Annotated in this window: 51 protein-coding genes and 1 pseudogene (1 of these 52 only partly in view); 30 read left to right on the forward strand and 22 right to left on the reverse strand. The window is 67.5% G+C overall.

The window, feature by feature from the left end; all coding sequences use genetic code 11:
• Window positions 1–147 precede the first annotated feature (147 nt).
• Window positions 148–819 (reverse strand): response regulator, encoded by a 672-nt coding sequence (locus PV768_RS04670; protein WP_157241488.1) that lies wholly within the window; start codon window positions 817–819, stop codon window positions 148–150.
• A complete protein-coding gene (locus PV768_RS04675; RefSeq protein ID WP_421092400.1) occupies window positions 804–3,347 on the reverse strand; it encodes a DUF4118 domain-containing protein in 2,544 nt (847 codons plus the stop codon). The genes PV768_RS04670 and PV768_RS04675 overlap by 16 nt, the downstream gene beginning before the upstream one ends.
• 88 nt (window positions 3,348–3,435) lie before the next feature.
• Here PV768_RS04675 and PV768_RS04680 point away from each other — a divergent pair, with 88 nt between their 5' ends.
• From PV768_RS04680 to PV768_RS04700, 5 genes are all read left to right on the forward strand, one after another.
• The gene (locus PV768_RS04680; protein ID WP_421092401.1) at window positions 3,436–4,761 is read left to right on the forward strand and encodes a protein kinase domain-containing protein; all 1,326 of its coding nucleotides are present in this window, start codon (window positions 3,436–3,438) and stop codon (window positions 4,759–4,761) included.
• Complete coding sequence (locus PV768_RS04685) at window positions 4,758–5,195, forward strand: hypothetical protein (RefSeq protein ID WP_421092402.1); 438 nt, start codon at window positions 4,758–4,760, stop codon at window positions 5,193–5,195. Before PV768_RS04680 ends, PV768_RS04685 begins: the two co-directional genes overlap by 4 nt.
• 67 nt (window positions 5,196–5,262) lie before the next feature.
• Entirely contained in the window at window positions 5,263–5,589 is a 327-nt protein-coding gene (locus PV768_RS04690; protein ID WP_421092403.1) for an ArsR/SmtB family transcription factor, read from the forward strand.
• Window positions 5,586–6,329, forward strand: a complete 744-nt coding sequence (locus PV768_RS04695; protein WP_323056909.1) for a cation diffusion facilitator family transporter — start codon at window positions 5,586–5,588, stop codon at window positions 6,327–6,329. The genes PV768_RS04690 and PV768_RS04695 overlap by 4 nt, the downstream gene beginning before the upstream one ends.
• Before the next feature lie 105 nt (window positions 6,330–6,434).
• Window positions 6,435–8,381: a hypothetical protein gene (locus PV768_RS04700; RefSeq protein WP_421092404.1), complete on the forward strand. Its 1,947-nt coding sequence runs from the start codon at window positions 6,435–6,437 to the stop codon at window positions 8,379–8,381.
• Here PV768_RS04700 and PV768_RS04705 read toward each other — a convergent pair.
• Complete coding sequence (locus tag PV768_RS04705; RefSeq protein ID WP_104998767.1) at window positions 8,303–8,647, reverse strand: hypothetical protein; 345 nt, start codon at window positions 8,645–8,647, stop codon at window positions 8,303–8,305. The two genes, PV768_RS04700 and PV768_RS04705, sit on opposite strands and share 79 nt — an antisense overlap.
• A 197-nt stretch (window positions 8,648–8,844) precedes the next feature.
• Between PV768_RS04705 and PV768_RS04710 the strand changes: the two genes are divergently transcribed.
• The 4 genes from PV768_RS04710 to PV768_RS04725 all read left to right on the forward strand — a co-directional run bounded on the left by PV768_RS04710 (window position 8,845) and on the right by PV768_RS04725 (window position 12,338).
• On the forward strand, window positions 8,845–9,279 hold the full coding sequence (locus tag PV768_RS04710) for a hypothetical protein (RefSeq protein ID WP_421092405.1): 435 nt from the start codon (window positions 8,845–8,847) through the stop codon (window positions 9,277–9,279).
• 166 nt (window positions 9,280–9,445) lie between these two features.
• The gene (locus PV768_RS04715; RefSeq protein ID WP_421092406.1) at window positions 9,446–10,663 is read left to right on the forward strand and encodes an MFS transporter; all 1,218 of its coding nucleotides are present in this window, start codon (window positions 9,446–9,448) and stop codon (window positions 10,661–10,663) included.
• Window positions 10,664–10,692: 29 nt separating this feature from the next.
• Complete coding sequence (locus tag PV768_RS04720; protein WP_421092407.1) at window positions 10,693–11,397, forward strand: esterase/lipase family protein; 705 nt, start codon at window positions 10,693–10,695, stop codon at window positions 11,395–11,397.
• Window positions 11,394–12,338 (forward strand): LssY C-terminal domain-containing protein, encoded by a 945-nt coding sequence (locus tag PV768_RS04725; RefSeq protein WP_421092408.1) that lies wholly within the window; start codon window positions 11,394–11,396, stop codon window positions 12,336–12,338. Before PV768_RS04720 ends, PV768_RS04725 begins: the two co-directional genes overlap by 4 nt.
• Window positions 12,339–12,539: 201 nt before the next feature.
• Here PV768_RS04725 and PV768_RS04730 read toward each other — a convergent pair whose 3' ends face one another.
• The gene (locus tag PV768_RS04730; RefSeq protein WP_157241497.1) at window positions 12,540–13,052 is read right to left on the reverse strand and encodes a PepSY domain-containing protein; all 513 of its coding nucleotides are present in this window, start codon (window positions 13,050–13,052) and stop codon (window positions 12,540–12,542) included.
• 203 nt (window positions 13,053–13,255) lie between these two features.
• On the opposite strand from PV768_RS04730, the gene PV768_RS04735 reads away from it, so the two are divergent.
• On the forward strand, window positions 13,256–14,746 hold the full coding sequence (locus PV768_RS04735) for an ATP-binding protein (protein ID WP_421092409.1): 1,491 nt from the start codon (window positions 13,256–13,258) through the stop codon (window positions 14,744–14,746).
• Here PV768_RS04735 and PV768_RS04740 read toward each other — a convergent pair.
• The 6 genes from PV768_RS04740 to PV768_RS04765 all read right to left on the reverse strand — a co-directional run bounded on the left by PV768_RS04740 (window position 14,694) and on the right by PV768_RS04765 (window position 19,419).
• Window positions 14,694–15,404, reverse strand: coding sequence for a response regulator transcription factor (locus PV768_RS04740; RefSeq protein ID WP_421092410.1), 711 nt, complete (start codon window positions 15,402–15,404; stop codon window positions 14,694–14,696). The two genes, PV768_RS04735 and PV768_RS04740, sit on opposite strands and share 53 nt — an antisense overlap.
• A gap of 306 nt (window positions 15,405–15,710) precedes the next feature.
• Window positions 15,711–16,616 carry a phosphatase PAP2 family protein gene (locus PV768_RS04745; RefSeq protein WP_421092411.1) on the reverse strand — a complete coding sequence of 302 codons (906 nt, stop codon included), beginning with the start codon at window positions 16,614–16,616 and terminating at the stop codon, window positions 15,711–15,713.
• Window positions 16,617–16,712: 96 nt separating this feature from the next.
• Window positions 16,713–17,897, reverse strand: coding sequence for an MFS transporter (locus PV768_RS04750; RefSeq protein ID WP_421092412.1), 1,185 nt, complete (start codon window positions 17,895–17,897; stop codon window positions 16,713–16,715).
• On the reverse strand, window positions 17,894–18,436 hold the full coding sequence (locus tag PV768_RS04755; RefSeq protein WP_421092413.1) for a Chromate resistance protein ChrB: 543 nt from the start codon (window positions 18,434–18,436) through the stop codon (window positions 17,894–17,896). The genes PV768_RS04750 and PV768_RS04755 overlap by 4 nt, the downstream gene beginning before the upstream one ends.
• 129 nt (window positions 18,437–18,565) lie before the next feature.
• Entirely contained in the window at window positions 18,566–19,066 is a 501-nt protein-coding gene (locus PV768_RS04760) for an SRPBCC family protein (RefSeq protein WP_421092414.1), read from the reverse strand.
• 11 nt (window positions 19,067–19,077) lie between these two features.
• Window positions 19,078–19,419, reverse strand: a complete 342-nt coding sequence (locus tag PV768_RS04765) for an ArsR/SmtB family transcription factor (RefSeq protein WP_157241502.1) — start codon at window positions 19,417–19,419, stop codon at window positions 19,078–19,080.
• Window positions 19,420–19,557: 138 nt separating this feature from the next.
• Here PV768_RS04765 and PV768_RS04770 point away from each other — a divergent pair, with 138 nt between their 5' ends.
• The 5 genes from PV768_RS04770 to PV768_RS04790 all read left to right on the forward strand — a co-directional run bounded on the left by PV768_RS04770 (window position 19,558) and on the right by PV768_RS04790 (window position 26,562).
• The gene (locus tag PV768_RS04770; protein ID WP_321214178.1) at window positions 19,558–20,547 is read left to right on the forward strand and encodes an ABC transporter ATP-binding protein; all 990 of its coding nucleotides are present in this window, start codon (window positions 19,558–19,560) and stop codon (window positions 20,545–20,547) included.
• On the forward strand, window positions 20,540–22,171 hold the full coding sequence (locus tag PV768_RS04775; RefSeq protein ID WP_421092415.1) for an ABC transporter permease: 1,632 nt from the start codon (window positions 20,540–20,542) through the stop codon (window positions 22,169–22,171). Before PV768_RS04770 ends, PV768_RS04775 begins: the two co-directional genes overlap by 8 nt.
• Window positions 22,172–22,243: 72 nt before the next feature.
• The gene (locus PV768_RS04780) at window positions 22,244–23,260 is read left to right on the forward strand and encodes a magnesium and cobalt transport protein CorA (RefSeq protein WP_321214176.1); all 1,017 of its coding nucleotides are present in this window, start codon (window positions 22,244–22,246) and stop codon (window positions 23,258–23,260) included.
• 22 nt (window positions 23,261–23,282) lie between these two features.
• Window positions 23,283–24,287: an o-succinylbenzoate synthase gene (locus tag PV768_RS04785; protein WP_421092416.1), complete on the forward strand. Its 1,005-nt coding sequence runs from the start codon at window positions 23,283–23,285 to the stop codon at window positions 24,285–24,287.
• 202 nt (window positions 24,288–24,489) lie between these two features.
• Window positions 24,490–26,562 (forward strand): PhoX family protein, encoded by a 2,073-nt coding sequence (locus tag PV768_RS04790; RefSeq protein WP_157241505.1) that lies wholly within the window; start codon window positions 24,490–24,492, stop codon window positions 26,560–26,562.
• 131 nt (window positions 26,563–26,693) lie between these two features.
• Here the strand turns inward: PV768_RS04790 and PV768_RS04795 are convergent, their stop codons facing one another.
• The 6 genes from PV768_RS04795 to PV768_RS04820 form a co-directional block, all read right to left on the reverse strand.
• Window positions 26,694–28,334 (reverse strand): glucoamylase family protein, encoded by a 1,641-nt coding sequence (locus tag PV768_RS04795; RefSeq protein ID WP_157241506.1) that lies wholly within the window; start codon window positions 28,332–28,334, stop codon window positions 26,694–26,696.
• On the reverse strand, window positions 28,331–30,238 hold the full coding sequence (locus PV768_RS04800) for a glycoside hydrolase family 3 protein (RefSeq protein WP_421092417.1): 1,908 nt from the start codon (window positions 30,236–30,238) through the stop codon (window positions 28,331–28,333). The genes PV768_RS04795 and PV768_RS04800 overlap by 4 nt, the downstream gene beginning before the upstream one ends.
• Before the next feature lie 35 nt (window positions 30,239–30,273).
• Window positions 30,274–31,188 (reverse strand): carbohydrate ABC transporter permease, encoded by a 915-nt coding sequence (locus tag PV768_RS04805; RefSeq protein WP_421092471.1) that lies wholly within the window; start codon window positions 31,186–31,188, stop codon window positions 30,274–30,276.
• Between the two features lie 44 nt (window positions 31,189–31,232).
• Window positions 31,233–32,183, reverse strand: a complete 951-nt coding sequence (locus PV768_RS04810) for a carbohydrate ABC transporter permease (RefSeq protein WP_370460619.1) — start codon at window positions 32,181–32,183, stop codon at window positions 31,233–31,235.
• Window positions 32,184–32,185: 2 nt separating this feature from the next.
• On the reverse strand, window positions 32,186–33,460 hold the full coding sequence (locus tag PV768_RS04815; protein ID WP_157242997.1) for a sugar ABC transporter substrate-binding protein: 1,275 nt from the start codon (window positions 33,458–33,460) through the stop codon (window positions 32,186–32,188).
• 216 nt (window positions 33,461–33,676) lie between these two features.
• Window positions 33,677–34,768, reverse strand: coding sequence for a LacI family DNA-binding transcriptional regulator (locus tag PV768_RS04820; RefSeq protein ID WP_321214170.1), 1,092 nt, complete (start codon window positions 34,766–34,768; stop codon window positions 33,677–33,679).
• Between the two features lie 93 nt (window positions 34,769–34,861).
• Between PV768_RS04820 and menD the strand changes: the two genes are divergently transcribed.
• Both menD and PV768_RS04830 read left to right on the forward strand, forming a co-directional pair.
• Window positions 34,862–36,616 (forward strand): 2-succinyl-5-enolpyruvyl-6-hydroxy-3-cyclohexene-1-carboxylic-acid synthase, encoded by a 1,755-nt coding sequence (menD, locus tag PV768_RS04825; protein WP_421092418.1) that lies wholly within the window; start codon window positions 34,862–34,864, stop codon window positions 36,614–36,616.
• 420 nt (window positions 36,617–37,036) lie between these two features.
• Window positions 37,037–37,759, forward strand: a complete 723-nt coding sequence (locus PV768_RS04830; RefSeq protein WP_421092419.1) for a hypothetical protein — start codon at window positions 37,037–37,039, stop codon at window positions 37,757–37,759.
• Window positions 37,760–37,787: 28 nt separating this feature from the next.
• On the opposite strand, the gene PV768_RS04835 is transcribed toward PV768_RS04830, so the two are convergent.
• The 4 genes from PV768_RS04835 to PV768_RS04850 all read right to left on the reverse strand — a co-directional run bounded on the left by PV768_RS04835 (window position 37,788) and on the right by PV768_RS04850 (window position 41,940).
• Window positions 37,788–38,591 (reverse strand): amino acid ABC transporter ATP-binding protein, encoded by an 804-nt coding sequence (locus tag PV768_RS04835; protein ID WP_157241511.1) that lies wholly within the window; start codon window positions 38,589–38,591, stop codon window positions 37,788–37,790.
• A 12-nt stretch (window positions 38,592–38,603) separates the two neighbouring features.
• On the reverse strand, window positions 38,604–39,395 hold the full coding sequence (locus PV768_RS04840; protein ID WP_157241512.1) for an amino acid ABC transporter permease: 792 nt from the start codon (window positions 39,393–39,395) through the stop codon (window positions 38,604–38,606).
• Between the two features lie 152 nt (window positions 39,396–39,547).
• Window positions 39,548–40,351, reverse strand: a complete 804-nt coding sequence (locus PV768_RS04845) for an ABC transporter substrate-binding protein (protein ID WP_157241513.1) — start codon at window positions 40,349–40,351, stop codon at window positions 39,548–39,550.
• Window positions 40,352–40,530: 179 nt separating this feature from the next.
• Entirely contained in the window at window positions 40,531–41,940 is a 1,410-nt protein-coding gene (locus tag PV768_RS04850) for an isochorismate synthase (protein WP_157241514.1), read from the reverse strand.
• A gap of 89 nt (window positions 41,941–42,029) precedes the next feature.
• Here PV768_RS04850 and PV768_RS04855 point away from each other — a divergent pair, with 89 nt between their 5' ends.
• The 6 genes and pseudogenes from PV768_RS04855 to PV768_RS04880 all read left to right on the forward strand — a co-directional run bounded on the left by PV768_RS04855 (window position 42,030) and on the right by PV768_RS04880 (window position 47,460).
• The gene (locus PV768_RS04855; protein WP_421092420.1) at window positions 42,030–42,821 is read left to right on the forward strand and encodes an alpha/beta fold hydrolase; all 792 of its coding nucleotides are present in this window, start codon (window positions 42,030–42,032) and stop codon (window positions 42,819–42,821) included.
• Between the two features lie 51 nt (window positions 42,822–42,872).
• Window positions 42,873–43,649, forward strand: coding sequence for a demethylmenaquinone methyltransferase (locus PV768_RS04860; protein WP_323056930.1), 777 nt, complete (start codon window positions 42,873–42,875; stop codon window positions 43,647–43,649).
• Window positions 43,650–43,652: 3 nt separating this feature from the next.
• Window positions 43,653–44,993, forward strand: coding sequence for a geranylgeranyl reductase family protein (locus PV768_RS04865; RefSeq protein WP_321214166.1), 1,341 nt, complete (start codon window positions 43,653–43,655; stop codon window positions 44,991–44,993).
• Window positions 44,990–46,090 carry a polyprenyl synthetase family protein gene (locus PV768_RS04870; protein WP_321214165.1) on the forward strand — a complete coding sequence of 367 codons (1,101 nt, stop codon included), beginning with the start codon at window positions 44,990–44,992 and terminating at the stop codon, window positions 46,088–46,090. The genes PV768_RS04865 and PV768_RS04870 overlap by 4 nt, the downstream gene beginning before the upstream one ends.
• Before the next feature lie 542 nt (window positions 46,091–46,632).
• Window positions 46,633–46,683: pseudogene (locus PV768_RS04875) on the forward strand (hypothetical protein); the annotation flags it as partial.
• Window positions 46,684–46,998: 315 nt separating this feature from the next.
• The gene (locus PV768_RS04880) at window positions 46,999–47,460 is read left to right on the forward strand and encodes an endonuclease domain-containing protein (RefSeq protein WP_421092472.1); all 462 of its coding nucleotides are present in this window, start codon (window positions 46,999–47,001) and stop codon (window positions 47,458–47,460) included.
• A gap of 122 nt (window positions 47,461–47,582) precedes the next feature.
• Here PV768_RS04880 and PV768_RS04885 read toward each other — a convergent pair whose 3' ends face one another.
• Window positions 47,583–48,008 (reverse strand): hypothetical protein, encoded by a 426-nt coding sequence (locus PV768_RS04885; RefSeq protein ID WP_421092421.1) that lies wholly within the window; start codon window positions 48,006–48,008, stop codon window positions 47,583–47,585.
• A 13-nt stretch (window positions 48,009–48,021) separates the two neighbouring features.
• Window positions 48,022–48,690, reverse strand: a complete 669-nt coding sequence (locus tag PV768_RS04890; RefSeq protein ID WP_157241518.1) for a trimeric intracellular cation channel family protein — start codon at window positions 48,688–48,690, stop codon at window positions 48,022–48,024.
• Window positions 48,691–48,750: 60 nt separating this feature from the next.
• Between PV768_RS04890 and PV768_RS04895 the strand changes: the two genes are divergently transcribed.
• The 7 genes from PV768_RS04895 to PV768_RS04925 all read left to right on the forward strand — a co-directional run.
• The gene (locus PV768_RS04895; RefSeq protein ID WP_321214163.1) at window positions 48,751–49,620 is read left to right on the forward strand and encodes a sirohydrochlorin chelatase; all 870 of its coding nucleotides are present in this window, start codon (window positions 48,751–48,753) and stop codon (window positions 49,618–49,620) included.
• Window positions 49,621–49,674: 54 nt separating this feature from the next.
• Window positions 49,675–51,420, forward strand: a complete 1,746-nt coding sequence (locus tag PV768_RS04900) for a nitrite/sulfite reductase (protein ID WP_421092422.1) — start codon at window positions 49,675–49,677, stop codon at window positions 51,418–51,420.
• Window positions 51,417–52,208 carry a phosphoadenylyl-sulfate reductase gene (locus tag PV768_RS04905; RefSeq protein WP_421092423.1) on the forward strand — a complete coding sequence of 264 codons (792 nt, stop codon included), beginning with the start codon at window positions 51,417–51,419 and terminating at the stop codon, window positions 52,206–52,208. The genes PV768_RS04900 and PV768_RS04905 overlap by 4 nt, the downstream gene beginning before the upstream one ends.
• Window positions 52,205–53,152, forward strand: a complete 948-nt coding sequence (cysD, locus tag PV768_RS04910) for a sulfate adenylyltransferase subunit CysD (RefSeq protein WP_104998738.1) — start codon at window positions 52,205–52,207, stop codon at window positions 53,150–53,152. Before PV768_RS04905 ends, cysD begins: the two co-directional genes overlap by 4 nt.
• Complete coding sequence (locus tag PV768_RS04915) at window positions 53,153–54,568, forward strand: sulfate adenylyltransferase subunit 1 (RefSeq protein ID WP_421092424.1); 1,416 nt, start codon at window positions 53,153–53,155, stop codon at window positions 54,566–54,568.
• 111 nt (window positions 54,569–54,679) lie between these two features.
• Entirely contained in the window at window positions 54,680–55,846 is a 1,167-nt protein-coding gene (locus PV768_RS04920; RefSeq protein ID WP_421092425.1) for an RtcB family protein, read from the forward strand.
• Between the two features lie 130 nt (window positions 55,847–55,976).
• Window positions 55,977–56,946 carry the 5' portion of an ABC transporter substrate-binding protein gene (locus tag PV768_RS04925; protein WP_421092473.1) on the forward strand. The gene runs 179 nt beyond the window's last position, so 970 of the gene's 1,149 nt are visible here — the first part of the coding sequence; it begins with the start codon at window positions 55,977–55,979; its stop codon lies beyond the right edge, outside the window.

Below are 56,946 nucleotides of genomic sequence, written 5' to 3' on the forward strand. Positions count from 1 at the left end.
AGGCGCGGCACTGTGCTGTAACCACCGGAGCCTAGCACCGGGCAGTTCCTGTCCAACGGGCGTTTCCGGGGATCTTAATGCTTTCTTAACGCCTCTGCCGCAGCAGCGCAGGGTGTAGCGGCGCAGGGATTCACCGGGTCCGGAGGGTCACTCCTGGAAGCGGTACCCCAGGCCGGTTTCAGTGAGTAGGTGCCGGGGGTTGGCCGGGTCCAGTTCAAGCTTCCGCCGCAGCTGTGCCAGGTAGACCCGCAGGTAGGCGGTCTCGTCCGCGTAACCCGGGCCCCACACCCGGGTAAGGATGTCCTCGTGGGTGACCAGGGCGCCGCTGTTCCTGACCAGCAGTTCCAGGATGTTCCACTCGGTGGGCGTCAGCCGCACAGGCACTCCGCGGCGGGTCACCTGTTTGGCGGGCAGATTAACAGTGAACACATCCGTCTTCACAACCGGGGCGTCCCCCGGGGCCCCGCGGCGCAGGGCGGCGCGGAGCCGGGCAAGGAGTTCATCCATCCCGAACGGCTTGGTTACGTAGTCATCCGCGCCGGCGTCCAGGGCCAGGATCTTGTCCTCGGAGCCGTGCCGTGCCGAGAGGACCAGGATGGGCACTTTGTTCCAACGCCTGAGGCGGCGGATGACCTCGACGCCGTCCAGGTCGGGAAGCCCCAGGTCCAGGATGATGATGTCCACCGGGTGCTGCGCAGCCTGCTCCAGCGCGCTCTGGCCGGTGAACGCGGTCACGGTGGAATAGCCCCTGGCGTTCAGGTTGATCTGGAGCGCACGGAGGATCTGGACCTCGTCGTCAACAATCAGGACTGTTGCCATGATGCCCCCCTTATGCCGGGTTCCGGCGCGGCGCCGGTGGAGAGCGGCAGCCGGACCACCATGGTCAGGCCCCCGCCAGGAGTGGGTTCAGCCAGTAGGACCCCGCCCATGGCCTCGGTGAACCCCTTTGCGACAGCCAGGCCAAGGCCGATCCCCGTCCCCGGAGTGGTGTCATCCGCGCGCTGGAAGGGCCGGAACATGGCCAGGACCTCATCGGCGGGGATGCCCGAGCCGTGATCAACCACGGTGAGCTCACTGGCGGGAACATCCCCAATTCTCGCACTGCCCGCACCTCCCACCGCGCCGGCAATCACCACATCGGAATCCGGGGCGTACTTGAGTGCGTTCTCCACGAGGTTGGCGATGACGCGCTCCAGCATCCCCGGGTCCGCATCTACGGGGGGCATGTTGTCCGGCAGCAGCACCCGGAGGCGCTCCGAGTCCGTTCCCCGCAGTGCCTCGCCCACCACATCCACCCAGTAGACCGGGCGGATGAGGGGCGCCACCGAATCGGCCGTGATCCTGGACATGTCCAGGAGGTTGCTGACCAGCCGGTCCAGCCTGTCCGCGCCGTACTCGATGGTGGCCAGGAGTTCTTCCTGTTCCTCGGGCCCGAAGGTGATGCTCTTGTCCCGCAGGCTGCTGGAGGCCAGCTTGATGCCGGCCAGGGGGGTGCGCAGGTCATGGGACACCGCCCGCAGGATGGAGGTCCGCATGGTGTTGCCCTCGGCCAGGCGCAGGTTTTCACGCTGGCTGGCAGAGAGTTCCTCGCGCTGCACCATGGCCAGCAGGTGTGCGCCGAAGGCGGCCAGCAGCCGCCTTTCGTCCTGCGAGAGTTCCCTTCCCGTCAGGGTGAGCATCCTGTCCCCGTTCAGCTGCTCCACCGTGTCCGCCTCCGATACTTCAGCGGGGCGGGGTTCGCCGGAGAATTCCCGGAGCTCCCAGACCGCGGACCTGCCGGTCCCGCGCCTGGCCCACAGCCCGGCACACTTCACCTGGAAATGTTCCCTGACCTGGTCCAGGAAGGCGGGGATGCTGTTGCCCTCGGCGACGGCCCGGCGGCTCAGTTCGCCCAGGACGGCGGCCTCCGCGCCGGCTATGTGTGCTTCCTTGCTGAGCTTGGCCGAGCGGTCCACCACCAGCGAGACGGCCACCGCCACCAGGACAAAGATGAGCAGCGCCAGGACGTTTTCCGGATCGAGGACTGACAGGGACCCGACCGGCCGGACACTGAAGTAGTTGACGATGAGCCCTGCGAGGACGGCCGCCGCCACGGCCGGCCAAAGCCCCCCGAGCAGGGCGACGCCCACAATGCCGGTCAGGTGGACCAGCATGTCCGTTGACAGCTGGTTGTGGGGGAGGAGGTCCAGGATGAACTGCAGGGCAGGGGGAAGCCCCACCGCCAGGGCAAACGCGGGGATCTCCCGGCGCCGGCCCAGCCGGGGAGGCGTCCGCCTCTGGCCGCCGGAGGGGCCGGGAAGGTGGTTGATGAGGTGGACATCCATGGCGCCCGCATCCCTCAGCACACCGGCTGCCACCCCGCTCCGGCCCCGGAAAGGGGACCGGCGCGAGGGGGACCCCACCATGATCTGGGTGGCGTTGATGCTCCGGGCGAAGTCCACCAGGGCCTGCCCGACGTCCCGCCCGCCGATGGCGTGGAATACGCCGCCGAATTCTGCCGTGAGCCTGCGCAGCATCTCCAGGTCCTTGCCGGACTCCGCGGCTCCCTCCGTGCCGGTACGGACGTGGATTACGTGGAGCTCCGCGCCGGTGGCCGCGGCGAGCATCCTTGCGGCACGGCGGACCAGGACCTGGTCGCGGCTCTTCCCGCCCACCCCGACGGCGATCTTTTCCCGGGCCGGCCAGCTCTCCCGGACCCTCTTCAATTCCTTGTAGTCGGACAGGTCTGCGTCCACGCGCTCAGCCAGCCACAACAGTGCGAGCTCCCGCAGGGCGGCGAGCGTGCCGATGCGGAAAACGCCGGCAAGCGCGGCGTCGGCCTCTTCCCGGGTGCCGTAGATCTTTCCGTCGGCAAGCCGCTGGCGCAGCAGCTCAGGCGAGGCGTCCACCAGTTCGATCTGGCCGGCGCCCCGCACCACGGTGTCCGGGACAGTGAGTGATTCCTGCTCTCCCGTGACCTCCCGGACCGCGTCGGAGAGGGATTCCAGGTTCCTGATGTCCAGGGTGGAGATGACGTTGATCCCGGCGTCGAGCAGGGTGTCCACCTGCTCCCACCGGTGCACACCGCCCGAGGCGGCGGCGTAGTCGTCCACCAGGACAATGTCCGGCGCCCGGTCCTTAACGGCCTGGACGTCCAGCCCGCCTTCCAGGCCCTCGGTCCCCGGTTTCGGGCACAGCTCCAGGCCCTCCAGCATCTCCTCATTGTCGGCACGGCCTTTGGCAGCGACCGCACCGACGACGACGTCGAAGCCCTCCCCGGCCAGCCTGCGGCCTTCTTCCAGCAACGCAAACGTCTTGCCTGCCCCGGGCGCAGCCCCAAGAAAGATGCGCAGATTACCTCGTGCCATGGCTCTATTGTTCCCCCTGCGCGATCGTTCCCCCTGCGCACATGGTGGTTTGGCTAGAGTGATGGGTGGACTGAAGGCAGGGGGCCGCATGGTGGAAGAAACGCAGACGGGTATGGCCGGGACGATCCTGGGCGAACGCTACAGGGTTGGCCAGGTAATTGGCGACGGCGGCATGGGGAGCGTCTACCGGGGAACCGACGTGGTGCTGGGCAGGGAAGTGGCGCTTAAGGTCTTCCGTGCCGACGTCACCGATCCGGACGAACTGCGGAGGCAGCAGGCAGAAGCCCGGATGCTTGCCGGGCTGAACCACCCCGGCCTGGTGACGCTTTTCGACACCGGAACCCTGCTGAGCGGCGGGCGGGAGGTGCCGTTCCTGGTGATGGAACTGGTCAGCGGCGTGGACCTGCGCGGGCACCTGGCTTCGGGCCCGCTGCCCGGCGCTGAGGTGGCCCGGCTGGGCGCCGAGCTAGCGGGGGCGCTGCAGTACATCCACCACCGGGGCGTGGTCCATCGCGACATCAAACCCGCCAACATCCTCCTGACCCGTTACACGGCGGATTCCCCCCTGCGCCCCAAGCTGGCGGACTTCGGCATCGCACGGATGCTCGACGGCGCCCGGGTCACCGCCACCAACATGGTTCCGGGGACGGCGGCCTACTTGAGTCCGGAGCAGGCCAGCGGGGAGCAGGTTGGACCGCCGGCGGACATCTATGCGCTGGGGCTTGTGCTGCTGGAGGCGCTGACCGGGAAGGTGGCATTCCCCGGGCCGCCGCTTGAGGCCGCAGTGGCCAGGCTCTCGCGGGACCCGGATATTCCCGCTTCCCTGGGCCCGAGCTGGGTGCCGCTTCTCGCCGCCATGACTGCACGGGACCCCCGTGCACGGCCGGAGGCCTCGGCCGTGGCCGCAGAATTCGGCACGGCCGGAGACTGGGGCGGGCTGGCCGATGCAGGCGGCGGGGCAACGGCCGCCACCGCAGCCCTTCCGCAGCCCACCCGCGTCCTTGCTCCCCAACGGCCCGGAAATGCTCCCGGACCGTCCGGGAACTCCGGGCCCGCAGCGCCGGCAGGTACCCGGGGTCCCAGGCTTCCCTCCCTTTCCGGCAGCGAAGCAACCAACGCGACGTCATGGCAGCGGGCTCCCCGGGCAGGCATCGCTGAAGCCGGGGCAGGAATCCCTGAAGCGCCGGCCCGCGGGCCATCAATCGCGCGGCGTCCGTGGAAGAAGCCCGGCACAATGGGAGGCCGCCGGCCCTGGGTCCTTGCCGCCGTCGCCGTTCTTGTGCTGGTCCTCGCGGCAGTCCTGCTGGCCGCCATCCAACGTCCCTCCCCGGCCCCCGTGGAAACACCCCAGCCGGTCATCACCGGACCGCTGGGCGAGCACTTCAAGGAACTGGAAGAGAGCGTCACGCCATGAGCCGGACAAAACACGCGGTCCGGATCCTGGCCGCCTGCCTGGGGCTTGTGCTGTTGACGTCCTGCGCCGGTGCGTCGGAGGTGGATGCAGGAACGGCGGAAGGCCTGCAGGCCCGGGTGGCCTCGGCTAAGCAGTTCGCCGCGCAGCAGGACTTTCCGGCGGCGCTCGCCGAGCTTCAACAGCTGGGCCAGGACGTGGCAACCGCAGCGGAAAAGGGCCTGATGTCGGCCGAACGGAAGGCGCGCGCGGAGGCTGCGATCAGCAAGATCAGGGCTGAACTCGAGGCGGCGCAGCAGGCGGCGGAGCCGCAGCCCGCACCTTCCGCGGAACCAACGGCCGCTGAGGACCAGGAGGACGCCCAAAAGGAGGCTGAAAAGCAGCTTGAGGATGCCAAGAAGGACGCCGAGAAGGGCAAGGGCAAAGGTAACGGGTAAAGGCGGAGTAACCTCCGGCCGTTAGTACACGCTTGCCTGAATACATCTGTGGATGTACTTTGAGTCCATGGAATTGCTCATTCAGGCCCCCGTGCTGTCCAGGTTCGGTTATGCGGTGTCGGATGCCACCCGTGCGCGGATTCTCCTGGCCCTCTCGGAAGCGCCTGCTTATCCCTCGGATTTGGCGGACGCCCTGGGCGTCTCGCGGCAGAGCATGTCCAACCACCTGGCCTGCCTGCGCGGCTGTGGACTGGTGGTTGCTGTCCAGGACGGGCGGCGGAGCCGCTACGAACTCGCGGACGCCCGGCTTGGCCACGCCATCAAGGACCTGATCGGCGTTGTCCTTGCCGTGGATCCGGCCTGCTGCGCCCCGGACGGGGAGTGCGTGGCATGACGCTGATCCACACACCAACCCCGGAACGCCGTGCGGTGTTGAGCCGGAGGATCCGGCTGTTCGCGGCCGCCACCATCAGCTATAACGTCATCGAGGCCGTGGTGGCACTCTGGGCCGGCGGGACCGCGGACTCCTCGGCGCTGGTGGGCTTCGGCCTGGACTCGGTCATAGAGGTGGCATCCGCCCTGGCGCTGTCCTGGCAGTTCACCGCCAAGGATCCGGAGCGGCGCGAGCACCTGACCCTCCGGATCATTGCCATTTCCTTCTTTGCCCTGGCCGCGTTCGTGAGCGTGGACGCGGTCCGGTCACTCACGGGCGGGGGAGAAGCCCGGCACTCGGCGCCCGGAATCGCAATCGCAGCCTTGAGCCTGGCGGTCATGCCTGTCCTGTCCTGGGCGCAGCGCCGCGCCGGGCGGGAACTGGGCTCCAGGACCGCCGTGGCCGATTCCAAGCAGACGCTGCTCTGCACGTACCTTTCGGCCGTGCTGCTGGTTGGCCTGGTCCTGAACAGTGCATTGGGCTGGTGGTGGGCCGATGCCGGGGCCGCCCTGGTCATCGCCGGCATCGCCGTCCGTGAAGGCATCGACGCCTGGCGGGGTGAGGCCTGCTGCCCTGTCCTGCACGCCAATGACGGCAACGGCCCTGGTGAAGAAGACGCTGCCTGCTGCACCGGCTGCCAGGCAGACGCCCAGCCGGCGCCGGAAACCCCGGCATCCGGGCCGCCGCCGTCCGATCGCTGAGCGCCCGCCTCCACCCCGGGGAACGTCCGGACCGCAGTGCGGAACCAGGATCCGGGTTCCGCACTTTCCCTTCCCCGCCAGTTGGCGCGGGTGGATCATTTAGCCATGGACAAGCGCGCAAGCCGTGGCGGCCATGGCGCCGCCGAGGGCGCGGAGACCGCGAACGGGCCCGGGCGCCCCGGGCAACCGGCCCGGCCGGACCACGTGGTGGTGTTCGTCCACGGCATGGGGCGGGCCCTCAAGGGCGGCACCCTTCAGGAGTGGGCCCAGCCGCTGATGCTGAGCCTGCACGATCTCTCCCTGGACATGGTGCCGCACACCGCGCATCCGCACCTGGTGATCACCAAGGCCAACGCGGTGGGCGACGCGCCGGAGGTGCTGGTCAAGGTCCTCCGCGGCGTGGACGGCCACGAACCGGACTACCTGACTGTGCTCATGACCGAGGCGTCCTGGGGCAGGGACTTCGAGCCGGCGTCGGCCGCTTCAACCTACTCGTGGGCGCTGCGCACGGCCCTGCGCGTGTACATGCGGTCCGTGCAGCTGATCAAGTGGAACCTCCATCCCGGCCAGCGGAAGGACATCGGGTGGCTCGGCGCCTGGCTGCGGCAGCTGGTCCTCACGTCGCTGGCCGCGTTCGCCGGGTTCTTCATCCTGCTTGCGGTGCTGGTGGTGCTGCTGCTGATCATCATCCTGGCGTGGATTCCGGGGCCGGGCCGGTGGGTGGGGAGGCTCGTGTCCCTGTTCGCGGACTTCCTGGGCGATCCCCAGGTGTGGAAGCGCAAGCCACTGCAGGCCGCGGCCATGCGGCAGCGGGTGGTGGACACGCTCCAGCGCTGGGACCACAGCCCGGGCACGGAGGTGACCGTGGTGGCGCACAGCCAGGGCGCGGCGATCACCGGGCAGGTCCTGTTCCAGAACCAGGCCCGCGCCACCAACTTTGTCAGCGTGGGCAGCGGGCTGGACCTGCTGGGCTACGCGCAGTGGGGCGGCGGGACGGGGGAGGACCCGGTGACGGACTGGCTGGCCAACCCCCGTCGCCCCCGGTGGATCAACGTGTGGGGGAAGTTCGACTTTGTGCCCGCCGGGCCCATCTCCACGCACGCCAACGGCCCGCTGCCGGTCTTCGGCAAGATCTACGCCCGGGACACCGGGGGCGACGGCGGTCCGGGCCCCGAGGAACATCCCGTGTACAACAGGTCCGCCCTGATCTACGACCACATTGTCTACTCCAAGAACCGCGTTGAGGTGCTGGATCCGCTGGCGCGGCTGGTCCTGGACCCGCCGCCACCGGACACTGCCGGGCTGGCGTTCAGGATGCTCGACGGCGACCGGCGGCTCCGCCCGCACCGCGTCATGGTGAAGAGCCTGGGCGTGACGCGGCTTCTCGCCGTCATCACCTCAGCTTTGAGCGCTCCTGCTGCGCTGGCGTGGCTCGGTTCCCTGGACTGGACGCGGAACCTGGTCCAGTGCGGCCCGCCCGGCGCCGCCGGGGATCCCTGGTGGTCCGCCTGGCTGTGCTCCGGCCCGACCTACCACTGGGCGCACTGGCAGGACCTGGGCGTGCTGGCCGTGACAACCGCCGTGTTCGCCGGCGTGCTGGTGGGACTCCTGAACGGGCCGGTGTGGGGAGTGCTGCACGACCGGCTGCAGCGGCTGCGCAAGCCGTCCTTCCGGCAGTCCAGCGATCCCACGCGGAACCTGCCGGCCAACCCCTGGTGGTACGTCACGTGGTATTTGCTGATCGTGACGGGGGTGGCCGTGGCCGTGCCGTTCATGCTGGCGTGGCCGGACCTGCCCTGGGTGGCCGTGGTGGTGCTGGTGCTTGCGCTCTGGGCGCTCTGCTTCACGCGCACGAGCATAACGGGCCTGCCGGCGCGGACCGGTGAACCCGTGCAGGCGCAAGCGGCTGCCAAGCCGCAGCGGGCGGCACCCCAGCGGCCGCCCGGCGTCGTCCGCGGCGAAAGGCAACAGGCTCAGCCCACCGGTTCGGCAAGCCTTCCGGCTAACACCGTGACCGGTGCGGCGGACCAGCGCTCGCGCTCGGGCTCATAGGAAATGACGACGGCGGCGTCGCTGTCCCGTGCCTCGTCCATGGCGAGCAGCAGGGCGTCCTCCACGTGCCGGGCGTACTCCAGCCGCTCCGCCAGCGTGCCCTGCAGGTCGGCGTCGTCAATCAGCACGTGGCCCTTGCCGTCCACGATGACTTTCAGTGAATACCCCTGGTCCTCGTGCAAGGACCCCCTGGTGGATGAAATTTCGGTGACTCTGTCTGCCCGGACCAGCCCGTTGCCGAGCGTGCGGATCCACACTTCACCCATCGAATGACCTCCCCGTTGGCATGGGCGCGGAACAGCGCCCCATAAAGCGAACGCTACTCCTCCGCGGGGCATTTGTGACCCCCGAATTGCTACATTTACGGGCCTTTTGGCACTTCCGGCCGGGGTTTCCCGTGGGAACGATGTTGGCAGGCGGCGCGCCCAATCATTCCGGCCGTCCACTCGCTTTGGGAGTCACTATGGCGGACAAGACCGTGACCACCCGCGGCGGCAACATTGGCTCTGTGCTGGTTAACGCCGTGCTGCTGTGGGGGATCAACATCTGGCCGGGCTGGAAGGTTGTGCCCTTCCTGACGGCGGACATGGAACGTGTGCTCGGAATTATCAACGCGTCCCTGACCGCGGGCATCATCGCCAACCTCATCTTCGTGGTGATCCGCAACCGGGGCGTCATGGCCCTGGGGAACCTGGCGGTCCTGGGCATCGGGCTTGCGGCTACCCTCCGGATGCTGGAGGTCTTTCCCTTCGACTTTGGGGACAGCTGGTCCGGCTGGCCCGTGGTGGTGCGGGTCCTGCTGGTGCTGGGCATCGTGGGCTCCATCATCGGCATGGTGGTGGAAATCGTGGCCATGTTCAGGTCGCTGGCAGGCTTCGGAGAGCGGGCCCGCCAGTAGTCTCCCGGCGCTGGGGATAGCCGGGCTGGCGTTGTACCGCGCTGCGCACCGAGGCCCGGGTTCGGTGCGCACGGACAGTCCCTGCGCACTGAGCCCTGCCCTCGGGGCGCAGGCCGGCGGCGTGCCGGGGAAAGGGCGTGCCGGGCGCGGCCATAGGATAAATCTGATGACTTCCCCGGACGACCCCCAGCCCTTCAGCCTGCGCGGCATGGCGGTGGCTGCTTTCGGGCCCACGCTGCTCTACGGGATCGGCACGGGAGCCATCCTGCCCGTGGTGGCCCTCACCGCCCGCGACCTCGGCGCTTCGGTGGCCGTCGCGGCCCTGGTCGTCACGCTGATCGGCGTGGGGTCCTGGTTCTTCAACCTGCCCGCCTCCCTGGTGACCCTCAAATTCGGTGAGCGCTGGTCCATCGTGGCTGCCGCCGTCGCCGCCGGGCTCGCGCTCGCGGCGGCCGGGCTGACTTCCGTGGTCCCCAACGGGCTGTGGCTGCTCGCAGTGGCGATGGCCGTCGTCGGGATGTCCGGGGCCGTGTTCGGCCTGGCCCGGCAGAAGTACCTCACCGAGGCCGTGCCCGTGGAATTCCGGGCCCGGGCGCTCTCCACGCTGGGCGGGGTGAACCGCATCGGCGTGTTCATCGGCCCTTTCCTTGGCGCGGCGGTGATGCAGTTCGCCGGGATCAGCGGTGCCTACTGGGTGGGCGTGGTGGCCATGGCGGGAGCCGCGCTGCTGTCCCTCACCATCCCGGACCTGGCCGTTGCGCCAGGGCCCGACGGCGGGCACAAGGGTCCGGAGCCCACCCTCCGGAGCGTTGCGGCGTCCCACGCAGGCGTGTTCCTTTCGCTGGGGGTGGGGATCCTGCTGCTCAGCGCCCTCCGCTCCTCCCGGCAGGTGGTCATCCCGCTGTGGGCGGACAACCTGGGCCTGGACGCCACCTCAGCTTCACTGATCTACGGGCTCTCCGGCGCGATCGACATGCTGGTGTTCTATCCCGCCGGCAAGCTCATGGACCGGAAGGGCCGGCAGTTCGTCGCCGTCCCGTCCACGCTGCTGATGGGCGTGGCCCTGCTGGTGATTCCGCTGACCGGCTCCTTTGCGGGGCTGCTGCTGGCGGCGCTGCTGATCGGGTTCGGCAACGGCATCAGTTCGGGACTGGTGATGACGCTGGGCGCCGACTTCTCACCGGACCGGGGCCGCGGGCAGTTCCTGGGGCTGTGGCGGTTCATGGCCGACGCAGGCTCCACCGCCGGGCCCGTGCTGCTCTCCGGGGTGACTGCCCTTGCCACCCTTGGCGCGGGGATCTCAGCCACCGGCATACTGGGGTTCGCGGCGGCGGCCGTGTTCGCCGTCGTGATTCCGCGCCTGAAGCACCGCCGCAACTACTGACCGGCGGGAGCGCGGGATATCCTCGACAGATGAGTGAACCGGGCACGCCCATGAGGATCAGTGCGCTGCAAAAAGGTGCCTGGTGGCTGCAGGACTACCTATATGCCGCGGGATGGCAGGTCCGCGGCATGTTGTCGCGCGTCCAGCCCGGGTCCTTCCACCAGGGCCACCGGCGGCCGGTGCTGATCATCCCCGGTGTATACGAAAACTGGCAGTTCATGATGCCGCTCATCCAGTCCATCCACGACGCCGGCCATCCCGTCCACGTGGTCACGGTGCTGCAGCGGAACCAGCTGGACGTCCCCGCGGCGGCCCGGATGGTGGCGCAGCACCTGGAGGAAGCGGGGCTGCGGGACGCCGCGATCGTGGCGCACAGCAAGGGCGGCCTGATCGGAAAGTACGCCATGCTGATGCTGGACCCTGAGCAGCGGATCGACAGGATGGTCACGGTCTGCACGCCGTTCTCCGGTTCGCGCTATGCCAGGTACATGCTGCTGCCGAGCCTGCGCATCTTTTCGCCCCGGCACCCCCTGACCCTCGAACTGGCCCGCGAAGAGGCGATCAACAGCCGGATCACGTCCATCTACGGCCCGTTCGATCCGCACATTCCGGAGGGCAGCGTCCTTCCCGGCGCCACCAACATCGAGCTGCCCACCGCAGGGCACTTCCGGATTTTGGGTGATCCCCAGACGGCGCGGATCATCGTTGAGCAGCTGAACCCCGACGAGCCGTGACCCCCGGGCTGGAAAATCCGGATGTCGGGGACCCGCATTGGGGGTCCTCCGGCGCGGGGTCCGCGCGGGCGGTTCCGGCCGAACCTGACCACTCCCGTTCCAGCAGCGCCTTGGAGCGCCGGCAGAGCAGGTGGGCCACAGTCCTGGCGATGCTGCAGCGGCTGCTGTACCTGGCGGTCACCGTCGCCGTCGGCTGGGCTGTGTACTTTTTCCTGCTCGCCAGGCTCTCCCGCGGCCCTGAGCAGGCGTGGGTGTTCCTGCCCGTCTGGCTGATCCTTGCCTATGCGCTGCTGCCGCGCGTCCACAAGATCCTGAGCAGCCTGTACATCCCTGACTACTTCATCGGCCGGGCAAGGACGGGCGACGGCGTGCTGGGCGATCCCGTCAATCTCGCCGTAGTGGGGACGGAGGAAGAGCTGCGGCGGGCCATGCTTTCCGCCGGCTGGGTGGAGGCGGATCCCATCACCCCGGCGACCGCCTGGCACACCCTGGTGTCCACCGTCCTGGGCCGCAGCTATCCCGCCGCCCCGGTAAGTTCCCTGTACGTCTTCGGCAACAGGCAGGACCTGGCGTTCCAGCGCGAGATCGACGGGAACCCGCGCAAGCGGCACCATGTCCGGTTCTGGAAGTGCCCGCCCGGTTGGATGCTGCCGGGAGGCCTGTCCGTGGACTGGGTGGGGGCCGGCACGTACGACAGGAGCGTGGGACTGTCCCTGTTCACGTTCCAGATCACGCACAAAATTGCCGACCGTACGGACGAGGAACGCGACTTCATCATCGCCACGCTGCAGGCAGCCGAGGCCGTGCAGTCCGTGCACGTCATCCTCAACTACTCCAGCGGCTACCACCACCGCAACGGCGGCGGCGATGCCATCCGCACCGACGGGCATTTGCCGATCATTGACCTGTACGAGCCGGGCAGGCCCGGTGTTTCCGCCTGACTGCAGGTGCGGGGCGCCCGAACCTCGCATACGCTCCGAGTCCAATCGAAACCAGGAACAGGGCAGTACCTGTGGCCTCGGGCCCGGCCAGCAATCCCGCGGCCAGGAAACCGCTGTCCATTGCCAGGGCGAGGAAGTGAATTTTTGGCGGTATCCTCATCTTGCGCCTCCCCGCCCTGCATGCTTTGCCTGGCCCGCGGATCAGTCGCGTTCAGGCGCGCCCGTGCGCAGGACCTGGAAATCTGCTCCCAGTTCAACGTCAACTTCGGAACCGTCGTCAAGAATGATTTCCGCCTCGTAGGCGGCGCCGCCTTCATTCTCCCTTTCGACGTCCCCGATCCGGCCCTTGCCCACGTTCGCCAGTGCGGCTTGTCCTGCCCTGTCGCGGTCTGCAGCGCTCAGCGGCTGCCCTGAATCGTCGTCCCGGCCCTCCGAGACCACCCGGAACGAGCTGTCGAGTTCCACTTCCACCCGGTTGCCGTTGTTCAACTGAACGTTCACTTCATAGGAAGTATTGGGGTCGTTGTCAGTCTCGGCGCTGATAACGGTGCCGGGACCCGTGCGGGCAATGGCCGCATCGCTGGCCTGCTGCAGGGCGCTTCCGGTCAACGGCTGGTCGTCGCCCGGGGCGGTGCCGGCAGTGGCGACGGACGCTCCGGTGATGGCGGCTGCCGCGGCAGCAACGCCTGTGATCAAAAGAATTTTCCGGCCCATGACGGTCTCCTGTTGTGTGGCCCCCAGCAGATCCTGATCGATAAAACCAGTGTGCTGCCAAGGCTTCTGCGCCCACAAATTCCGCCGGGCAAATCTCAGCCAGGGCTCAGTTTGCCTCAGCAGGGGCACAGCCTGGACAGGGGAATCAAAAACAGTTGCCGGGAGGGTTTGTCACAGGCGGCAGCGGGACGCATCCTTGGTTCATGGATGCCGAAAAGCGGCGCCCCCGCTTCGGGAAAACGCGCACCCGGCGCTGGGGGGTGCGCAAGCGGGCAACGGCCACGGCGGTCGCCTTTGTGGCGGCCGCGCTGCTCGTGGGCGGACTGATTCTCCTGCTGCTGCTGCAGAGGGCCCTGGTGGCGTCCACCGAAAGGCTCACCCGGCTCCAGGCCGAGGATGTGGTGGCCCACATCGCGGAACAGGACCTCGAGGAAGCGGCCAACTATGTCAGGTCCGCGGCGCGCCCGGGCCAGTACATCCAGATCCTAGACCCCAACGGAGCTGTCCTGGCGGCGTCGGTCCCCGCCGCGGCTACCAGGCCCATTACGGCGCTGCGGCCGGAAGCCAAACAAACGCTGTTCGAGAATGTCTCCGTGCAGCAGAGCCTGTTCGATGATGACCTGCTCGTTGCGGCCACGGGCGTTGGCGAGGACGGGAAGGTGTACACCGTAGCCGTTGCCGCCACGGTAACAGTGCAGGCGGAGACCGTGGCCACCGTGGCATGGTTCATCCTTGGCGCCGCGCCACTCCTCCTGGCAGGTGTGGGCTTCGGGGTCTGGATCCTCGTGGGACGGTCACTGCGGCAGGTTGAGCAGATCCGCGACCAGGTTGCGGGCATTAACGCCCGGAGCCTGGACGGCCGGGTGGGGGTGCCCCGGACGTCCGACGAGATCCAGGCCTTGGCGCAGACGATGAACATGATGCTGGACCGGCTGGAGGCCTCGGACCGGGAACAGCGGCGCTTCGTTTCCGATGCGAGCCACGAACTGCGCAGCCCGCTGGCAACCCTCAGCGCCGCGGTGGAGATCGCAGCTGCCGATCCGTCCGGGGTCATGTGGGAGGAGACCAAGGAGGTTGTGGCCGGGGAAACGGCCCGGATGCGCTACCTGGTCCAGGACCTGCTGACCCTGGCCAAGGCCGATGACCAGGGCCTGCGCCTGGAGGCGGCGGACGTGGACCTGGACGACGTCCTCAACGACGAAGTCCGCCGCCTGCGCTGCACCAGCAGGCACCAGATCGAGGCCAGGCTTGAACCGGCCCGGATCACCGGTGATGTCCGGAGCCTCGGCCGGGCCATCAGGAATGTCCTGGACAACGCGGAGCGGTACGCACGGGCACGGATCAGCATCCAGGTGCGCAACTCGCCGGACGGCGTCCTGCTCACCATCGACGACGACGGCCCGCCCGTGCCCGTTGCCGAACGAGAGCGGATCTTTGAACGCTTTGTCCGGCTTGACGAAAGCCGGTCGCGCGAAAGCGGCGGCAGCGGCCTGGGTTTGGCCATCACGTCCGCGATCGTCAGCGCCCACGGCGGCCGGATCCTGTGCACGGAAGCTCCCGACGGCGGCTGCCGGTTCGAGCTGGCATTTCCCGCCCAGGCCACCAGGGTTGAGTCCGCCGAGAAGGCCTTGGTCCAGCCGCTCACTCCGCTGAAAGGGCCGGGGAAACCGTTGCGGCAGGGCGGTCGGGGGTGAGCATGTACCCCATTCCCCGGATGGTGGTCAGGGTGTGCAGCCCGAAAGGCGTATCGATTTTCCGCCTCAGGTAGCCCATGTACACCTCGACGACGTTGCCCCCTCCCTCGAAGTCGGAACCCCAGACGTTGTCCAGGATTTCGGACTTGGACACCACCTGGCCGTGCCGGCGCATCAGGTAGTACAGCAGCGCGTACTCCTTGGCGGTGAGCCCGATGGGGGTGTCTCCACGGCGGACACTGCGGCTCACGGAATCCAGGTTCAGGCTTCCGAGGGCGAGGACCACAGGCCGCTCGGGGGCGCCGCGGCGTGCCAGGGCCCGGATGCGGGCCACCAGCACCAGGAAGCTGAAGGGCTTTGTAAGGTAGTCGTCCGCGCCAAGATCGAAGGCGTCGGTCTGGTCGTACTCACCGTCTTTTGCCGTCAGCATCAGGACCGGCGTCCAGATCCGGTGTTCCCGGATTCCCCTGAGTACGTCGTAGCCGTTCTTCAGGGGCAGCATCAGGTCCAGCAGGATCACGTCATAGGGGTTCTCCACTGCAGCCCGCAGGCCGCTGACGCCGTCGTGTGCCAGGTCCACGACGAACCCTTCATTGCGCAGCCCGCGCCGAACCGTTTCGGCCAGCACCACTTCGTCGTCGACGATCAGGACCCTCATGACCGCGCCTCCCGGTTCATACCGACAGTATCCATGACCCCGTTGGGCTGCACCACACTCGGCACGGGGTAGGCGGCCGGAAGTCCCGGCGCCGCCTTGGGGGGCATACGGCGCCGGGACGCGGGAGACCTGGCGGCGCCCACTTCAAAACGACGCCAGGAGACCGATGGGCGGGGTCAAAGAGCACCAATGTGGTCGAAATCCCCGGCCAAGCACCAGCAAGTATTCACGGGCTGTATCAAAAAAGGGGCCGGAAATTCCTCAAGAAACCGTCAACATTCACCCAGCCGGGGTCAGAACCGACCGTCAGCGCCCTGGCGGGTCCCGCCGTCGTGCGGCATACGCGAACAGTGAGGTGGTGGCGACGGTGGCCAGGTAACCGGCGATCACGATCAGCGCAATCCCGGCCCAGAAATAGTTCGTGGTGCTGGCCTCCTGCCAGGGGCCGGGCGCGATGCGGGCCAGCGAGTACACCGCCACCGCCGCGGACACCAGCCCGATCGCAACCGGCAGCGTCAGCCAGAGCCGTGCCGAGCCGATGTGCCTGCCGAACCCGTCCCACTCATTCCAGGACCCGCGCCGGATGATGAGCCACCCCGCCGGAATCATGAACGCGCCCACCAGCAGGAACGCGGCCACCACGTCCGCCGGCCGGTGCCACTGGTTGATCAGCGTTGAGACCCCGGAGGCGATGGCGAAGGTGCCGCCCACAAAACCGGCCATCGGACGCCACCGGGGGGAGGCCATGAGGAAGACCGCGGCCGCAGCCGAGGCCGCCAGCGTGGTGTGCCCGGACGGCAGCGAGTTCAGCTCCAGCGTCACCACACCCTTGTCCGGGCGGGCCGGGAGCAGGTCCTTCAGCACCTGGGTGGCGATGTTCGCCCCGACGCACGCGGCCACGGCGATCCCGGCCTCCGCCCAGTGCTTCCGGATCACCGTGACAAACAAAACCACGACGGCGGCCATCACCAGTGAGATGGTGGGCAGCAGGTCCAGGAACCGCGTGCTCGCCTTGCCCGCCGGGCCGTGGATGCCCACGGCCTCCACCAGCGCCGACTCATCGATGAACTGGCCGGTGGTGGTCTGCACGAAGTAGTAGTAGGTGGCGATCAGGCCGGCCACGCAGGCCAGGGTGGCAAGCACGAACAGGAAGCCCGACCCCGGCGCGGGTCGGGCCGGTGTCCTGCTGGGTGCCTGCCGTTGGAAAGTCATTGGTTTAAGGGTGTCACAGAAAGCTGGGAGCCGGCGTCACCCAACTAGGTAGCGCCAAGTGTCGTTTTCAGGGTTCATAACGACACTTGGCGCTACCTAGTTGGGCGGGGGCGGGCCGGCCGGGGCGAGGCGGGGGAGGCTGGCCGCTGCTATCAACAGCGCGAGGGCGCCGAGTCCGAAGGGCAGGGCGGTCAGCGTGGCCACGCCCCCTACCAGCAGCGGCCCGCCGGCGTCGCCGAGTTCGCGCCCGAGTTCGGCGGAGCCCATGGTGCGGCCCATGCGCTCGGGCGGGGTGGTGTCCGCCAGGTGCGCGAAACCCAGCGGCGTGGCCGCCCCCACGCCGACCCCGATTGCCGCAGCGGCAAGGAAGATGGTGACCGGGCCCGGGGCGGCCGCGAGCACGCCGACACCCGCCGCGATGAGGAGGAGCCCCGCCGTCGTGCCCTTGTTGTCGGTGATGCGGTTCCGGTCCCGCAGCCGGCCGACCCGCGGCTGGGTCAGGACGGACCCGAGCGCCAGGAGGCTGACAGCGGCGGTGCCGGCGACGGCGTCCAGGCCGTGCCTCGTGGCCAGCGCCGGGAGGAATCCGACGGCGGCTCCGAGCGCCGCCGTCGATGCCGCCAGGACCAGCGTGGGAACGAGGAAGCGCCGCTCGCCCACCTGCCGTGCGAGGTCCAGCACGGTGTACCGCTGGCGGGGCAGGGGTTCAAGGTGCGGCACGGCCAGCAGGACCCAGACTGCCGTGGCTGCCGCGAGCACGGACAGGGTGCCGAAAAGCAGGGCGAAGCCGCCGGCCCAGATCAGGCCCGCGCCCAGCAGCGGCCCGATGATGTAGCCCAGGCTTTTCCACGACCCGTACCTGCCGAAGTAGGTGCCCGCATTTCCGCCCCGTGCGAGCCGGGCCACCATGGCGGACGACGCCGGCGAGAACGCGGATGCCGCCGCGCCCTGGCCGAGCCGCGCCAGGGCCAGCATCAGCGGGTCCGCCGCCCAGAGCCCGATCAGGGACAGTGCGGCAAAAGCGAGCAGCCCGCCGACGATGACGGGTTTGGCGCCGATCCTGTCGCTCAGGGCGCCGAAGACCGGCTTGAGGAAGACCTCGGAAACGTCGTACAGGGCGAGGAGGATGCCCAGGTTAAGCAGCGTCAGGCCGATGTTCCCGCTTTGCGCGCCCAGGCCCGCCGCGATGCTGTGGGCGCCGAATGCCGTCACGAACCCGGCGGCGTAGAGGGGCGCGGAGACGCTGGCGGCCTTGGCTGCAGCGGTGCGGGCGGCCGTCACGAGTGCACCTTGCCGTAGACGAGGGCGGCAAAACCGTCCAGGGCTGCGGCGCAGTCACCGAGCTTCCGCTCGGCACCCGCCGAAGCCGGGCTGCCGAAGACGTCCTTGGTCCGGAGGGCGCGGAACCAGCGGCGCAGCCGGTCCAGGCTCTGCTCCTCCTCCTCAAGCTCGGCCAGCGTGAACTTCCGCTTGGCGATTTCCTTCGCGATCTCGTCGGTGAACTTGCCGCAGTCGGCAACGAATTCCGCCCACTCCTCCGCGCGTGCAGCGGTGAAGAGTCCACGCAGCCTGGCGGCGTCGTCGTCGGCCGGCGCGGTGGTGAGCAGGAGCACCTCGCCGTTTCCGGCGGCGGCCAGCTCCTTGGCCTTCTTCGCGCCTTCGCGGCAGGCGGGCACGTCGGGCGCCGTCCAGGCGCCCTGCCCGACGGGGACCGCGCCGAAGCGCCGGAGTTCACGCCAGACCGCCACCCGGTGCCGCGAAGGCTCCGAGGGTACCTGCACGAGCATCACCAGCCAGGGCGCTTGTTCAAGGGAAGTCACACCATGAAGTGTAACAACTGTTACAGGATCAGGAGTGCGGGTTGCCTCCCTCCCAAGTAGGTAGCGCTAAGTGTCGTTTTGACGCTCCAGAACGACACTTAGCGCTACCTAGTTGGGAAGGGGCGGGGGTCAGCCGAGCGCAGCCGCCAGCTCCTCGATGATCTCGAACTGTTCCCGCACGCCGCCCTCCATGCCGGACTGCGCGATCATGTCCCGGACTTCCTTGCTGCCCGCGTTGGTGCGGATGCGCACCACGGTCGCGCCGCCGTCGGTCTCCTCAAAGGTGACCGTGGTGACCACGGCACCCTCCTCGCTGTCCGGCCGCGTTCCCGGCGTCTCCATCACCTCGGTGTGGACGATCCGCTCGTTCGGGACGATCTCCCGGTACGTCCCGTGGAAGGCCACCTCGAATTCGCCGTGCGCCACCATGACGTACCGCCAGGCCCCGCCCACACGGAAGTCCATGTCCGCCACGGTCATCCCGCCGCGCCGGCCGGGCCACCACCTCCTGACCAGTTCCGGCGTGGTCCAGGCCTTGTAGACGAGAGGCCGGGGTGCGTTGACCGTGCGCGTGATGAGGATTTCCTCGTCGGTGGGGAAGCTGATGTCCAAGGTGTTTGTTGGTGCCATTGCCCTGCTCCCTACTCTTGCGTGTCTTCCTGTTGAAGATCCTCGAGAACGTCATCGAGCAGCTCGAAGCGCTCGTTCCAGAGATGCTGGTAGCCCGAAACCCAGTCGTGGATAGGCTTCAGCGCCTGCGGGTTCAGCCGGTACACCCGCTGCCGCCCTTCGTCGCGGACCACGACGGCGCCCACCTCGCGAAGGACCCGCAGGTGCCGGGACACGTGCGGCTGGGCCAGGCCGAGCAGGTCAACGATCTCGCTGACCGGCCGTTCGCCGGCGGCCAGGGCGTCCAGGATTTCGCGCCGGCGGGGTTCCGCCACCGCGTTGAACGCGTCCGCTGTTGTTGCCGCCCGTGCCATGCCGCGATTATATATCCATATGGATATGGATTGGAAGGGCTGTGCAGCTGAAAGGGCCACTGGAAGGGCTGCGCGGCACCCTCCAAGGGCCGACTTTCGGCCCTTCACAAACGGATGAATCTGAGTAGTGTCCGGACTATGGAAGCCATCATCCACACTGTTGAATTGCACAAGCATTTTGGCCGGGTGCGGGCCCTCGACGGACTCAACCTGGAGGTCCAGCGCGGCGAGATCCACGGGTTCCTTGGCCCCAACGGTGCGGGCAAGTCAACCACCCTCCGCGTCCTGCTGGGCCTGGCCAAGGCCACCTCCGGCACGGCCACCGTCCTGGGCCTCGACCCGTGGACACAGTCGGTAGAGCTGCACCGCCGCCTCGCCTATGTCCCCGGCGACGTCCGGCTCTGGCCCAACCTGTCCGGCGGCGAGACCATCGACCTCCTCTCCCGCCTCCGCGGCGGCACCTCCGACTCCCGCAGCTACCGGGAGCGCAAGGACCGTCTCTGTGAAGCGTTCGACTTCGACCCGGGAAAGAAGGGCCGCGCCTACTCCAAGGGCAACCGCCAGAAGGTGGCACTGATCGCGGCCCTGGTGACGGACGCCGAGCTCTACCTCTTTGACGAGCCCACGAGCGGCCTTGACCCGCTCATGGAGGCGGTGTTCCGGCGGGAGGCGCTGGCCGCCGTCGGACGCGGTGCAACGGTGCTCCTGTCCAGCCACATCCTCTCCGAGGTGGAAGTGCTATGCCACCGCGTCAGCATCATCCGCGCCGGCAGGATCGTGGACGGCGGCACGCTGGACTCGCTGCGCCACCTCACGCGCACGGAGGTTTCCTTCGCAGCGGACGGGCTGGACACCGGTTCCCTGGCTCAGCTGGGCGCTGTGCATGACCTGACGGCCGACGGCGGCAGGGTCAGGTTTGGTGCCGACTCGGACCGGATTGCGGAGGTGCTTCCGGCCCTGGGAGCCCTGGGCGTCCAGGGGCTGACCATCACGCCGCCGTCCCTGGAGGAGCTGTTCCTGCGCCACTATGGTGACACCTCGGTGCAGGCCAACGCGGAGACTGCGGAGAACGGGCCTGCCCAGCACGCCCGGCGGCGGCACCTGCTCGGCGCGAGGGGCCGTGGCTGAGGTGCGCGAGCTCCGGATCCTGTGGAGCCAGCGGCTGCGGCGTGACCGCTGGCAGCTGGCCATCTGGGTGCTGGGCATCGGCGCCCTCGCCCTGTTCTCGGCAACGGCGATCCAACAGACCTACGGCGACGAATCCAGCCGGGCGGAGCTCCTGCAGATAGCGGTTGCCACACCCGCGATCCTGATGCTCCGCGGCCTGGCGCGCGGGGCGGGCGTCGGCGCCTTCACCTTCTTCCAGATCTACTCCTTCCTCGCCCTGCTGGCAGGCCTGATGAGCACCTTCCTCGCTGTGCGGCATGCCCGGGCCGACGAGGAAACCGGCGCCGCGGAACTGGTGGCATCCACCCCCGCGGGGCGCCTGACTCCCGCGGCTGCGACGATCCTGCACGGGACCGCTGCCAACGTCCTCGTGGCGCTCGCGGTGTTCGCCGGCTTCACGGCGGCGGGGCTTGATCCCACAGGTGCCCTGGTTGCGGGAGCCGCCACGGGCGCCGTCGGGCTGGCCTTCCTGGGCATAGGCCTGCTGGTGGCCCAGCTGATGGCCACATCCCGCGGCGCCAACGGGTTCTCCGCGGCGCTCGTTGTCCTGGCGTACATCCTGAGGGGCATCGGGGACGCCACCGGAACGCCGGACCCGGGCGGGACGGTGGTCACAGCGGGGCCCGCCAGTTGGTTTTCCCCAATCGGCTGGGGCCAGCAGACGTTCGCGTACACCGGCGACCGGTGGTGGCCGCTGCTCCTGCCGCTGGCGCTCGCCGTCGCCTGCGGGGGTGCGGTCTGGCTCATCCTGAACCGGCGTGACAGCGGCGCGAGCGTGTGGGGCGCGCTTCCCGGCCGTGCTGCTGCCCGCCCCGGGTTGAACAGCCCTGCGGCCCTGGCGCTGCGGCTGCAGGCGGGGTCGATCATCGGCTGGAGCATCGGCGGGCTGGCGATGGGGCTGCTGGCCGGGTCCATCGGCAGCGCCATCGCCGCCGCGGACACTGTCAACAGCAGTGTCACATCCGCCCTGCGGGCCATGATCCAGGCGCAGGGTGTGTCCCTGACCCAGCTGATGGTGTCAGCCATGTTTTCGGTCGCCGGGATCCTGGCAGCCGCCTGCGCGCTGCAGGCCATCATCAGGATGCGGCAGGAGGAGGCTGCCGGCACGGCCGAACTCCTCCTCGCCACCCCCGTCAGCCGGATGCGCTGGCTGGCCAGCTACCTCCTGCTGGGCGCGGCCTCGGTGGTCCTGGTGATGTTCCTGACGGCGTTCGGGGCCTGGGCCTCGCTGGCGGCAGCCGGCGAGGACTCGATGGACGCCGGCGCCATCTGGGAGACCGCCGCAGCCCAGCTTCCCGCGGCGTTCATCTACCTTGCCGTCCCGGCGCTGGTGTTCGTCCTGTGGCCATCGGCAACCATCGCTGCCAGCTGGGCATTCCTGGGCGCGGGCGTGGTGCTGGGCATCTTTGGCGGGATGCTGGGGCTGGACCAGGCCATCCGCGACCTCTCGCCGTTCACCCACACCCCTGTTCCGAGTGGTTCGACGACGGACTGGAGCGGAGCGTGGTGGATGCTGGCCATTGCCGTGGCTACTGCCGCCGTGGCCGCGGCAGCGATGCGGCGCCGCGAAACCGGGACAGCCTGACGGCGGGGACGGTTCCTGACACCACCGCCGTGCACCTGCCGGAGGAGGACGCAGACACAAAGGAGGCCAGCCGTGACCATCATCGACAACGCCGTATACGTCGACGGGCTGCGGACGGAGGATCCGGGCAGCCTGGACGAAACCTACTTCGTGCTCCGCCAGCGCGAGGGGATGGCGTGGATCGGCCTCTACCGGCCGGACCCCGCGGAACTGCAGTCGGTGGCCGAGGAATTCGACCTCAGCGCGCTCGCCGTCGAGGACGCCCTGGCCGGCCATCAACGCGCCAAACTGGAGCATTACGGCGAGTGCGTCTTCCTGGTGCTGCGGCCGGCCCGCTACCTGGATGATGTGGAGAAGGTGGACTTCGGCGAGATCCACGTCTTTGTCGGCGCCGACTACGTAGTGACCGTGCGGCATGCCGAATCCCCGGACCTGGCCAAGGTGCGCCGGCGGATGGAGGCCATGCCGGAGTTCCTGGCCCTGGGCCCGGATGCGGTCCTTTACGGCATCCTGGACCAGGTGGTGGACGAGTACGAACCCGTGGCGGCGGGGCTTGAAAACGACATTGACGAGATCGAGGACGACCTCTTCGGGGCGGACCCGGAGGTTTCCCGGCGCATCTACGAGCTTTCCCGCCAGGTCATCATGTTCCAGCGCGCCACCAGCCCGCTGGCAGGGATCCTGCAGGTGCTCATGGCCGGGACGCCGGAGCGGGAGCCCGATCCGGAACTCCAGGACCACTTCCGCGACGTGCTGGACCACGTGCTCCGGCTCAATGAACGCGTGGCATCCTTCCGTGTGCTGCTGCAGAACGCACTGGCCGTGAACGCCGCGCTCGTGGCCCAGCGGCAGAACGACGAGATGCGCCGCCTCACGGAATCCAGCATCGCCCAGAGCGAGCAGGTCAAGCGGATTTCCTCCTGGGCGGCCATCCTGTTTGCGCCCACGCTGGTGGGAACCATCTACGGCATGAACTTCCGCTCCATGCCGGAGCTCGACTGGGTGTTCGGCTACCCGTTCGCCCTTGGCCTGATGATTGCCATGGGGCTGGCGCTCTACGGGACCTTCCGCCACAACAGGTGGATCTAGCCCCCGCTTGTACAGTGGGTCCATGCCCACGCCGCTGCCCACCGTGCCCCCGTTCGAGGAACTCCTGGCCGGCGCGCACGTCGTGAGCCTGCCCATGCGGGTCAAGTTCCGCGGCATCATGGAGCGCGAGTCCCTGCTGCTGCACGGCCCCGCCGGCTGGGGCGAGTTCTGCCCGTTCCCCGAATACGGCGACGCCGAGGCTTCCCGCTGGCTCGCCGCCGCCGTCGAAGCCGGCTGGCATGGCTTCCCCGCAACGCTGCGTTCCGTGATCCCCGTCAACGCCACGGTTCCCGCCGTACCCGCGGACCGCGTGCCGGACGTCCTGGCACGCTTCGGCCGGGTGGACGCGGTCAAGGTCAAGGTGGCCGAGCAGGGACAAACGCTGGACGACGACGCCGCCCGCCTCGCCGCCGTCCGCTCGGCCCTCCCGGACGCCGCCGTCCGCGTCGACGCCAACGGCGGCTGGGACGTTCCGGCCGCCGTCGAGGCACTCACCCGGCTGGCCGCCGTCGGGCTTGAATACGCCGAGCAGCCGGTGCCCACGGTTGAGGGCCTGGCGCAGGTGCGGCGCGCCCTGCGCGAGGCAGGAACGCCGGTGCTGATCGCGGCCGACGAAAGCGTCCGCAAGGAATCCGACCCCCTGCGGGTTGCCCGCGCCGGCGCGGCGGACCTGATCGTGGTCAAGGTGGCACCGCTCGGGGGAGTGCGGCGCGCCCTGGACATCGTGGCACAGGCCGGGCTGCCCGCCGTCGTCAGTTCCGCCCTGGACACCTCGGTGGGAATCCGCGCGGGACTGGCCCTGGCGGCAGCGCTGCCGGACCTGCCGTATGCGTGCGGTCTGGGGACGGTGTCCCTGTTCGAATCGGACATCACCCGGGATCCGTTAGTGGCCGACGACGGCGCCATCCGCCTGCGTGACGTCGCCGCCGACGCCGGGCTGCTGGAGCGGTACGCGGCTTCCGCGGAACGGCGGGACTGGTGGCTGGACCGGCTCCGCCGCGTCCACGCGCTCCTGGCCGCCCACTAGCCCACAGCGACGCTCTCTCACTTAACGTGCCTTTTGGGCTGACGCTCTCTCACTTAACGCGCCTTTTGGGCCGACCCTCTCGCATATGCGCAGGTCATCAGGGGTTACCGGCGGGTTTACCTCCGGTTCACCTCGCTGACGGCTCCCCGTAGGAACCGGCTGGCAGGGTGAGGGCACCGCATCGATTTTTTGGAAGGCAACCATGTCTGAAACTGCCCGCAAGTTCACCCTGCTGCCGATGCTCGGCCACACCAAGGGCAAGCGCAGCGCCGTCACCTGCGCCCTGAAGTGCGACAACGCCTGCGCAGGAGACGTCTGCAACACCAGCTCCAACAGCTACTTCCGCGACATCGCCTCCGCCACCATGTCCCGCCGCGCCGCCCTGGGCTTTGGCGCCGCCGGTGCCCTCGCCGTCGTCCTCGGCAGCGCCGTCACCTCGCCGGACTCCGCACAGGCCGCCGGCCTCTCCAAGGCCGCGAAGGAAGGCTTCGGCGCGTCCAAGCTGCAGTTCACCGCCATTCCCTCGATTGATGCGATGGTGGACGCTGTCACCGTGCCGGAAGGCTTCACCTGGAAGCCGGTCATCCGCTGGGGAGACCCCATCTTCAACGACGCGCCGGAGCTGGACCTGAACAACCAGACGGTTGCAGCCCAGGAAAAGCAGTTCGGGTACAACAACGACTACACGGACATCCTTGAGATTCCGGGCAGCAAGGGCCGCCGCGCCGTTCTGTTCTCCAACCACGAGTACACCAACGACGCCATCATGTTCCCTCCCGCCATGCCGGCCGAGCAGCAGCGCAAAGTGGGAGCAGCCGCGCACGGGCTGACCGTGGTGGAGCTGGAGCGCCACAACAAGAACCAGCCGTGGACCTACGTCAAGGGCGCGGCACTGAACCGCCGCTACCTGAACAGCACGGTCTACGAACTGACCGGCCCCGTTGCCGGATCGGCACTGGTCAAGACCGTTGAGGACAAGGACGGCCGCTTCATCAAGGGCACCCTGGGCAACTGCTCCGGCGGAACCACCCCTTGGGGCACCATCCTCTCCGGTGAGGAAAACTTCCAGGGCTACTTCGTCGGCAACGGCACTTCCGCCGGAGACAAGCGCTACGGCATCACCAGCAAGCCAACCGCCCGCAAGTGGGAACTGGACGAGGACCGCTGGGACACCCGCAAGCCCGGCTACGAGAACGAGGCCAACCGCTTCGGCTGGATCGTGGAAGTCGACCCGTTCGACCCCACCTCCACCCCGAAGAAGCACTCCGCCCTGGGCCGCTTCAAGCACGAGGGCGCCAACGTCATCATCGCCGAGTCCGGCCACGTGGTGGCCTACTCCGGCGACGACGAGCGCTTCGACTACCTGTACAAGTTCGTTTCCAAGGACAAGTACATTGAGGGCGACCGCAAGCACAACATGACGCTGCTCTCCGCCGGCAACCTGTACGTCGCCAAGTTCACCGGCAACTCACCGGCCGCTGAAATCACCGGCACCGGGGCAGTCCCCGCCGACGGTGCGTTCGACGGCATCGGCCAGTGGCTGCCGCTGGTGGTGGACGGCAAGTCCGCTGTTGCGGGCATGACCGTCGAAGAGGTCCTGGTCTACACCCGCCTCGCGGCCGACAAGGTTGGCCCCACCAAGATGGACCGTTGCGAAGACGTGCAGCCCAGCCTCCACACCGGCAAGGTTTACGTGGCGTGCACCAACAACTCCAACCGCGGCACCGGTACGAACGAAGGCGCCACCGAGGTCAACCCGCGCAACCAGAACCGCGACGGCCACATCGTGGAAATCACCGAGACCGGCGACCAGACCTCCACCACCTTCACCTGGAACCTGCTCATGGTCTGCGGCGATCCCAAGCAGGGCGACGTCACCTACTTCTCCGGCTTCCCGGTGGACCAGGTCTCGCCCATCTCCTGCCCGGACAACCTCGCGTTCGACTCCGTGGGCAACCTCTGGATCTCCACCGACGGCGCCCCCTCCGGCATCGGCCGCGCGGACGGGCTCTTCAAGGTCACTCTGGAAGGCGCGGAGCGCGGCAAGGTAGAGCAGTTCCTGGCTGTTCCGCGCGACGCCGAGACCTGTGGCCCCGTCATCCACGATGAGGAGCGCAGCGTGTTCGTCGCCGTGCAGCACCCGGGCGAGGACGGCACGTTCGAGACGCAGGTTTCCTTCTTCCCGGACTACGTCGCGGAAGGCACGACGCCGGCTCCCGGCCAGGTGCGCGCACCCCGCCCGTCCGTGGTCCAGGTGTTCCGCACCGACGCCTGATCCCCGCCCGATGTGAGGCGCTCTCTCACCTTTCGACCCGTCCGGGCCGAAAGGTGAGAGAGCGCTTGGGTTTAAGCGACATTAGGTGAGAGAGCGCTTGGGTTTAAGCGACATTAAGTGAGAGAGCGCTTTTAGCCGATCAGGCCCGCGCCGAACTCCTCGTCGGCGATGAGCGGCTTGATGACCGCCTCCACCTCGCCCTGGACGAAGTTGCGGCGGATCACGTCGTTACCGAATACGTTGCCGATCGCACCCAACACCATGGCCTGGTCCAGCGAGAGGTACCGCCGGGCGATGGTTCCGGACTTCACGGCCACGGCATCGAAGAATCCGCCCTGGCCGTAGGCGCCGAGGTCGTTCTCGATCTTCACGAGGTTGTCGTATGCCTCTTGGGGCTCGTACTCCATGGCGAGGAACGCCGCGTGCGGAGTGACCACGCCGTCGCCCCAGGCCGGCGTCGGGTTGGTGGCCGGCCGGCAGCCCTCAAAGCCCACGTCAACGCTGGTGCGTTCGACGTCGGACGGGTAGCCGTCGCTGCTCATGCCCAGGATGTCCACGCCCCATTCGGAGTACCCCCCGTTGGGGTGGCTGGCCGGGGAGAAGCCCCAGTATCCGTACTGGGCCTCGTCCAAGCCGAATTCGCGCTGCGCCCGTACGGTCAGGGGGTGGTTGATGCCCCAGGCCTTCGGTGCCCAGGTGGCTTCGGGGACGAACAGGTCGGGCATCAGAGCCTCAAACATGTCGCCTCCCCAGCTCGGGACGATCCGCATTCCGCGGTACGTGTAGGCGCCCTCGAAGACGTCGATGCCCATGTAGGTCCGGTGTTCGCCGACGGGCTTCTGTTCCTGCCAGGACCAGTCGCAGGTGTCGGGGAAGACGCGCATGGTGGCGAAGTAGTGGGATGGCGGAATCTGGCCCAAGGCTATCCCGATGTACGTGGCGATGCGCGGCTCGGAGTTGGTGATGTCGTAGTGGTTCATGGTGTAGAAGACGTCGGGGCCCTTGCCGAGGTAGTTGCCCTGGACAGTTTCCACCGTCGGTTTGACGTCGTAGAACCCGCCCCGCAGCAGGCCAGCCGCCACACCCGCCCGGGCGTCCTTGTTGTAGAAGATCCCGAAGTCCATCCTGCCAAGAATGGTGTTCGCCAAGCCGGCCACCTTCGGCTCGGCGTTGCGGACCACCATGAGGGCGGCAGCGAACCAGCCATTGTCGACGCTGGACATGAATGGCGCCACGGGGTTCCCGTTCTCCGGCCAGATGGTGATGACCTCGCCGGTGGCCTCGTCGTACCAGTTGTAGAGCATGCCGCTGGGCTCATGGTGCTTGAGCCCGGCCAGCGTGGTGAGGGTGCGCGTCAGCCGTTCCCGGCACTCGCTCGCGCTGATGATGTTCAGCTCGCGGGCCACCACGGTGCTCCACATGTAGCCGCCGATATTGGTGGGCGACGTGAAGCGGCTGCGCTTCGGAGCGGTCGTGGACTCGCCAATGTAGTCTGCCGGCAGGCCTGTTTCAGGATCCGTCATGGCAACCAGGGACTGCCATGTGTCGTGTGCCCAGCGGTTGATGGTTTTCCGGTCGATGCCCTCTTTGTTCCGCGCCCGGGACAGCGGCGCTCCCAGCCCGGATGCAGCGGGTGAGGCGGACCGGGCGGCATGGCCCGGAGTCGCGGATGCCGCAGCGAGGCCCGTCACAGCGAACGCGGCCGCTCCCGCAAGAAGCTGGCGACGCGTGGCGGTGGAGATGCTTGGGTTTGGTCCAAGGTTGCGGCTCATAGTGTGTCTCCTGGCGTTTCCATGGTTGTTGCGGCGGCCGGTTCGGGCAGGGCCAGGCCATGCCCGAACGGGAAGAGTGGATCTGCGGTGTCGCCCGGTACGTCCGGACGGGAAGCACGCACGGCGTCCATGGACCGGGGGATTTCGAACGGCAGGCGGCCCCTGGGCCCGATGCGTCCGAACAGGGCGTCCAGGAGAGCCCCGTCCGAGACCCCGAAGGTGCCCACCAATGCTGTGGCGAAGCCGGCCAGGGGCGTGAGGATGGCAGGCCGGTCCAGCCGCACGTCGATGACCAGCGGAACCTTTTCGGCCAGGGTGCGGAGCCGGGAGATGAGGCCCGGCGGGAAATCCAGGCTTCCGGCGTGGAAATGCTGCTCCAGGAACAGGTCGTCGCGGTGGTCCCAGGGCGAGTGCAGCCGGATCAGGGCAACGTCCGCCTCGGCGGGATCCTGCACCGCGGTCCCGAAGCCGTCGAGGCTTGCGGGATCCATTCCTTCCACGTACACCGCCGGTGAGCCGGACAGCGGCAGGACCGGCCCGGCGTCGGACGTCCCGTTGGTCAGCACGGTGACGGACCGGGACTGCGCCCGGTGGCCCTCACGCCGGAACTCGGCGTTCCCCACAATGGCGTCTGCTGCGTCCTCATCCACGAACGGGTTGTCGAACAGGCCCAGCTGGAACTTGACCAGCAGCAGCCGGCGCGCGGACTCGTCGAGGCGCTCCTCGCTGACCAGGCCGTCGCGGACCAGCCCGATCAGCAGGTCGGTGCACTCCTCGCCGCCGAACTGGTCCACGCCGGCGTTGAGGATCTTCAGCATGCGTTCGGGCGCGGTGAGCTCCTCAACGCCCCAGGCCCGCGCCGGGAGCACCTGGTCGCCCACGATGTTGTCATTGACCAGTTCCCAGTCGCTGAGGACCACGCCGTCATAGCCGAGTTTTTCCCGCAGGAGGTTGGTGATGATCTGCTTGTTGTAACCGAAACCGACTTCCTCAACCGGCTCGCCGTCGAGTTCAACCCCGACAGGCATTCCGTAGTAGGGCATGATGGCGCTGGTCTTTTCGGCAATTGCCGCCCGGAACGGAGCCAGGTGCTCGTCGAAGCGGCCGCCGGGGTAGACCTGCTCGCGGCCGTAGGGGAAGTGCGCGTCCTCGCCGTCGGCCTGTGGACCGCCGCCGGGGAAGTGCTTGGTGGTGCACGCGACGCTGTCCGGTCCCAGCTCCTCGCCCTGGAACCCCTGGAGGTACTCCACCACGTAGGCTGCGCTGATCGCGGAGTCCTGGCCGAACGTCCCGGCCTGCCGGCACCATCGGGGTTCGGTGGCAAGGTCAACGGTTGGGTGCAGCGCCGCGCGGATCCCGACGGCGGTGTATTCCTTGCGCGCGATCTCGGCGAAGCGGCGGATGAGGTCTGTGCTGCCCACGGCCGCGAGGCCGATCGGCTCGGGCCACTGCGAGAAATGGGCGGCCGTGAACGAAACGCCGGAGTTTTCGATGAACGCGTGGCGCGGGTCTGTGGAGATCGTCACGGGAATTCCGTGCGGGGTTTGCGCGGCCAGCTCCTGCAGGGCGTTGCTCCAGCGGGCGGCCTCGCGGGCGCTGCCGAGCGCATGGACATTGAAGTGGTTCATGAACTTGCCCAGGATCACCGTGCTGGTGGGCGATTTGCTGATATTGCCCGGGGTCTCGAGCAGGGTGCCTTCCGGACCGGTCTCGATGACGGTGTGGAACATCAGCCCGGCCTTTTCCTCGAGGCTGAGGCGGCCTACCAGGTCTGCGGCGCGCTCCTGCGGGCTGAGGTCGGGATTTTCGAAGGGATCCATGATCCCGTTGCCGTTGAGGTCCCGGAACGTTTTTCCGTCGGCGACGGGCGTCCCGGGGCGCGGGTGATTCTGGGTTTCAGTCATGGGGACTTTCTGGGGAGGTGGGGGGGCAGGGGCGGCTATTTGATGCCGGTGGCCGCAACGCCCTGGATGAAGTACCGCTGGAGGGCGACGAAAAGCAGGATGATGGGCGTGATCACCAGCACCGAGCCGGCGAGGAGCAGCCCGTAGTCGGTGGCGTTCTGGCCCGTGGAGTAGAGGGAAAGTGCCACCGGCAGGGTGTACATTTCCTCGCTCTGCGCCACCACCAGCGGCCAAAGGAAGTTGTTCCACGAACCGAGGAAGGTCAGGATGCCGAGCGTGGCCAGCGGCGGCCCGCACAGCGGCATCACGATCCGCAGGAAGGTGCGCAGTTCGCCGGCGCCGTCGATCCGTGCGGCCTCGATAAGGGAATCCGGGATCCCGGCGATGAACTGCCGCATCAGGAACACACCCATCGGTGCCGCGAGGAACGGCAGGATCAGGGCCGGATAGGTGCTGACCATCCCCAGTTTGCTGATCAGGACGAACAGCGGGACGAACGTCACCACGCCCGGGACCATCAGCATGACCATTACCAGCAGGAACAGGAAGCGCTTGCCCGGGAAGTCCATCTTGGCCAAGGCGTAGCCAACCATGGAGCAAAACAGCAAGTTGCCGAGCACGGTGAACACGGCCACCACAACGCTGTTCAGGAAGAAAGTGCCGATCTGCAGCTCGGTGAACCAGACCACGAAGTTCTCCAGCGTGGGCTGTTCCGGCCACCAGGTGATGGGACGGCGGAGCAGCTCTCCCTGGGTCTTGAAGGCGCCAAGGAACATCCACGCGAAGGGCAGCAGTGTGGCAGTGACGGCGACCAGGAGGACTGCGTACGTCAGTGCCCGGTGTGCGGGCGGCCGGCCGGTACGACGGCGGCGGGCCGGGCCGGGCGGGGCGGACGGCACCCGGGGGCCTCCCGCCGTCGTCCGTTCGGCTTTTTTGCGTTCTGTCAGCATTTTTTCCGTGGGGGTGGGTGCGGTTTCCGGGATTGTCATGGAGCTCAGTCCTTGGATCGCAGGGCTCGGAATTGGATGAGGCTCAACAGGGCAATGGCTATAAAGAGCACATAGCTCGCGGCCGAGGCGAGCCCGTACTTACCGAACCCGAACTGGTTGAAGGTGAAGTAGCTGACCGAGAGGGTGGAGTCCAGGGGCCCGCCCTTGGTCATCACGAACGGCTCCTCGAAAAACTGCAGGAATCCGACCGAGAGAAGGACTGTGCCCAGGAGGAGGGTGGGGCGCAGCATGGGCAGCGTGATCTTCATGAACCGCTGCCAGGCGTTGGCTCCGTCAACCTGGGCCGCCTCGAGGATGTCGCCCGGAACGGCCTGGAGCCCGGCCAGGAAAATGATCATCAGTGTGCCCAGGTTGCGCCAGACAGCAAGCATGATCAGGGCGGGCATGGACCAGGTGGTGCTGTTGAGCCAGTCCGGACCGGCGATGCCCACCCATCCGAGGATCACGTTCAGCAGGCCGTCAGGCTGGAGGATGAACCGCCACACCACGGCCACGGCCACGATGCTGGTGACCACCGGGGTGTAGAAGCCCACGCGGAAGGCGGTGCGGAAGCGCGTGATGCCGCTGTTCAGGGCAACTGCGAGGGCGAGGGCCAGGACGGTGGTGAGCGGAATGCCGGCCAGCACGAAGTAAGCCGTGTTCAGGACCGAGTGCAGGAACTGGGGGTTCCGGAACAGTGCGGCGTACTGGTCAAGCCCCACGAATCCCACGGACAGCGGGTTTTCGATGTCGCGGCTGGTGAAATCCGTGAAGGACATCACGAACGATGACACCAGCGGACCCAGCATGAACACGCCGAAAATGAGGACGAAAGGCAAAGCGAACAGCCATGCCGTCACGGCGTTGCGACGCCGGCGCGAACCGCCAGGCCTGGCCGGACCCCTGCCGGCACCCCGTGAGGTGCCGGCAGACGTCGTGGTGGTGGTTGCAGCCACTGTTACTTCCCGGTGCCGATCGAGTCTGCGGTCTGCTGCAGGGATTTCAGGGCGTCGGCGGGGTCTTTTCCTGCCTTGACGATCTGTTCAATCTCGGAGTCTGCGGCTGCCGAAACCTGGGTCCAGGTCTGGACGGCGGGCGGGTTGTCGGTGGTCTTCAGCTGCTCACCGAAAACGGAGAGCTTGCTGTCGTCGGCCAGGGTCGGGTCTTTCCAGGCAGTCTGCTGGGACGGCAGGTCACCGGTTGCCTTGTACCACTTGAGCTGCACCTCCGGCTTGGACAGCCACTGGAGGAGCTTCCAGGCCGAATCGCGGTTTTCGGACTTCTTGAAGACCACCATGTTGGAGCCGCCCACGAAGGATGTGGCGGTCTTTGCCTTCGGCATCGGAGCCACCTTGTACTTGTCGGCGAATCCCTCGCCGCCGGTCTTGTTCAGCAGGCCGACGTGCCACGGGCCGCTGATCATCATCGGCGCGGAACCGTCCACGAACGAGGCCTCGGCCGTGGTCCCGGTGGAGACCGCCTTGGAGGCGATGCCGTCCTTGAAGAACCCCGCGTAATACTTGAGGGCCTCGGCTGACTCCGGGGTGTCGAGCGTCCATTTGGTGCCGTCGTCGTTCATAAGCTTGGCGCCGTTGGACCACTGGAACGGCAGGGTGGCCTGGTACGAGTCGGCGCCGCCGGTAGGCAGCTGGACGCCGAATTTGGCGCCGGCCTTGGTCTGGAGCGCCTCAGCCAGGGCCCTGAAGTCCTCCCAGGTCGCGGGTGCCTTGGTGATGCCGGCCTTTTCCGCCAGGTCGCTCCGGTAGTAGACCACGCGGGTGTCCACATACCAGGGCACACCGTACTTGGTTCCTTCGACCTCGGTGGACTTCAAGGAGCCCGGGAAGAAGGAGCTGGTGTCGATTTCGGCCGGGGTCGGGTCGAAGGCGGTGCTGAAGTCACCCATCCAGGTGGTTCCCATCTGGGCCACGTCAGGTGTGGTGCCGCCGGCGATGGCGGTCTGGTACTTGCTCAGCGCGGCATCCCAGGGGATGGCCGTGACATTGACTTTGACGTCGGGGTTCTCGGATTCGAAGTCCTTCAGCAGCGCCGGCAGGGCCTCGCCTTCAGCGCCCTGTGCCCACACTGTGAGGGTGCCGGTCGCTGGACCAGATGCGACGGCTTTGGCCGGAGAGGTTGCTGCCGGACCGGCAGAGTCCCGTCCGCAAGCAGTCAGAAGCAACGCTGCGGCGATGCCGACGGCTGCCGCCTTCTTGGCATTGGCATGGATCATCATTGTTCCTTTCGGGGGTTCCGCGAGCCGGCAGGCCGAACTAAGCGGAGGAGGCAGGCGCAGGGGAGTCATCCCGCCGAAAATTATCTAAGCGCTTTGATTTACGGTGTAAACCAATCTAAGCGCATTGAATGTGAGTTTGGCAACAGCTGCCGCCAACTTTCTCAAAAATGGCCGGGCTCCCACGAAGTTGCGCCCCGGCGCGGGCAGGCGTGCTCAGCCCGGGCGGCAGCCGCAGCTTTCGCGAAGGACCATGCGGACCGGCAGGCGAAGCTCCACCGGGGGCTTTTCGGGGTGGTCAAGCCTGTCCAGCAGCAGGTCCACCATGGTCCGCCCCATCCGCTCCATGGGCTGGCGCACTGTGGTCAGCGGCGGCCGGATGACGCGCCCGGCGGCGATGCCGTCGAAGCCAGTGACGGCCACGTGCCGGGGCACGTCAACTCCGGCCTCCGCCAGCATGTCCATTACCACCAGCGCATCCTGGTCGGTGGCGCACACGAAGGCCTGCGGCAGGGTACCGAGCCTGCAGAGGGTCCGGACGGTTTCCGCGACGGCGGTTTCGCTGCCGGCCGGGTAGCAGGGATCGTGGCGCATCCCCACGCCGGCCTCTGCCAGTGCCGCTTGGAAGGCTTCGAGCCGTTCGTCGTTGTCGGAGGACGGCATGGCGCCAATGAACATCAGTTCGGTCAGCCCGTGCACGTCGACCAGGTGCTCCGTCATGGCCCGCATGCCGGCGGCGTTGTCCACGGTCACATGGTCCACGCCGCGGTTGCGCAGGCTCTCCGAAACCTCCACCACGGGAATGCGGCGGGCTATCCGGGTCAGTGCATCGACGGGTACCGACCGCGGAAAGACAGCAAGTCCGTCAACCCGGCCGGCAATGTCGGAGAGCACGGCCTCGTTGTTGGCCGGATTGCCGCCGCCCACCAGCAGCGCCTGCCCCCGGCGCCAGCACTCCAGTTCAACACCGCGCTGGACCTCATCCACATACAAGGGGAACAGGCGGAGGTCCCCGTCCTCGCGGTCGCCCTCCGACGCCGGATCCTGCGGGAGTTCGCCCTGCCCGCCGGGACGTGCTGAAGGGTCCAGCAGGTAATCGTAGGCGAACAGGCCCAGGGCGCCGGTCCTGCCGCGCGCCAGGCCGCGGGCGCTCGCGCTGGGGACATAGCCCAGTTCCTGCGCCGCCGCCAGCACCAGTTCGCGGGTCGAGGCCTTGACCTTTTCCGGCTGCCTAAAGGTGAACGAGACGGTGGCTATCGAGACGCCTGCCCGCTCCGCGACGTCGTAAACAGTGGGGCGCTTTGCCATGTGATTCTCCTTCTGGTCAGAGTCTATGCGCTTAGTACAGAACCGGGGGAGCGCCGGACCCGGAACGCACCGGCCGGGTGGCAGACTGGTTTGGTGACTTCGCACAACGATTCCGCTCCCGGCACTTCCCAGACAGGCTCACCGGACGCCGCCCCTTCGCTCAGCGCCATCGCGGCGGCGAGGATCGCCGTCGGGGTTTTGATCGACGGCGGCGTGCAGCACGTGGTGGTTTCACCCGGTTCCCGCTCGGCCCCCATGGCGTACGCGCTGGCCGAAGCGTCAGCTGAAGGCCGCGTGGAACTGCTGGTGCGGATCGACGAGCGCTCCGCCGGGTTCACTGCGCTGGGCCTGGCGCTGTCCACCGGCTCTCCGGCGGCCGTGCTGACAACGTCCGGGACCGCCGTCGGAAACCTGCTGCCCGCCGTCATGGAGGCCAACCACGCTGCGGTTCCCCTGGTTGTGCTGTCCGCCGACCGTCCCGACGAGCTCCGCGGCACGGGCGCCAACCAGACCACCATCCAGCCGGACCTCTTCGGCGACCAGGTGCGCTTCGCCGCCGATGTGCCCGCGGGATCGGACCCCGCGCGCGCTATCCGGACAGGCCTGTCAGCCGCCACCGGCGCCTTCCCGGAACTCCCGCCGGGCCCCGTCCAGCTCAATCTCGCGTTCCGCGATCCACTGGTCCCCTCCCCGGGGGAGGCGCTCCCGCCGGCGGCCGGGCGGCAGCGCTACCGGGTCGGCACCGAGCCCCTCATCATGAACCTGCCGCCAGCTTCAGCAGGGCTGCCGGAGCGGCGGACGGTGGTCCTGGCAGGGCACGACGCCGGGCCCGTCGCCGAAGCGTTCGCCCGCGCCCACGGCCTGCCGCTGCTGGCGGAGCCGTCATCCAACGCACGCTTCGGCCCGAACGCCGTGGGGCCGTACCGGCTTCTGCTGGAGCACTTCGGGCCAGGGTCCGTGATGCCGGTCGAACGCGTGGTGTTGTTCGGCCGCCCCACCCTGTCCCGCCCGGTGGCAGCCCTGCTGGCCCGTGCAGAGGTTCCGTCCGCCCTGTACCAGCCGGTTCCCGTAGCCTGGTTCGAGCCCGGCCGCCGCACCGAACTGCCGCTGGAAAACCTTGCAGACCTGGCGGAATTCGCGGGCCGCGGGACGCCGGAATGGCTGGATACCTGGCTTCTGGCCGGCTCCGCAGCCCAACATGCCCTCGATGGAATACTTTCCGCCGACACCGCCGCCACCGGCCCGTCAGTGGGGTCGCTGGTGTGGAAGCACAGCGGAGGCCAACTGCTGCTGGGATCTTCCAATGGAATCCGGGACGTGGACCTGGCCGGGGTGCCCGCCCCGGAACCAGCCGCCACGGTCTATGCCAACCGCGGGCTGTCAGGCATTGACGGCACCATCTCCACGGCCACCGGCATAGCGCTCGGGGGCCGGCAGGAAACCACCGTCCTGCTGGGGGATGTCACTTTCCTGCACGACGCCGGGGGGCTGTTCCTCGGTTCCGGGGAGGAACCGCCGCAGCTCCGGATCGTGGTCCTGAACGACTCCGGCGGTGCCATCTTCGACCTGCTGGAACATGGTGCGGTGCGCGAGGCCGGAACCTACGGGGACGCCGTCGAGCGCCTCTTCGGTACCCCGCACACAGTGGACCTCTCGGCACTCGCCGCAGCGTACGGCGTCGGGCATTCAGTGGTGGGTACGACGGCGGGACTCGCCGAGGCGCTTGCCCGGCCGGTCGAAGGCCGCACCATCGTGGAGGTCCGCACGGACCGGCACGGCCTGCGCGCCCTGCACGCGCGGATCACGGAAGCCGTAGCCGCGGCCGTCGGGGGAGTGCTGGCCCGGTGACGGCTGCCGGATCGGGTCTGCGCTACCCGTTCGGACATCGGCCACCGGGAACCGGGTAGCGGACATCCGAATCGGGCGCGCCACCCTAATCCACATACACGTGATCGGGCATTACGGCGGCGTACACGCCCCGCAATTATGGCTGGATGGACACCAACGCACTCATACTCAGCAGCGATTATGCCCGCCTTGGGAAAGACTCCCGGGAACTTGCACGGAAGTGCGCAGCGGGGGAGCTGCGCCGGATCAGGCAAGGCGTATACGTTGCGGAGCCCGTCTGGAAAGCCCTCAAGCCATGGGACCGGTATCCGCTGCTGATCCTGGCCACAGCCACCACATTGAGGACGCGGAACGTGTTTTGCCTGGAATCGGCGGCAGCCCTTTGGCGCATTCCGCTCCTGGGGGCCCAGAAGGTGGTCCATGCCTGCACCGATGATGCGGCCGGTGGCCGGTCAAAGGCAGGAATCAGCCGCCACCGCATTCAGCGTGAGTGGTTCGGAGATTTGCGAGCGTACAGGGCTCCTGGTGACCTCAAGGGAGCGTACTGTTCTGGACCTAGGCGCTCTGCGGCCGTTTGAGCAGGCCGTCATTGCCTTCGACCACGTCCTCAAACCGGACGCCGTTACGGGGCTGCCACCCCTGGACAGGGAGTCTTTGAAGGCGATGGCAACCGAAAGATACAGTGCCGCCGCGGCCAGGCGCATCAGTACGGCACTGGACTTCGCCGACCCGAATTCCGGATCACCGGGTGAATCCTTGAGTCGCGCCTACATGTTCCTTGGAGGGTTTCCCATCCCCTTGCTTCAGTGCAGGGTGGCGGACAGGAAAGGCTTTGTGGCCTACCTCGACTTCGAATGGGGCGTGGAAAGAATAGCAGGCGAGTTTGATGGTCTCGTCAAGTACCAGAAACCGGAGTTTCTGCGCGGCCGCACTGTCTCCGAGGTGGTGATTGCTGAAAAAAGGAGGGAGGACCGGGTCCGTGCAACTGGACGGAGGGTTGTCCGGTGGACCTGGGCTGAGCTGCGGGATGCGGAGACTTTTGCGGCCTTCCTCATCGCCGAGGGGGTGCCCAAGCTACCGCTTCGCGCCACCATTCCGGGTGTTCGCGCCCGAAAAGGACAGCCGCCATCCGGGGCCGGATAGCGGCTGTCCTTTTCGGGCGCGAAACGAGCTACTCCTCGAGGCCGATGTGCGTCGGATCGAGGACGCGGCGCAGGAACTCCTTGGTGCGGGGCTGGGTGGGGGCGGCAATGACCTGCTCGGCCGCGCCTTCCTCCACCACAACGCCGCCGTCCATGAACACCACGCGGTCCGCCACCTCGCGGGCGAAGCCCATCTCGTGGGTCACCACCAGCATGGTCATGCCCTCCTTGGCGAGGTTCCGCATGACGGAGAGGACATCGCCCACGGTCTCGGGGTCCAGCGCGGAGGTGGGCTCGTCGAAGAGCATCAGCTCCGGGTCCATGCTGAGCGCCCGGGCAATGGCCACACGCTGCTGCTGGCCGCCGGAGAGCTGGTCCGGGAAACGGTCCGCGAGGTGTCCCAGGCCCACGCGCTCAAGGTTGTGCATGGACACCTTGTCCGCCTCGGCCTGGGAGCGCTTGAGGACCTTCGTTTGGGCGATGGAGCAGTTGCGCTTGGCGTCCAGGTGCGGGAACAGGTTGAACTGCTGGAACACCATGCCTACCTTGCGGCGCATCTTGTCGATGTCCACGTCGGGGTCGGTGGCTTCGAATCCGCCCACGTGGATGGCGCCCTCATTGGGCTGCTCCAGCAGGTTCACGCAGCGCAGCAGGGTGGACTTGCCGGAGCCGGACGGGCCGATCAGGCACACCACTTCACCCGGCGCCACGTCCAGGCTGATGCCCTTGAGGACTTCGTTGCTGCCGTAGGACTTGCGCAGGTCCTTGATGGACACGCCGGCCGCGTGGACGGGACCCGTGTGATTGCGGGAGTGAATTACGACGTCGTTCATGGTCTTCCCTGCCTATCGATTGTTCCGCGCGGTGCGGCTTTCGAACTTCCGGGCCAGGAAGCTCAGGGGGATGGTGATCACCAGGTAGAAGGCGCCGGCCACGAGGAGCGGCGTCAGGCCGGCACCGAGGCTTGAGATGCCGTCGCGGCCAAACTTGGTGAGTTCGTACTGGGAGGCGGTGAGGCCCAGGACATAGATCAGGGACGAGTCCTTGGTGAGCAGGATGACCTCGTTGGTCAGCGGCGGCAGGACAATCTTGAAGGCCTGCGGGATGACGATGGTCACCATGGCCCGCCACTGGGGCATGCCCAGCGACCGGGCGGCTTCCAGCTGGCCCTTCGGCACCGCCTGCAGGCCGGCGCGGAGGGTTTCGGCGATGTACGCCGAGGCCACCATGCCGAGGGAAACCATCACGATCACGGTGATGTTCCACGAGACGCCGAACGCCAGCGGCACGCCGTAGCCGAAGGCAATGAAGACCAGCAGCGCGGGGATGCCGCGGAAGAACTCGATGTAGCCGGTGGCGATCCAGCGGTAGAGGGGGAAACTGGAGAGCTTCATCAGGGCCAGCAGCAGACCGCCGGAGAGGCCCACGATGAAGCCGAGGACGGTATAGATCAGGGTGTTGACCAGGCCGGTGACAAAGATGCCCGGGAACATCGGCCCGATCTTGGCGAAGTTGAAGACGCTGTTGCCGATGGTCTTCCAGTCGGTGGCCAGGATCAGCGCTGCGATGGCCACAACAAAGATTCCGGCTTGGACGTACAGGCTTACTCTGGCTCGTTGACGTGCGGTCATTGCCATGGGGTGCTCACATTCGTAGTGCGTGGCAGAGGCCCCGGACGGACTGGGTACAGCTCGTCCGGGGCCCCAACTGCGGAGTTCTCAAGGCGGCGTAGTCCTCAGTGCCGTGCAGGACCCGGGGCGGGGCCTTCGCGGCGACTACAGGGCCGTGGTTACTTGGCGGTTTCGCCGAACCAGGTGGTCTTGAACTTTGCCAGGGAGCCGTCGTCGGTCAGGCGCTTGAGCGTGCCGTTGACCTTCTCCGCCATGGCGGTGTTGCCCTTCTTGATGGAGATGCCCAGCTGCTCGCCGGTGGCAAAGTCCTCAACGCTCTTGAACTTGGGCTGGTCCTTGATCGCGTAGCCCAGGACGGACTGGTTGCCCAGGGCGGCGTCGATGGTGCCGGCCTCGAGGGCCTGCACCAGGAGGCCGGTGTCCTCGAACTGCTGGGCGTCGATGCCCTTTTCCTGGGCGTAGTCGGCGCCGGTGGTGGCCTGCTGGACGCCCACCTTCTTGCCCTTGGCGTCGTCCAGGCCCTTGATGCCGGAGTCATCGCTGGCAACCAGGGCCAGGTCGTCATCCAGGTACGGGGTGGAGAAGTCCATCACGGACTTGCGGGTGTCCGTGATGGAGATCGAGGAGATCCCCAGGTCGCACTGGGTCAGTGCGGTACCGGTCTCGATGGCCTCGAAGGAGCTGTCCACGATGCTCAGTTCTGCACCGAGGTCCTTGGCGACCTCCTTGGCGATGTCGATGTCGAAGCCGACGGTCTGGCCGTCCTTCTCGAACTCGAACGGCTCGTAGGGGATGTCCGAGCAGACCGTGAGCTTGCCGGCGTTGATGAGCTGGATGCCGCCTGCGGAGGCAGCCGGGGTGGAGCTTCCGCCACCGCAGGCCGTGAGGGTGAGGGCGCCGACGGCGAAGAGTGCTGCTGCCTTGGCGGTCATTTTGGCCGTGGCCAGGGACTTGAGCTGCATGTTTTCTTACCTTTTGTTGCGGGGAGTATGTGGTGCTAAATCGGTACATAGTGTAGCGCCGATTATGAGATGTGCATCACAGGAAACTTAGTTTCACTATTGGATAACTAAAGCACAGTGAAAATCAAGCGCGTGGGAGAAGAGCTTGTCTCCGATCCCGGACTTCCTGGGACTGAGGGTCAGCTGCTGATGCCGAGCGATTCCAGCATCGGCCGGAACTTGGCCCACGTTTCAGCCAGCTCGGCCTCCGGCTGCGAGCCGTCGACTATGCCGCAGCCGGCATACAACCGCACCGAAGTGGGGGACTCGATGACGGCGCCGCGCAGGGCAATGCCCCACTCGCCGTTTCCGGCCGCGTCAAGCCAACCCACCGGCCCGGCGTACGGTCCGCGGTCCAGGTGCTCCAGCTTGCGGATGAGCGCACCGGCCACCTCCGTGGGGGTCCCGCAGACGGCGGCGGTGGGGTGCAGGGCGTTGATCAGGGCAAGGCAGGTAGGCACATGGCCTTCGATCTCGGCGAGCTCGGCCTTTACATCGGACGCCAGGTGCCACACGTTGGGCAGTTCCAGGATGAACGGCTCGTCGTGCGCGTTCATGGCTTCCGAGAACGGTGCCAGCTGTGAGGTCAGCGATTGGATGGCGATCTCGTGTTCATGCCGCTGCTTTTCGGATCCTGCCAACACCCTGGTGGCGTAATCCATCGGAAGGCCGTCCTCGCCGTGCGCATCCCGTCGGTCCAGAGTTCCGGCCAGCACGCGGGCCTGGGCAGTGCGGCCCTCAACCTGGATCAGCATCTCCGGAGTCGCCCCCACCAGCCCGTCTACCCCGTACGTCCAGCACTCGCGGTACCGCGCGGCGAGCTCCCTCAGCACCGCCGACGCATGTACGCCCGACGGAATAGTGGCCACCACGTCGCGCGCAAGCACCAGCTTCTCCAGTGCGCCCGTCCGGATTTCGGCCACGCCCGCTTCGACCGCGGCCATCCAGGATTCCTCGCTCAGGGAGCCGGTGTGCAGGGTTGCCGCCGCGGCGAGCGGGAGGGGACGTACGACGGCGCCGCCCGCCTTGGCGCGGGCACCACCCATGGTGCCGTCCCCGGCCGGGTCCGCTGCCGCCGTCGTGCCTGCTGCAACGGGTGCGGCCGCAGCAGCTGCGGGACCGCCGGCAAGCCAGCGGTCCAGTGCGGCGAGGGCACCGTCCTCCGTGAGGAGACCGTCGTCGAACGTCAGCTGGGTGAGCCACACCTGCCCGTCGCGCACGCCCACCACGATTTCGGGCACGATCAGCCGCGATTCGTGCGCCGAGGTCTTGGAAAAGGCAAAGGATCCGAAAGCCACCGGTCCGGTGCCGGGAAGCTCCACGGTATCAATGACTTCGGCCTCGAGGACCAGGTGGCGCCACCAGATGTCTGCCTCAAGGAACCGCTCAGGGCCCGTTGCCGTGAAGCGCGCGATCTCGCCGAATCCTGCCAGTCCGGCCTCGCGGCGGGTCCAGCAGAGGACATCGTCCCGGACCAGAAACGCAGGAAGCCCCCCGGGGAATTCTTTTCCATCCAGGGGGACTGTCAAGGTGCGGAACGTGCTCGTCATGATGAGACAACACTACTCCCGAGCGTGCGGTGGCCCGGGAGGCCTGCTGGAGGTACCCGCGGCGGCGGGGGCGGGCGTACCCTTCAGTCATGGACTCCGAAGTCCGCCAGCTGTTCCTCAGCACCGGGATCCACGTGCCGTGCCTGATCCAGGGGGACGCGTCGGCGCGGCCCCTGCTGCTGCTCCATGCCTGGGGGGAATCGCGCCGGAGCTTTGACCGGCTGGCCCCGCTTCTGGAGGGATTCCGGATCCTCGCGCCTGACCTGCGCGGCCACGGAGACGCGGACAAGCCTGCCAACGGCTACTCGCTGGAGGACCAGGCCCGGGACGTGGCGGCCATCCTCGATGCGCTGGCTCTTGAATCGGCCGTCGTCCTGGGCTGCTCAAGCGGGGGCTACGTGGCCCAGCAGCTGGCCGTGATGCAGCCTGAACGTGTTGATGCCCTGATCCTGGTGGGTTCGCCGCTGACCCTTCAAGGCCGGCCCGCGTTCGCCGACGAAGTGGACGCCCTGGCCGACCCGCTCGACGAGGACTGGGTGCGTCAGTCGCTGCTGTGGTTTCCCCTGGGCCAGGCCGTGCCCGGCTGGTATCTCGATGACCGGGTGGCGGATGGGCTTAAGATGCCCGCGCACGTGTGGAAGTCCGTGCTTGCGGGGCTCTGCCTGGCGGCACCGCCCACCGAAACAGGAACCATCCACGCGCCCACGCTGATCCTGTGGGGAGAGGAGGACGGCCTCCTGCCCCGCAGCCAGCAGGAACTCCTGGCAGCCCGCATACCCGGCTCCGTCCTGAAAACGTACGCCGGAACCGGCCACGTGGTCCTCTGGGAATGCCCGGAGCGGGTGGCCGCGGATACCAGGGCATTCCTCGCGAAGCTTTGACTCCACGCCGCCTTGGTCCGGACCTTCCCGAACATTTGAGACAATGGCATGGTGAACCGAGCATCCTTGGATAAGCGTCCGGACGAAGTAGCCACGATGTTTGACGACGTCGCACCGAAATACGACGTCGTCAACGATGTCCTGTCCCTGGGGCAGACCCGGCGCTGGCGCAAGGTTGTGGTGGAAGCCATGGACGTCAGCAAAGGCCAGCGCGTCCTTGACCTGGCAGCCGGTACCGGCACCTCCAGCGAGCCGTATGCCGATGCTGGAATAGACGTTGTGGCCTGCGACTTCTCCCTGGGAATGCTCAAGGTTGGAAAGCGCCGCCGGCCGGACATCAATTTTGTTGCCGGGGATGCCACCAACCTGCCTTTCGCCGACAACTCGTTCGACGCCAGCACGATCTCCTTCGGCCTCCGCAACGTCAACGAGCCGAAGAAGGCGCTGCAGGAGATGCTCCGCGTCACCAAACCGGGCGGCAAGCTGGTCATCGCGGAGTTCTCCCAGCCGGTGATCCCGCTCTGGCGCACCATGTATACCGAATACCTGATGCGCGCCCTGCCGGCCATCGCCACGAAGGTGGCCTCCAACCCGGACGCGTACGTCTACCTCGCTGAGTCCATCCGCGCCTGGCCGGACCAGGACCACCTGGCCGCCTGGCTGCAGGAATCCGGGTGGGAACAGGTCACCTACCGCAACCTTTCCGGCGGGATCGTGGCCGTCCACCGCGCGTTCAAGCCTGCAGGGCCGGCCCCGGACAATGCGGCTGCCGCCATCGCCGCGCACAAGGGCCCGGTGGCCAAGCTGCGCCGCAACATCGTCCGCTGACCTGTGAAGGTACTGATTGTCGGCGCGGGGCCGGCCGGCTCCACCGCCGCGTACTACCTTGCCAAGGCGGGCATCGACGTCACCGTTCTGGAGAAAACGAGCTTCCCGCGCGAGAAGGTCTGCGGCGACGGCCTCACCCCCCGCGCCGTCCGTGAAATCCAGAAGCTGGGCCTGCCCCACCCCGAGGGAGAAGGCTGGCGCCGGAACAAGGGCCTGCGCCTGATCGCCGGCGGCCGCACCATCGAACTGCCCTGGCCCGAGGTGTCCGACTTCCCGCAGTACGGCCTGATCCGCACCCGGCTTGGCTTTGACGAGGAACTGGCCCGGCACGCCCAGGCCGCCGGTGCCACCATCCTTGAGCGGCACAGCGTCACCGAAGCACTGCGCAACGGCGGCGGCCGGGTCACCGGCGTCCGCGCAGCGCTCCTGGACGAGTCCGGACGCAAGGCGGGGGAGACGCGCGACTTCAGTGCCGACGTCGTCCTCGCAGCGGACGGCAACTCCACCCGCACCGCCGTCTCGCTCGGCATCCAGAAGCGGGACGACCGCCCGCTCGGCGTCGCCGTGCGCACCTACTTCACCTCGCCGCGCACGGACGACGACTGGATGGAAGGCTGGCTGGAGCTGCCCGGCCGCGACGGCAAACTGCTGCCCGGCTACGGCTGGGTGTTCGGCGTGGGCGACGGCACTTCCAACGTGGGCCTGGGCATCCTGAACTCCTCGAAGGAATTCGGCAAGCTCGACTACAAGCAGGTCCTGCGCGAATGGACCGCCGGCATGCCCGCCGAATGGGGCTTCACGCCGGAAAACCAGGTGGGCGAGATCCGCGGCGCAGCGCTGCCCATGGGCTTCAACCGCACCCCGCACTACTCGCCGGGGCTGCTCCTGCTGGGCGACGCCGGCGGCATGGTGTCCCCGTTCAACGGCGAGGGCATCTCCTACGCCATGGAGTCCGCCCGCTTCGCCGCCGAGTTCCTGGTCGACGCCTCCTCCCGCTCGCTGGCAGCGGGAGGAACGTACGACGCCGACGCGCACCTTGCGCGGTACGCGGACTACGTGCGGGACCAGTGGGGCTCGCACTTCACCCTCGGCCGGGCCTTTGCCGCGCTGATCGGCAAGCCGGCCGTCATGAAGCTCGCGCTGCGCACCGGCATGCCCATCCCGGTTCTGATGCGCTTTGTGGTCAGGCTCCTGGCCAACCTCACGGACCCATCCGCGAGGGGCTTTGAGGACCGGGTGATCCGCGTCCTGGAGTCTCTGGTTCCGGCCACATCCAATACAAAGCCCGCCCCGGCAGACTCCAATCAGCGGTATCCGCTACAAAAAGTTAGGGTTAACCCGTGACCAACGCCGCAGACCACAGCTGGACGCACGCCGGGCACGGCCTGCCGGACTCCGAACCCAGCCTCAACACCACCGCCATCGCTACGGGTTTGCAGCTGCCTGCGGGCTTCGCCGCCATTGCCGGAGACGCCGAGCTGGGCCCGGCCATCACCAACAACCTGGCACGCGTGGAGAAAAAACTCCGCGAAGCGATCGCCAACTCTGATCCCCTGGCTGATGCCACGTCGCGGCACCTGGTGGAAGCCGGCGGCAAGCGCATCAGGCCCCTGCTGACACTGCTGTGCGCTCACCTCGGCGACGCTTCCCTTCCCGCCGTGGTGCAGGCCGCCGTCGTGGTGGAACTGACGCACCTGGCCACCCTGTACCACGACGACGTCATGGACTCTGCCCCGTTCCGCCGCGGCGCGCCCACGGCCCACGAGGTCTGGGGCAACTCGGTGGCGGTGCTCACCGGCGACTTGATCTTCGCGCGGGCCTCAATCCTGGTGTCCGAACTCGGTTCGCGGGCCCTCGGCATCCAGGCCCGCACATTCGAGCGGCTGTGCCTGGGCCAGCTGCACGAGACCGTGGGGCCGCGTCCGGATGAAGATCCGATCGAGCACTACCTTTCCGTGATTGCTGACAAGACCGGTTCGCTGGTGGCGGCGTCCGGCCAGCTCGGCGCCATCTTCGCCAACGCCGATCCCGCGTTCGAGCCCGTCCTGGTGGAATATGGCGAGAAGGTGGGTGTGGCCTTCCAGCTCGCGGACGACGTCATCGATGTCACCGGGATCAAGGTCAAGTCCGGCAAGTCCCCGGGCACCGACCTTCGCGAAGGTGTTCCCACCCTGCCCGTGCTGCTCCTGCGCAAGGCTGCCGCGGACGGTGACCAGTCCGCCGTCGGGCTTCTCCGGCTCATTGACGGGGACCTGTCCTCGGATGAGGCGCTTGCCGAGGCCGTCGCCGGGCTGCGCGAGCACCCCGTGACTGCGGAGTCCTGGGTTGTTGCCCGCCGGTGGGCCGATGAAGCCATCGCCGCCCTGGCCCCGCTGCCCGAAGGCGTGGTCAAGGACTCGCTGTCCAACTTCGCGCTTGCTGTGGTGGACCGCGCCAGCTAGCCCGTGCCTGCGTGGAAGCCCGGTTGCCGCAGACGGTGCCGGGCTTTTCCATGTCATCGATTGCTGTGCAGATGGCGTTTTGGCGCCACATAACGGCAGGTATGGAGCAATCGATGGGTTAAACGGGATAGCCCCGGTTCTCCGCAACGATACGAGTCATACGTTGCTTTGAACCGAGGCTATCTCTCCGTTCGCATCAGACCCGCCGGAGGCGTTTAGCGGATCCGTGAATAGTCTATGACAGCTTTGTCACATCGCGCAAGTAGGTTGTTACCTCTTTTGTCACAGGCTTTTACCGCGCTGACGGAGGCGATCGGTCGATGGCGGAAAGGCATAACTTTTGGGCGGAATCCGAACGGTGATCCCCGGAAGCGCAAGGGTTCTGCCCCTGCAACGGGCCAAAAGATACGCGTCCGGGACCACCTTCCTTGAGTGACGCTCAGTCTTCGTCCACATAGCTCCTCCCTTGCCTCGCGGATCGGGCCGCCTCGGGTGACGCTGTCGTGGTGGACATCAGCGACTATCTTCAGCGCCGCGGTGGCGTGGCCCGGACATCGCATCTGGAAAAGGCCGGATTTGGACGGGCAGCCGTCAGGGGTGCCGTGGCCAGTGGCCGGATCGTGAAGTCGAGCCGCGGCGTTTACGCCATTCCGGCAGCAAATCCCCTGCAGCAGGCCATGGATCGGGGAGGGCTTCTGACGTGTGTGTCTGCTGCGCCCGTATACGGGTTGTGGACCTTGAAGAGTGACCCGGCCTTGCACATCTGCCGCAGTCATCCGGGGCGCACCCCGGGAGTGGTGGAGCATGGGCGGCCCAGACATCCGAGGCACGGCTGGCTTCCTGTTGTGGGCCTGGCAGACGTCCTGCTGCATAGCATGCGTTGCCTACCCGAGCTGGAGGCTCTGACAATGATCCAGTCTGCTGCCGGACGCGGCGACATCTCTCTCGAGTTCCTCTATGCCAGCTGTAGTGGCAAGCGCAATGGCAAGGCCAGGAAGCTTCTGGACCTGGTGATCCCCAGGGCGGACTCAGTGCTTGAAGTGCTTGCCAATACGCACTTTGCCAGAGCTGGGCTCAGAGTGCGGCGGCACGTGAATATTCCAGGGGTGGGGGAGGTGGACTTCCTTATCGAGGAGTGCCTTGTTGTGGAGACCGACGGCTCAACCCACTTTGAACCACGTTCGGTCAAGAAGGACCAGCGGCGGAACAACCGGAGCATCCTGGGCGGATATCTGGTGCTCCGCTACTACTACGAGGACGTGGTCCATGCGCCCGAGGCGATGATCGCAGAGGTCCTGTCTGTCCTCGAGTTGAGGCGCAGGGGTGTCTTTCCGGCGCGTCCTGCCGATGGCGGCGACGAATATGCGTAACTTTTGGCCCTGCCACGGCTGCCCGTTCCCGGAAACTCAGGGACCTGCCAGGGTGCCGGCTTTATAAGTCACGCATTTCCGGCCGGCGCGTCCGTGTCAAGGTGCCCCGCTTTGGCCGAAACCTAGTCTTCGTCGTCCTCGAAGGCCCACTCGAACATGTCGAACACGAACTCCGAGAAGGTGCCTTCCTCGGACTTCCACTGGCCGCGGGCGTTGTTGCGGCGGTACACGATGGGGTCCGGGACGCTGAGGTCTCCCACGCGGAACCCCCAGGTGTATTCCTCTTCCTCGTCCTCGAGGAACATCAGGAAGCCTTCGTCGTCGACTTCCAATTCGTCCGGATCCCAGAAGTAGTGGTAAGCCTCCATCAGGTCCTCGCAGCCGCCAACGGCCAGGTAGAACTCGCGGAGCACCAGGGGAATCTGGAACTGGTGGTCGGCCAGGGCCTTGTCCAGCTCCTCCGGAGTCAGCCCGTCCTCTGCCTGCCATTCGTCCTCGAGATACTTTGGAACCAGCGCACGGAATTTCTCGAGGAACATGTCAGTCATGGTTCAATCCTAGCTAATCGCGGCCCCGCGATTCGCCGCTGTCGGCCTCAGCCCGGTGCCAGCCGTGGACGGCCAGGGGGATGCGCCAGGACCGCCGCCAGCTTGCCACCCGGAAGGCAAACACGACGGCGGCAACGGCGCATGCGGTGAGCGCATTGAAGGTTCCGGTCACCCAGAGCACTCCGGTCAGCGCGGCCCCGCAAAACGCGGGCACCGCGTACAGGTCCGCGGGGTTGAACAGCTGTGGCACCTCGTTGGCCGTGATGTCCCGGAGCAGCCCGCCGCCCACCGCCGTCGTGACCCCCAGCAGGACCGCGGCAAGGGGGTTCACGCCAAAGGACAGCGCCTTCAGTGTGCCGGTGATGCAGAAGAGGGCCAGCCCGCCGGCGTCGAACAGCACCAGCAGGGACGTGAAGCGCTGGAACGCGGGGAACAGGAAGTACACCAGGACTGTAGCCAGCACCGGCGGGACGAGGTACGCGGGGTTGGTGAATGCGGCCGGGATGACGGCGAGGATGATGTCCCTGATCACGCCCCCGCCGAGGGACACCAGCGAGGCCAGCAGGAGCGAGCCGACGATATCGAACTGCTTCCGGGCCGCCAGCAGCGATCCGGACACGGCGAAGAAGAAGATGCCGGCCAGGTCCAGCCATACCAGGGCGATGTCAAAAGGGAATGTCATGGAGCGTCCCGGCGGTTTAAAGAGGGCGGACAGGGCGGCTCCAACGTTACGCTAGCCCCTATGAACAGCCCCATCATGATCGCCTGCGCCCATGGGACGTCCAACACACAGGGAGCCGCGGAGGTCAACGCCCTGCGCGCCGCCATCGCCGCCCTCCGCCCGGGCCTCGATGTCCGGGAAGCCTATGTGGACGTCCAGCAGCCGGACTTGGTGGATGTGGTGGCCGGCCTGCCCGAGGGTGAACCCGCCGTCGTGGTTCCGCTGCTGCTCAGCGTTGGCTACCACGTCAAGGTGGACATCGCCAGGGCCGTTAAGAGCCGGCCGGGCAGTGCTGCTGCCGCGCCGCTGGGGCCGGATCCGCGCCTGGCCGCGCTGCTGGACCAGCGGCTGCGGGAGGCCGGCGTCACGGACAACGACGTTATCGTGCTCGCCGCCGCGGGCTCCTCCAACCCCAACGCCGCGGTCAGTGTCGAAGACCTGCTGGGCCAGCTCCGGGAGCTGCGGTCCAACCGGATGGTGGCGGCCTATGGTGCCTCGGCCAAGCCGTCCGTGCCCGACGCCGTCGCGATGCTTCGCGAGGAACTGGAAGGCGGTGCCGGGGCGGGTGAGTCCGCGGGGGCTGTCGACGTCGGCGGGCGCGTGGTGATTGCCTCCTACCTCCTGGCGCCGGGCTTCTTCCACGACCAGCTCGCCAAGGCCGGGGCCGACCTTGTGACCGAACCCCTGCTGCCGTCCCCCGTGCTGGCCGAGATCGCGCTGGAACGGTACGACGCCGCCGTCGCAAAGGCCCGCGAAACCGCGGCCCAGGCGCCGGCCGCCGCCCCGGCCCCCGAGCCCCAGGAAGCCCCCGCAGAACCGGAGCCCGAAACACAGGAGGGTGGCTTCTTCAAGGCTGTCCGGCGTTTCGTGACGAAATATTTCCCTAGGTGACTTAGCGTTTCCGGGCCTTTGTGACGCTCTTCGGGCGGGACCTACAGTCGATGCATGACTGATACAGCTCTAGCCGGAGCGTCCGCGGACTCCGCTGCCGCCAAGCGCCCCGCGCGCACCAACCGCCCCGTCGCGAAGCCGCACGGGCAGTGGAAAGTGGACGGCAAAACGCCCCTGAACGCCAACGAAACCTGGAAACAGGAAGACGACGGCCTCAACGTGCGCGAGCGTATCGAGACCATCTATTCCAAAGAGGGCTTTGACGCCATCCCCGGCCAGGACCTGCACGGCCGGTTCCGCTGGTGGGGCCTGTACACCCAGCGCAAGCCCGGGATCGACGGCGGCAAGACCGCAACGCTTGAGCCGCACGAGCTCGAGGACAAGTACTTCATGCTCCGGGTACGGATCGACGGCGGGGCGCTCACCACCGAGCAGCTGCGCGTCATCGGCCAGATTTCCGTGGACTTCGCGCGTGACTCCGCTGACCTCACGGACCGCCAGAACATCCAGCTGCACTGGATCCGCGTGGAGGACATCCCCGAGATCTGGAACCGGCTGGAGGGTGTTGGCCTGTCCACCACCGAGGCCTGCGGCGACGTTCCCCGCGTGATCCTTGGTTCGCCCGTGGCCGGCATCGCCAAGGACGAGATCATCGACCCCACGCCGCTGATCGCGGAGCTGGGGGAGCGGTTCATCGGCAACCCGCTGCTGTCCAACCTGCCGCGCAAGTACAAGACCGCCATCACCGGCCACCCCAGCCAGGACGTGGTCCACGAGATCAACGACTTCGCCCTGGTGGGTGTCCGCCACCCGGAACTTGGCATCGGCTACGACCTCTGGGCCGGCGGCGCGCTGTCCACCAACCCGATGCTCGGCAAGCGCCTCGGTGCCTTCGTGACGCCGGAGCAGGCTGCCGACGTGTGGCTCGGCGTTACCAGCATCTTCCGCGACTACGGCTACCGCCGCATGCGCACCAAGGCCCGCCTGAAGTTCCTGATGGCCGACTGGGGTCCGGAGAAATTCCGCCAGGTCCTCGAGGACGAATACCTCGGCTACAAGCTGGCCGACGGCCCCGCCGCGCCCAAGCCCACCACGCCCGGTGACCACGTCGGCGTGCATGAGCAGAAGGACGGCAAGTTCTTCATTGGTGCCACCCCGCTGGCCGGCCGCCTGTCCGGCGCCGCGCTGGTCAAGTTGGCGGACACCCTCGAGGCCCGCGGCTCCTACCGGCTGCGCACCACCCCGCACCAGAAGCTCGTGGTCCTGGACGTCGAGAAGGAACAGGTTGAGCCCCTGGTGGCTGAACTGGATGCGCTGGGCCTCTCCGCCCGCCCGTCCGTGTTCCGCCGCGGCACCATCGCCTGCACCGGCATCGAGTACTGCAAGCTGGCCATCGTGGAAACCAAGCACACGGCAGCAACCGCAGTCGCCGAGCTGGAACGCCGCCTGGCCGACCTCGCAGAATCCGGCGAGCTGCCGCACGCACTGTCCCTGCACATCAACGGCTGCCCCAACTCCTGCGCCCGCATCCAGACGGCGGACATCGGCCTCAAGGGCATGATGCTTCCCACGCCCGACGGCGACCCCTCCCCGGGTTTCCAGGTCCACCTGGGTGGCGGGCTGGCTTCCAGCGACCGCGAGGAAGCAGGCCTGGGCCGCACCGTCCGCGGCCTCAAGGTCTATGTGGACGATCTCCCGGACTACGTGGAGCGCGTCGTCCGCACCTTCGTAGCCCAGCGGGCCGAAGGCCAGACCTTCGCCGAATGGGCCCACGCAGCAGACGAGGAGGCACTGCAGTGAGTAAGCACGCACTTGGGGTAGACCCCGTGGTTGCACCGGCTGAGGCCGCCGCGCAGGTTGAGGAGACGGTGGCGACCGCCGCTCCCAAGCTCCGCTCGCACGACGAGCTGAAGGCCCTGGCCGAAGCCGGCGCGGCCGAGCTCGGCTGGGACGCCCCCGCCCGCGATGTCATCGCCTGGGTGGAGCGCAACTTCGAACTGCCGGCCGTCGCCGTCGCCTGCTCCATGGCCGACGCCGTCCTGCCGGCCCTCGTCGCTGACCAGATGCCCGGCGTCGACGTCCTGTTCCTGGAGACCGGCTACCACTTCCCGGAAACCTATGCCACGCGCGACGAGGTGGCCGCTAACCTCCGCGTCAACGTGGTGGACGTGCTTCCGGAGAACACCGTGGAACAGCAGGACCGCCTCCTGGGCAAGGACCTCTTCGCCCGCGACGCCGCCCAGTGCTGCGCCCTCCGCAAGGTGGCCCCGCTGCAGCGCACCCTGGCCGGCTACGAACTCTGGTTCACCGGTGTCCGCCGCGACGAGGCGCCCACCCGCACCAACACTCCGCTGGTCAGCTGGGACGACAAGAACGGCCTGGTCAAGGTCAACCCGGTGGCCGCATGGACATTCGACCAGCTGGTCCAGTACTCGGACGACAACCTCCTGCCCGTCAACCCGCTGCTATCCCAGGGTTACCCCTCCATTGGCTGCCTGCCCTGCACCCGCAAGGTGGCGCCCGGCGACGACCCCCGCGCCGGCCGCTGGGCAGGTACCGACAAGACAGAATGCGGGCTACACGTATGAGCACTTTCCTAACCGAGGAGACTACCCAGGTGACCGACTCCGCCGTCTCAACCCGACTGAGCAGCCTGGACACCCTCGAATCCGAGGCCATCCACATCATCCGCGAGGTTGTCGCCGAGTTCGAGAAGCCCGCGCTGCTGTTCTCCGGCGGCAAGGACTCCGTGGTGATGCTGCACCTGGCCACCAAGGCCTTCTGGCCGGGCAAGGTCCCCTTCCCCGTGCTGCACGTGGACACCGGCCACAACTTCCCGGAGGTCATCGACTTCCGTGACCGCACCGTTGAGCGCCTCGGCCTGAAGCTCGTCGTCGGCTCCGTGCAGGAGTTCATTGACCGCGGCGAGCTCGCCGAGCGTGCCGACGGCACCCGCAACCCGCTGCAGACCGTCCCGCTGCTGGACGCGATCCAGCGGAACAAGTTCGACGCCGTCTTCGGCGGCGGCCGCCGCGACGAGGATAAGGCCCGCGCCAAGGAGCGCATCCTGAGCCTCCGCGACGAGTTCGGCCAGTGGGACCCGCGCAACCAGCGGCCCGAGCTGTGGAACCTCTACAACGGCCGCCACACTGTGGGCCAGCATGTCCGCGCGTTCCCCATCAGCAACTGGACCGAGCTGGACATCTGGCGCTACATCGAGCGTGAGAACATCGAGCTGCCCGGCCTGTACTACGCCCACGAGCGCGAAGTCTTCGCCCGCGACGGCATGTGGCGCGCGGTGGGCGAGGTGTCCCAGCCGCTGCCGCACGAGGAAGTCATCACCAAGACCGTCCGCTACCGCACTGTGGGGGACATGTCCTGCACCGGCGCCGTCGAATCGGACGCGTACACCGTGTCCGACGTCGTGGTTGAAGTCGCTGCCTCCACCCTGACCGAACGTGGCGCCACCCGTGCAGATGACCGCATCTCCGAGGCCGCCATGGAAGACCGCAAGAAGGACGGGTATTTCTAAATGAGCACCGACACAGTTTTGTCCGGCGCGGCCGGCGACCTCGAAGCTGCCCTGCCCACAACGCTCTTCCGCTTCGCCACCGCGGGATCGGTCGACGACGGCAAGTCCACTTTGGTGGGCCGCCTCCTTCACGATTCCAAGGCCATCCTGGCTGACACCCTCGACGCCGTTGCCCGCACCTCCGCGGACCGCGGCTTCGGCGGGGCTGCCGGCGGGATCGACCTGGCGCTGCTGACGGACGGCCTGCGTGCCGAGCGCGAGCAGGGCATCACCATCGACGTGGCCTACCGCTACTTCGCCACCGACCGCCGCAGCTTCATCCTGGCCGACTGCCCCGGGCACGTCCAGTACACCAAGAACACGGTGACCGGCGCGTCCACTGCGGATGCCGTCGTCGTCCTCATCGACGCCCGCAAGGGCGTGCTGGAGCAGACCCGCCGGCACCTGTCCGTGCTGCAGCTGCTGCGCGTGGCGCACGTGATCGTGGCCGTGAACAAGATCGACCTGGTGGACTTCAGCGAATCCGTGTTCCGCGGGATCGAAGCCGACGTGCAGCAGGTGGGCCGCGAGCTGGGCCTGGGTTCCGATGGAATCACCGACCTGCTGGTCATCCCCGTGTCCGCCCTCGACGGCGACAACGTGGTGGACCGCTCCGAGCGGACCCCCTGGTACACCGGCCCCGCCCTGCTTGAGGTCCTTGAGACCCTGCCGGCCGCCGACGAACTGGAAAGCCACCTGGAAAGCTTCCGCTTCCCGGTGCAGCTGGTCATCCGGCCGCAGGGCGCCCTGGCACCGGACGCCGTCGCTGCCGGCCTGGACGTGGAGGACTACCGCGACTACCGCGCGTACGCCGGCCAGATCACCGAAGGCTCGGTCAAGGTGGGGGACAGGGTCTCCGTCCTGACCCCCGGCCAGGACCCGCGCACCACCACGGTGGTGGGCATCGACTTCGCCGGCGCCTCGCTGGAGGAAGCCGCCGCCCCGCAGTCCGTGGCCATCCGCCTGGCCGAGGAATTCGACGTCGCACGAGGTGACACCATCGCGGCAGCCGGCACCGTCCGCGAAGCCTCGGCCGATCTGTACGCGTCGCTGTGCTGGCTGTCCCCGAAGCCGCTCCGCGAGGGACAGAAGGTGCTGGTCAAGCACGGCACCCGCACTGTCCAGGCGCTGGTCCGCAACGTTGGCGGCAAGCTGGACCTGGCCTCCTTCAAGCTGGAACCGGCATCCACCCTGGAACTGAACGACATCGGCAACGCGCAGCTCCGGCTCGCCGCGCCGCTGCCGCTGGAGAACTACCTGCACCACCGCCGCACCGGCGCGTTCCTGGTGATCGACCCGCTGGACGGCAACACCCTCGCCGCCGGCCTGGTCAAGGACCACCCGGGCGACCACGAGGACGAGCGCTACAGCATCTAGGGACTCCCTTTCGAAGCCGCGGCTTGTTCGCAGATCCGGACCTTCAAGGTCCTGATTCGCGAACAAGCCGCGGTTTTGTCGTCTCGTATGGTTGTTAGGAGGAGGCGGAGCATGGAGACCATCAACCCGAAGCTTCTGAACTGGGCTTCGATCCTGGATGAAAAGACCCGCGAGCAGGCCGTGATGACCTCACAGCTGCCCTTCATCTATCCACACCTGGCCCTGATGCCGGACGCGCACCTGGGCCTGGGCGCCACCGTCGGCTCCGTCATCCCCACGCTCGGCGCCATCATCCCGGCGGCGGTGGGGGTGGACATCGGCTGCGGCATGATCGCGGTCCGGACCCAGTACGCGCTTAAGGACCTTCCCAAGAACCGCAAGACGCTGCGCGAGGACATTGAACGCGCCATCCCGCTTTCGGCCGGTCACAACAACCGGACAGTGCTCCCCACGGCGGAACCCCGGATCGCGGAACTGAAGAGGCTGGCCGCGAAAGCCGGCTTCAATCCGGGCCAGTATGTCGAAAAATGGGAACTGCAGTTGGGCTCCCTGGGCTCGGGCAACCACTTCATCGAGGTCTGCGCAGACGAATCCGACGCGGTCTGGCTCTTCCTGCACTCCGGCTCGCGCGGCGTCGGCAACAAGATCGCCCAGCACCACATCGGCGTCGCGCAGCGCGTGGTGACGAAAAGCAGGATCCACCTCCCTGACCGGGACCTGGCCTACCTCGAGGAGGGCACGCCCGAGTTCGAGAGGTACATCGCGGAGCTGCGCTGGGCCCAGCACTTCGCGCTGCTGAACCGCGAGGAGATGATGGACCGCGTTACCACCCGGTTCGGCCACTGGGTGCGCGGCCGGGTGCGCGAGCTGGAACGGATCAACTGCCACCACAACTTCACCCAGCAGGAGACGCACTACGGCAAGTCGGTGTGGGTGTCCCGCAAGGGCGCCATCAAAGCCGGGCCCGGCGATCCTGGACTCATTCCCGGGTCCATGGGGACGGCGTCGTACGTAGTGGAAGGCCGCGGCAACCCCGCGTCGCTGAACTCCTCGCCCCACGGGGCCGGCCGTGAGTACTCCCGCAACGCCGCCCGCAAGGCGTTCTCCCTGGAGCAGCTGAAGAAGGCCATGCGGGGGATTGAGTTCCGGGCGTCGGAGGCCTTCATCGACGAGATTCCCGCAGCCTACAAGCCCATTGACCAGGTGATGCACGACGCCGCGGACCTGGTCACGGTGCGGCACAAGCTGCGGCAGCTGGTCAATGTGAAGGGCAACTGAATCGCGGAAGTCCGGTGGCAGGGCGGCCGAATGTGACGCTAGATGAACGTGCGTGACCCCCCGTTTAGGCTTCATTGAACGGGAATATGACTCTCCCTATGGTGAAACAATGACTAGTTCCAAGCCCGGGATGATCCGCATCGTGGCAGGCGAAAGCGCAGCACCCAAGCGCAAGCGTGCCGTCGAGGCCGCCCTTGCCATCGGACTGGTCCTGCTGATCGCCGTCGGGGCCGTGGTGGCGTCCACCGTTTCGCGGAACACGGAGGCGCAGGCCGCTGAGCCCACGCCCGCCGCCGAGCTGAAGCTCGGGTACTTCGGCAATGTCACCCATGCCCCGGCACTGGTTGGCATCAAGGAGGGGTTCCTCGCCGAAGCCCTGGGCAGCACGTCGCTCAGCACCGAAACCTTCAACGCCGGGCCGGCAGCCATCGAGGCCCTGAACGCCGGCGCCATTGATGCCGCCTACATCGGCCCCAACCCCGCCATCAACTCGTACGTCAAGAGCCGGGGCGAGTCCGTCAGGATCATTGCCGGTGCTGCCGCGGGCGGCGCCCAACTCGTGGTCAAGCCGGAGATCAACTCGGCCGCCGACCTCCAGGGCAAGACCCTCGCCTCCCCGCAGCTCGGCGGCACCCAGGACGTTGCCCTCCGCGCCTGGCTGGCCTCCCAGGGCTACAAGACCAACGTTGACGGCAGCGGCGATGTCGCCATCAACCCCACGGAAAACGCGCAAACGCTGAAGCTGTTCCAGGACGGAAAGCTCGACGGCGCGTGGTTGCCTGAGCCGTGGGCGTCACGCCTGGTGCTCCAGGCCGGAGCCAAGGTGCTGGTGGACGAAAAGGACCTGTGGGACGGCAGCGGCACCGGGAAGCCGGGCGAGTTTCCCACAACGGTGCTGATCGTGAACCAGAAGTTCGCCGCGGACCATCCGGACACCGTCAAAGCACTGCTGGCCGGCCATGCGAAGTCGGTGGCCTGGCTGAACGAGGCCCCCGCCGCGGACAAGGCTTCCGTCATCAACTCGGCACTGCAGGAATCCGCGGGCGCGGCCCTTGCCGAAGATGTCCTGGCCCGGTCCCTGGCCAACATCACCTACACGC

The sequence above is a fragment of the Pseudarthrobacter sp. CC4 genome (assembly GCF_048957775.1).
In the GTDB taxonomy this organism is placed as follows: Bacteria; Actinomycetota; Actinomycetes; order Actinomycetales; family Micrococcaceae; genus Arthrobacter.

Bases quoted from the DNA above. Each gene is read 5' to 3' on its own strand.
- PV768_RS04670 (WP_157241488.1), bottom strand. From the start codon at position 819: ATGGCAACAGTCCTGATTGTTGACGACGAGGTCCAGATCCTCCGTGCG.
- PV768_RS04675 (WP_421092400.1), bottom strand. From the start codon at position 3,347: ATGGCACGAGGTAATCTGCGCATCTTTCTTGGGGCTGCGCCCGGGGCA.
- PV768_RS04680 (WP_421092401.1), top strand. From the start codon at position 3,436: ATGGTGGAAGAAACGCAGACGGGTATGGCCGGGACGATCCTGGGCGAA.
- PV768_RS04685 (WP_421092402.1), top strand. From the start codon at position 4,758: ATGAGCCGGACAAAACACGCGGTCCGGATCCTGGCCGCCTGCCTGGGG.
- PV768_RS04690 (WP_421092403.1), top strand. From the start codon at position 5,263: ATGGAATTGCTCATTCAGGCCCCCGTGCTGTCCAGGTTCGGTTATGCG.
- PV768_RS04695 (WP_323056909.1), top strand. From the start codon at position 5,586: ATGACGCTGATCCACACACCAACCCCGGAACGCCGTGCGGTGTTGAGC.
- PV768_RS04700 (WP_421092404.1), top strand. From the start codon at position 6,435: ATGGACAAGCGCGCAAGCCGTGGCGGCCATGGCGCCGCCGAGGGCGCG.
- PV768_RS04705 (WP_104998767.1), bottom strand. From the start codon at position 8,647: ATGGGTGAAGTGTGGATCCGCACGCTCGGCAACGGGCTGGTCCGGGCA.
- PV768_RS04710 (WP_421092405.1), top strand. From the start codon at position 8,845: ATGGCGGACAAGACCGTGACCACCCGCGGCGGCAACATTGGCTCTGTG.
- PV768_RS04715 (WP_421092406.1), top strand. From the start codon at position 9,446: ATGACTTCCCCGGACGACCCCCAGCCCTTCAGCCTGCGCGGCATGGCG.
- PV768_RS04720 (WP_421092407.1), top strand. From the start codon at position 10,693: ATGAGTGAACCGGGCACGCCCATGAGGATCAGTGCGCTGCAAAAAGGT.
- PV768_RS04730 (WP_157241497.1), bottom strand. From the start codon at position 13,052: ATGGGCCGGAAAATTCTTTTGATCACAGGCGTTGCTGCCGCGGCAGCC.
- PV768_RS04735 (WP_421092409.1), top strand. From the start codon at position 13,256: ATGGATGCCGAAAAGCGGCGCCCCCGCTTCGGGAAAACGCGCACCCGG.
- PV768_RS04740 (WP_421092410.1), bottom strand. From the start codon at position 15,404: ATGAGGGTCCTGATCGTCGACGACGAAGTGGTGCTGGCCGAAACGGTT.
- PV768_RS04745 (WP_421092411.1), bottom strand. From the start codon at position 16,616: ATGACTTTCCAACGGCAGGCACCCAGCAGGACACCGGCCCGACCCGCG.
- PV768_RS04760 (WP_421092414.1), bottom strand. From the start codon at position 19,066: ATGGCACCAACAAACACCTTGGACATCAGCTTCCCCACCGACGAGGAA.
- PV768_RS04765 (WP_157241502.1), bottom strand. From the start codon at position 19,419: ATGGCACGGGCGGCAACAACAGCGGACGCGTTCAACGCGGTGGCGGAA.
- PV768_RS04770 (WP_321214178.1), top strand. From the start codon at position 19,558: ATGGAAGCCATCATCCACACTGTTGAATTGCACAAGCATTTTGGCCGG.
- PV768_RS04785 (WP_421092416.1), top strand. From the start codon at position 23,283: ATGCCCACGCCGCTGCCCACCGTGCCCCCGTTCGAGGAACTCCTGGCC.
- PV768_RS04790 (WP_157241505.1), top strand. From the start codon at position 24,490: ATGTCTGAAACTGCCCGCAAGTTCACCCTGCTGCCGATGCTCGGCCAC.
- PV768_RS04795 (WP_157241506.1), bottom strand. From the start codon at position 28,334: ATGAGCCGCAACCTTGGACCAAACCCAAGCATCTCCACCGCCACGCGT.
- PV768_RS04800 (WP_421092417.1), bottom strand. From the start codon at position 30,238: ATGACTGAAACCCAGAATCACCCGCGCCCCGGGACGCCCGTCGCCGAC.
- PV768_RS04805 (WP_421092471.1), bottom strand. From the start codon at position 31,188: ATGCTGACAGAACGCAAAAAAGCCGAACGGACGACGGCGGGAGGCCCC.
- PV768_RS04815 (WP_157242997.1), bottom strand. From the start codon at position 33,460: ATGATCCATGCCAATGCCAAGAAGGCGGCAGCCGTCGGCATCGCCGCA.
- PV768_RS04820 (WP_321214170.1), bottom strand. From the start codon at position 34,768: ATGGCAAAGCGCCCCACTGTTTACGACGTCGCGGAGCGGGCAGGCGTC.
- PV768_RS04830 (WP_421092419.1), top strand. From the start codon at position 37,037: ATGCCTGCACCGATGATGCGGCCGGTGGCCGGTCAAAGGCAGGAATCA.
- PV768_RS04835 (WP_157241511.1), bottom strand. From the start codon at position 38,591: ATGAACGACGTCGTAATTCACTCCCGCAATCACACGGGTCCCGTCCAC.
- PV768_RS04840 (WP_157241512.1), bottom strand. From the start codon at position 39,395: ATGGCAATGACCGCACGTCAACGAGCCAGAGTAAGCCTGTACGTCCAA.
- PV768_RS04845 (WP_157241513.1), bottom strand. From the start codon at position 40,351: ATGCAGCTCAAGTCCCTGGCCACGGCCAAAATGACCGCCAAGGCAGCA.
- PV768_RS04850 (WP_157241514.1), bottom strand. From the start codon at position 41,940: ATGACGAGCACGTTCCGCACCTTGACAGTCCCCCTGGATGGAAAAGAA.
- PV768_RS04855 (WP_421092420.1), top strand. From the start codon at position 42,030: ATGGACTCCGAAGTCCGCCAGCTGTTCCTCAGCACCGGGATCCACGTG.
- PV768_RS04880 (WP_421092472.1), top strand. From the start codon at position 46,999: ATGATCCAGTCTGCTGCCGGACGCGGCGACATCTCTCTCGAGTTCCTC.
- PV768_RS04885 (WP_421092421.1), bottom strand. From the start codon at position 48,008: ATGACTGACATGTTCCTCGAGAAATTCCGTGCGCTGGTTCCAAAGTAT.
- PV768_RS04890 (WP_157241518.1), bottom strand. From the start codon at position 48,690: ATGACATTCCCTTTTGACATCGCCCTGGTATGGCTGGACCTGGCCGGC.
- PV768_RS04895 (WP_321214163.1), top strand. From the start codon at position 48,751: ATGAACAGCCCCATCATGATCGCCTGCGCCCATGGGACGTCCAACACA.
- PV768_RS04900 (WP_421092422.1), top strand. From the start codon at position 49,675: ATGACTGATACAGCTCTAGCCGGAGCGTCCGCGGACTCCGCTGCCGCC.
- cysD (WP_104998738.1), top strand. From the start codon at position 52,205: ATGAGCACTTTCCTAACCGAGGAGACTACCCAGGTGACCGACTCCGCC.
- PV768_RS04915 (WP_421092424.1), top strand. From the start codon at position 53,153: ATGAGCACCGACACAGTTTTGTCCGGCGCGGCCGGCGACCTCGAAGCT.
- PV768_RS04920 (WP_421092425.1), top strand. From the start codon at position 54,680: ATGGAGACCATCAACCCGAAGCTTCTGAACTGGGCTTCGATCCTGGAT.